Origin of the sequence: Hyphomicrobium sp., assembly GCF_035548195.1 — a bacterium.
In the GTDB taxonomy this organism is placed as follows: Bacteria; Pseudomonadota; Alphaproteobacteria; order Rhizobiales; family Hyphomicrobiaceae; genus Hyphomicrobium_B.
The window spans coordinates 170,707-225,607 of record NZ_DASZTY010000013.1; the positions used below are offsets into that span (position 1 = coordinate 170,707).

The window sequence follows — 54,901 nt, forward strand, 5'->3', positions numbered from 1 at the left end:
CCGGGCGCAATCGCACCGACTTTACGTGCCAGATCACGAGAGTCCTTTACCGTTTGGCCGTCGAGTTCGGCGATCACGTCACCGCTCTTGAGGCCGGCCTTTGCCGCCGGGCTACCGGGTTGCGGCTCGTCGACCAACGCTCCCTTTGCCTCCTTCATGCCTATGCTCGCGGCGATGTCGTCGGTGACGGGCTGAATGGTGACTCCGATCCAGCCGCGTGTCACTTTGCCGTTCGTCTTCAACGCGTCGATGACGGATTTGGCAGTGGTCGACGGAATGTCGAACGCGATACCGACCGACCCACCCGAGGGTGTGTAGATCGCAGTGTTGATACCGACGACTTCACCCTTCAGGTTGAAGCTCGGGCCGCCGGAGTTGCCGGAATTAACGGGCGCGTCGATCTGCAGATAGTCGTCGTAGGGTCCGCTGCCGATATCGCGGCCTTGCGCCGATACGATACCGGCTGTAACGGTGCCGCCAAGACCGAACGGATTGCCCATGGCGATCACCCAGTCGCCGACACGTGGCGTGGATGCCGAGAAGTTAACGTGCGGAAATTCCTTCGATGCGCTGACCTTCAGAAGCGCGAGATCCGTTTTCGGGTCCGTCCCAATGACTTTGGCTTTGTATGTCTCGCCGGTCGTCGTCTTGACTTCGACCTTCTTGGCATCCTTCACAACGTGATTGTTGGTGACGAGATAGCCGTCCGCCGTAATGAAGAAGCCCGAACCCTGCGCGCGTACGATGTGCGGTGCCTGTTGCATGTTCGGAAAATTGAATTGCTGCTTGCTGCCCGGTCCGAAGAAGAACTGGAAGGGATTGTTTTGCGAACCGCTGCTATCGTCGTCATTGCCCTGGTTGCCGTTCCACGAAGTCAGCGGAATTTTTTCTTCCGAGCGCACATAGACCGACACGACGGCCGGTTTCACCCGCTCAACGAGGTCGGCAAAGCTCGGCATGGAGTTGGCTGCCGGGCTTGCAGCCTCGGCCGCCGCAGCAGAACTGCTGTATGAAAGAGAATGCGTCAGCGCGCTTGTCTGCGGCGAAACCGATGCGGCTACCAAAAATGCGATCGCAGCACTCCCGGCAGTCACGGCGCCTGCGACTTTCGCTATGTATCTATAGCCGTTGTGAGATGAGGTCTTGCCGGTCGCCTCGACCTCTTTACCTTGTTCGTTTTGTGGATCCATGATCGCCTGTTCCTTTAGAGTTCGCGAGCGAGGCACCTGCCTCAATTCCCCCCAAAGACATAGCGATCCTGCAGCACGCTACATTTCCTGGATGTTTCCGCGGATTTAAAAATAGGAAACCTTTGATGGTCTTCCCCTGCACGATCGGATCTCGCAAATGACCGAAACTTTGATTGGCGATGTTTCCGACACGGCCTATTGGATGGCACACTATCGAGATGTCGAGACGAAGCGATCAGATGCGCTTTTTCACGATCCGCTCGCCAGCAGGCTGGCGGGAGAGCGGGGCGGGAAAATCGCGAAGGCGATGCCCCAATCATATTTGACCGGGTGGGCCATCGTCATGCGCACCTGCATCATCGACGACTTCATTCGTTTGGCGATCGACGAAGGTGCCGACACTATCCTCAATCTTGGCGCCGGGCTCGATACGCGACCCCACCGTATGACATTGCCGGCTTCGCTCACGTGGATCGAGGCCGATTATCCGCATGTGATCGACTACAAGGAACAACGTCTTGCGGGGGAGATACCGGCATGCCGCTTGACGCGGGTCAGATGCGATCTCTCAGACGGAAGCGCGCGCAGGCGGCTGCTTACCGACGCCGACAGTCAGGCGAAGAAATTACTGATCCTTACCGAAGGCGTTGTGCCCTATTTGACGCTCGATGACGTTGCCGCGCTCGCCGGCGATCTGAGAAAGCTGCGCCATGCGAAGTATTGGCTAGTCGATTATTTTTCGCCGACGCTGCTCAAATATCGGAGACGCCAGATCGGCGACCGGATGCGGAATGCGCCGTTCCGCTTTGCGCCGGCTGACTGGTTTGGTTTCTTCGCGGACCATGGCTGGCAATTGAGGGAAGTCCGATATCTGCTCGACGAAGCAGATCTCCGGAAACGGCAGCCGAAACTTCCAGTCCTTCCGGCCCTCGTCACGACCGTGCGCCGGCTCTTCATGTCGAAAAGACAGCGCGATATATCCAGGAAATTTGCAGGCTTCAGTCTGCTCGAACCCGACGCGGCGGTGCAACAGTAAGGATATATCGCACGCAGACTAAGGCTTGCTCGCCGCGGGCAAATCGGATTGCAGCCGACCGTCGCTGCATTCATCGTCCGCAAGTTCCTTTAGGCCCGCAGCGTCCGTGATCCGTAACCCGTGCTCGGCGGCCGGTTCGATCAGCCGGCGTTTCTCAAGCTCGACGAGTTGCGCGCCTAATACATCGACACTTACGCCCAAGTAATCCGCGACGACGGCACATTCCAGCGTATCGTCGATCAAGCTCGGATCGCGGCCTTCCTGCGCGTTCTGTTGCGACACGGCTTGCAGGAATGCGGCGAGCCGCCCGAGCGGATTGAACCGGCCGCGCGTCACCATGTAATCGCGCCGGTAAGTAAACTCTCGCTGCACTGCGCGGTCAAACCGATCACGCGTGCGCTCATCCTGGGTGGCGAGTTGCGTCATGGCGTCGAGCGGATAACAACGAACCGTCGTATCGATCACCGCACGCGCGCCAACGGCATGACGCTCAAGAAACCCCATGCCCACGAGATCACCCGCCAGGGCAAATTCGATAACTTCGGCCGAACCGTCGGGCCTCGTCTCGGAAATGCAAAGAGCGCCGGTTTCGATTTTATAGAGGTGCGTTTTGAGATCTCCTGCTTCGAACAGGATGTCCTCCCGCGCGAGAGTGCGCACCGGATTGTCGCCAGCGAAATCGGAAGGGCCGCCCGAAGGCGCGGAAGAGCCGACGTCCTCAAGTACGAAACTCACAATACGCACTCCGAAATCCCGGCATTGGAGCCAGGCACGCCGATCGCGAGATGATCTAAAATGTCTTTAAGGGCTCGACCAACTCGTGCTCAGACCGACGGTGAAATAATCCTAATAAATTATAACTGTGCTGAGCATTTTGGCGCAATTTCCTCGCGTTGTCCATCTACCGCAAGGTGTCCCTCTATCGGCAGTACGCATACGCCTCGGTTAGGTTCCTGTGGCGGAGGCCCTCCGTCCGGGCATACAGCCTTGGTCAAGCCCGCACGGGGCCTTGGGACCGACTTCGAATTGCAATGTCGTGTGGCGAATTTCGAACTCATCGTGCAGCATTTTCGCAGCCTCCGAGATGAACGCGTCGCCCGGATGCCCGCCGGGCATCACGAGATGACACGTTAGCGCCGTGTCGGTCGTACTCATCGGCCAGATATGAAGATCGTGAACGCTTTCAACGCCCGGCAATTCACTCAAGCGTCTTTGGACGCGCTCCGTGCTGATGCCTAAAGGCACCCCCTGCAAAGCAAGGCGAATCGTATCGCGTAACAACCCCCAGGTCCCCCAGACGATAATCGCGGCAATGGCCAAGCTAACGAGGGGGTCGAGCCAGTTCCAACCCGTCATCAAGATTGCAAAACCGACAATAACGACTCCGAGCGAAATCGCAGCATCGGCCACCATATGGAGATAAGCGCCGCGGATATTCACGTCGCCGTGCCTGCCGGAGGCAAATAGCCAAGCGGTAAAGCCGTTGATCAGAATTCCGATACCGGCGACGACGATCACAGTCCCGCCCGCAACAGGCGGAGTGCTTCCTAGGCGCTGAATGGCCTCTAAGGCGATGGCGCCCACCGCGACGAGCAACAGCACCGCGTTTGCCAGCGCCGCCAGTATCGTCGAGGAACCGAAGCCATACGTGTATTGCAGCGTGGGGCGACGCTTCAGAAGAACACTTGCGCCCCATGCGAGCAGCAAACCCAAAACGTCGCTGAGGTTATGTCCAGCGTCCGCAATAAGAGCCATCGAATTTACGAAGAAACCCACGATTGCTTCGATGACGATGAAGGCGACGTTCAGACCTGTCCCGAGCGCAAACGCGAATCCGAAATCCTTTGGCGCATGACTATGATTGTGCGAGCCGTGGCTGTGAGCATGGCTGTGGGAATGACCGTGACCATGCTCCGAAGCACCTGCGCCAGATCCCGAGTGATGATTGTTCATCGAGCTATCGTTGCTCATAATCGCGATTAAACTCGTTTGCCCGCCACATATATGGGCGGTTCGTCGACTAGGACTATTTAAGCCGATTGCGGCCCGCAAAAAAGGAGCTGATTTCGATACGTCGCCCGCGCATTGTCGCGAAACTTCGTTAGCGCTTATCGAGACCGCTAATTCGTTCGAGCAGCCGAGGCCGACGAGCCGACGGCGGTTTGACTGCAAGCGCATCTTTTCCGACTTCGGCGGCGGGCAAGGGCGGCGGGCGCGCGCCATCAGATGAAGGCGTCGATTTTGGATCGGCCGGACTTCCGTTGCTCCCCTTAAGGGCTCTCAGATAGGCCGATGGACGCGCGTCATTCGAAGATCGGGGCATAGCGGCGCCATTCTCTCCGACGGCTTCATGATCCGCAGATCGTACCGGATGCGGTGCTAAGATACGTTCCGCCAAGGGCTTTCTGGGCGCGGAGTCGTCCTTCACCCGCGATTCGGCGCCTGATTGTCCTCCCATCTGCCGCAGTTCGTCATGGAAATGCGCCGCTTGCCGGGAAAGCCTTTCCTGGCTCGCAGCGATTTCCGCGCGAAGCGCCGCGATAATACGGCGCTGTTCCTCGACCTCGACCTGTACTGCGCTAAGATCTGCCTTGTGGACAATACCAGGGGCTTCGGGGGCCTTTTCCTCGTACGTCTTTAATGCGGCCTTGAGTTTTGCGAGCTCGGTTGACTTTGCATCGTTCGAGGCTTGCAGCTCCGCCAGCCGATCTTCCAGCGCCATGCGTTCCGCCTCGTCGCCCCCACCGCTGGCCTTCGCGGCCGCAATCTCTGCCTCAGCCTTCGCGAGGGTCAGCGTTAAGCGCTTGATTTCTGCGTCGCGCGGATCGTCTTCGGTGCTTAGGCTTGCCTTGCTCTTGCCGCCCTGCAAGCGAGCGATAAGGTCCGCCTGGTCACGGTTCTGCGTGCGCAGAGCCTCAAGCTCTGTCCTCAGCGCCACGCTGCTGTCGGCACGATCGTCGGAACGCGCGCTGCGGTTACGCCACGCGCGGGTCTCAAGAGCCGTCCGAAGTTTTGCGAGTTCCTTGTCCCGCTGCGCATTGATCTGACCAGCTTCTTCGAGCGCGGCTGCCTGCTTTGCGCTCGTCGCGAGCAGACTTCGGATTTCCCGGTCGCGCGCGGCCAATAATTTCCTCGTTTCCGCAAGCCGCTGCTCGACCTTCGGCAGACGGTCGAGAATGGCTTGCTCCAGAACGCGGCGTGCATTCTCGTGCTCATCGACGGTCATCTTGTGATCGGCGAGCGCTTGCGTCAGCTCTTGGATCTTGGCATCGCGACGGTTGATCTCAACGCTCTGCCGCGCCGCAGAAAGTCCGGCTTCTTCGACCTTCTTCTCAAGCCTGTGGACCTCCATCGCGAAGTCGGCGCGCATTCGGTCCTTGTCGGCGCGGATTTCTTCTTCCGTCAGAGGCAAGGTTCGCTTCAACACTTCCGTCGTGAAACGTTCGATCCGGCGTCGATAGGCCGGCAACAGGACGACGACGAGCAAGGCCGCGATCAGGAAGCCCAACGTCACGAGCATCGCGGCATAAAGGGTGATCAAGCGAGAGATCCTGAGCTGCTCGGCGGCGCGGCCCCCACCGCGCACTGAATTCCGACCGGTCGCGAGAAATCCCGATATTTGGATTCCTGCAATGCAGAACCTACTCTGACCGCTTCAGCTGTCAAAACGGGTTCCACGTCGGATTCCGAGTATACTTCAAATAGCCGACATTGGCACCGAGCCGCAGGCCGACGCCGGCGCGAATCGGCGCTAGTGTGACATGTCCTGCTTTCTGAAGTTGCACGCTCACACCACCGACGAGGTAGGCTGCGCCCTGGACTCCGCCAAAACGCTCGTAAATCTCCGATGGATCGCGCAAGTTGTAGACAAGAGTCATAACTTTCGAACCATCGGCACCGAAGTCGTATCCGACCGACGGGCCCTGCCAATAGACTTTGAAATTACCGGCATCTTTCGTGTAGAGAGTGCCCTCTCCGTAGGCGAGCCCCGCAACGAACGCGCCTCCGGCATCGGAGCCTAGAATATAGCCATTAGGACGGCCGGCTTTCTGGAAGGCCCACTCGACCGCTGACGCCAATCCGCCGCTGACCTTGCCGAAGAAACGATTTCCGGCGCGGATGATCTCGTCTTCAGAATATGTTCCGTGCGGCGGGCCGTCGCGGTAGGGGGGCGGCGGCGCCGGTTCATAACGCTCGTCCCGGCTCGCGCTGTTTTGCGGTGCGTGATAGGGCTCGCCATAGCCGGTCGAGTTACCGTAATCTCTTCCAGGGTTATTATAATCCCGTGGCGGACCGTTATAGGCGCCATAGCTGCCGCCATTCGGAGCCGGTTGATAGCTGTTTCCGTATCCGCTGCTTGGCGGCTGGTATGCATCCCCGTTGCCAGATGACTGAGGCGGCTGATAAGCGTCGGATGGCGATCCCGGGCGATAGGTATCGACACCGCTTTGGCCGGTGTAGGTGTCGGACGGCGGACGATAAGCGTCGTCAACTGCCCCGGCATTTAAGCCTGCCAATAAAATGCAAGCAATAAACGGGAATGCGACAACCGCCGCGATCCTGCGGTTCGGCTTTTTTCGGTACAGAAATTTCGTATTAGAGACGCGCCTCATCTGTGACCCCACGTTTCGTCGAACGCGCGCTTGAACGCCCTCGGAATGTCTGAATAACCGCGCTCGTACCCCCAGCACGGTCCTTAGTGCAGATTCGCGGGATTCTGGTGCCAAAGTATGGCCAATTCGCGTTGCTTATGCTCGCGGCTCCGCCGTCGCATCGTCGGCCTCTCGCCAGAGGGGACGACGTCCCCACGCCACGAAATGCGGATTGCGGAATCCCCGTTGATAATGTCCGTAAGTCAGGGGCTCGCCCGCCAATGTCGTCACGGACCCGCCCGCAGCTTCAAGGATTGCTTGGCCCGCTGCCGTATCCCACTCGTAGGTTTCCCCGAATCGGGCGTAGATATCGCCCTCACCTGCCGCAATCAGACAGAATTTCATCGCCGAGCCGACCGGTCGTGCCGTCGCGACATTCAGCTTGGCGAGCAGCCCGGCACTGGCGCTGCCGGTCGACTGGCTGTTGAATGCCACGAGCGCATTGGGATCGGGAGCGCGCGTAGCGATCCGCTTGAACGCGATCGCCGAAAGCGTTTCAGACGCGGCTAACGGAAGGCGCGCCTCGTAAGCCCCTCCATCCGATCTCGTGACAAACAGGCGTTCCGATGGCGGCAGGTAGATCAATCCGAAGCGTGCACAGCCGTCTTCGACCAATCCGATGTTGATCGAGAATTCCGGCTTGCCGCGAACGAAAAGGCGCGTGCCGTCGAGAGCGTCCAGGAGAAAGAAGCGATACGCGTATTCGCACACCCGCCCCGCGGAAATTTCTTCTTCCGCCACCACCGGCACGTCCGGCGCAATTTCACCGAGCGCTTTCAGCAGAAGACGTTCGGCTTCCCTGTCTGCTACGGTGACCGGCGACTTGTCGGCCTTCTTCTCAACCTCGACCCCTTTATAAAAGTGCGCCATCTCGAGGCGTCCGGCCGCGCGGACCGCAGGCAAGAGTGCGGCGATCAGAACGTCATGATCATTGATATCGATCGGCGACATGGCTCGCGCGTGCACTCCAATGCGAATCGGCGTGCTGGCAAAGCCGATCCCGCTTCCAGCACCAACACCCGCCGCAGCTCCGACCGTGGCGCGTAAGACTCACGTGTTCAATGAAAATCGAGCCCCGAAGACCCCACGGGCCGCGGGACTTGGCAATTGCAATCCGGCGCATGTATCAGAGCAGAGGACATTTTCGCAAGCAGCCCGTCCCGCTCGCGTCGCGCTGTCGCGCCTGAGCCGTCACCGCCCTTACGATCCCGGGCTTTGCAAAAAAGGAACGTAATGAGCCAGCGCGTCCCGCCAACAGACTTAGAACTCGCAGCACTGATCTCGAGCCGTATTTGTCACGATATCATCAATCCCGTTGGCGCTATCTTCAACGGCTTGGAAATTCTCGATGAGGACGACGACGCGCAAGCCAAGAGCTACGCGTTGAACGTTATCCGCAACGTTACGGAGCAGGCCTCGGCTCGACTTGAATTCGCGCGTTTCGCATTCGGCGCTGCAGGGTCGGCAGGCGCGATGATCGATCTTTCGACTGCCGAGAAAATTTCCCACGGCTTCGTCAAGATCACGCAAGGCAAGCATAAGCTCGTTTGGCGCGGCGCACCGGGATTCGTCGCTAAGGACAAGGTCAAGCTTTTGCTCAATCTGATCGCGTCGGCGGTAACGGCGCTCCCTCGCGGGGGCGAGATTGACGTCGCCATTGGCGGTTCGTTTGAACAACCGAGCTATCTCATTCGCTGCAAAGGCACGGCCGCGCGGCCGCCGCAATACCTGACGGATTTCGTCGCCGGCAATCCGCTCCCCCTCGATGCAATGTCGATTCAGGCGTACTACACGTGGCGTATCGCTCCGACGGCTGGCATGAAGCTCGAAATTCTAAAGGACGGCGCCGATATCCTGTTGGTTGCCAAGCCGGCCAGTTGAAGAAGCATTCGCATTCGCCGCCGCCCGTAATCCAAGCCATCGAAAAATCGCCGCAGAGCTTAACGGCGCTTTAAAGATTAGCCCGCATTGTCTCGACGTTCGCGCGACCATGTAAGTGTCCCGAAGAGCACGACGCACGCGAGACCTGAAACATGCTGCATTGCTTCATTGTCGACGATTCCGATGTCATCAGGAAGTTCACGCGGCTAATTTTTGAGAGCCTCGGCTTCCGCGTCAGCGAAGCGGATAGCCCGATCGCGGCGCTTGAACGGCTGAGAACCGAAACTCCTGATTATATTCTCGTCGACTGGCGCATGCCGGGCGCAAATAGCATCGAGTTCATTGCGAAGATACGCGCGTTGCCGCTGACCCGCCGGCCGCACATCATCTACGTCGTGACTGAGAACGAGCCTCACGAAATCAAGCGCGCGATGGCCAACGGCGCTGACGGCTTTCTGCTGAAGCCGTTTAATCGCGAGATTATCGAAATGAAGCTCACCGAGATCCGTGTTACGGCTTAACGCGCAGGCCGCGAAGCCGCTCGGTCAGAAACAACCGCAACCAGGCAAGCGGCTCCGACTGAAGTCCTCTGCTCTTTATTGCGCCGGTTCATCCTGCGGCGGTTCCGGGGTTGGATAGCCTGCGCCGCCGGCGGCAGGCGTGGCGGCTTCAGGAGCTGCTCTCTTTTCGGTGTGGTGATGCTTGGTTGACGTTTTCGCGGGCTCGCGCAGCGATCCAGTCTCGACCGGCTTTGCTGCCGCGGTCTCCGGCGATGAAGCTTCGCCGCCAGAAGGTTGCGACGACGCGCTTTCCGAGGTGTGCGTCGTTTCAGATTGTGGAGCTGCCGCAATCGACTCACTCGGCTTCTTCGGATCCGGGATCCTCAACACTGCAGTTTTACGTTTGACGTGGGCCGGTGCCGAAGTCTTCGCGACTTCTTTCTTTTTTGCTGCCTTGTGCTCTGCTGCAGCGGATGAAGATTTCTTCTCGGATGCGTTATCGGAGGCGGCGGTTTGATCGGATTTCGGCAGCGACGAACCACCCCAGCAAACGGTTGCTTCCGCGGTACAGGTATGCTCGTCGAAGACGATAAAGTTTAGAAACAATTCGCACGAGACGCTTTTCTTGCCCGTGTGGAAATCCTTGATGCCCATTTCGGACATCTTCGTCCCGATCAGCTTATCCAGAAGAGATTTCGCGTCACGCGTAGGTCCGTCCTTGCCGTAGTCGTTGACAGTGAAGCCGTATTTCTTGCATTCGGCGAGCGCCGGTAGAGAGACGGCCGAAACGAACGCAGCGGTCGCTGCAACGGCTGCAACCAAGTTGACCGTAAGGCGCATACTAAATCCCCCGTGATACCACACGCTTTCTGCCAACGTTTATATTGGCCGCAGAGTGGCAGGACGAGGGCGACTTAGAGACAGGCGAAGGTTGTCGACAGCTTTGTGGCGCTTTGCCCACAGGCTTACGCCGCGCAATCTTATAGTGACGGCGTAATGCTCAATGCATGTACGGCGCGTTGCCGCCGTGCTGCCCAATGGCGGAGTCGAAGAAGAAGCCGTGGTCGAACGGACCCGCTTCCGTCTGCCGCTCCAACGTCGGATCGCGGAATTCCGCGCCGCCCCCGTAAACGGTGCGAGAGCCGCCATAGGTATTGATCGTATCGCCATAGTTATACGAGTAGCCACCACGGCGGATCGCGTAGCCCTGCTGATCTTGATTGGCTGCACGCTTTGGCGCGGCCTCAGCGATGACGCTGGCAACGCTCAACAGCAATCCGCTGAACAGCACGGCTGAAACGAGCTTACTCATCATTGGGTGGCCTCTCTCCGCCGGCCCGATTGCGGTGCACGACGCGTTTGCACAATAGCGGAATTGTCGTTGAACTCCTTCAAGAAATGGTTTCGGTCGCCAATTCTCACAAGGCTGTATCTTCCGAACCACGCCCATTTGGCAAACATTCCCTTAAGGCGGCCACATCGCGCGATTTGTCACATGCCGTGTGGTATGATTCCCACTGTTGGGGACTATTCAGACGGCGGCGGGCAATCGCAAACGTTATAAAGCCCGTACGCCACACCTCGTGGAGACGTCAAAATGGATATCGCTACCCTTTTAATTCAGCTGATTAGCGGCGCGATCGGCGGCAATGTTGCCGGCAATATCTTCAAGAATCTGAACCTTGGAACTCTCGGCAATTCAATCGCCGGTATCGTCGGCGGCGGGATTGGAGGCCAGATCCTTGAGCAGGTATTCCATACCGCAGTCGCAGGCGGGTCGCTGGATCCGATGTATATCTTAACTCAGGTCTTAGGCGGTGGCGTCGGCGGCGGCGTGCTGATGGCGATCGTCGGAGCCATTCGCACGGCCATGGCCAAATCGACCTGATAACTGCCGAATTTTTTGAAGCCCGCCGGAAAATTCCGGCGGGCTTTTGCATTTGCATGGCATCGCGTCCGCCCCGTCTCGAAATGAGCCGGAGATTCTGCGGGGCTCGCTTCCCGCAACACAAAGCGGCGCACCGCAGAATGCTGCGCCTGAAAACTTAAGACGACATCACAGCCCGCACCGTGACGACCACGAGCCGCTCGCGAAAAGCTGTCAGTCGGCCTTTTGCAGGTCGACGGCCTTCGGTCCCTTGCCGCGCTTATCCGGCTCTGTCTCGAATGATATCCGCATACCTTCGTTCAGCTCACCGATACCCGAACGTTCGACGGCGGTGACATGAACGAACACATCATTGCCCCCGGTGTCCGGCTTGATGAAGCCGTAGCCCTTCTGAGAATTGTAAAACTTGACGGTACCTGTTTGGCGCATGCATCGTCTCCTGGCGCAGCCCGGTCCTCGATGATGCCGTTGTGAGACGGCCTTCAATCAAGCTCCGTGACGGGTGTCGGAGTGCACGAACCCAAGCGCGTCCTGCCGGACCGCACCAACGCGCCGACTTTCAGAACGCGACGGGAGCCGTTCATGCCGCTGCCCGCCATAGCGTGCGGCAATTTATCCAGCAAATGCGTACACTGCGCAAGGTGAAATGCTGCGCAGCAACGAACATTGCGACTATTGAACACCGTCTCTCAGATCGAAAAAGCTTCCGTCCCCCTCGCGCATCCCCTCTTCGAGAACCGGCAAGACGATCTCCAGCTCGTTTCGCAGAACATAGGGCGGATTAAGGATCAGGACGCCAGCGGCGGTCAGGCCGAGACCGGGAAACGGTGCACACGTCCCCAAGCGAACGTCCAGGAATTTATTATCCGAGACCGCCGCTGTTTCCGCGATGAAGGTTTCGGCCGCCTTCCCATCCTTCAGCGGGTACCAGATCACATAGATCCCCGCCGAAAATCGCTCCATCGCCTCTCTGACGCCAATGGCAAGATCAGCAAACTCGCTTTTTTCCTCAAAAGGCGGATCGATCAGGATCACCCCGCGCCGCTCTTTCGGCGGCAAAAGCGATTTCACGGCGTGGCGCGCGTCGATGTTGAGAATGGTCGTGTTTTTCGAGCGGGCGAACACTTGCTTCAACTGCGCGAACGTCTCCCGGTCGAGCTCATTGGCGACGAGAACATCGTCGGTGCGCATGATCATGCGCGCAATCAGAGAGCTACCCGGGTAAACTCTTAGCACGTTCGGTGCGTTCACCGCGCCGACCGCATCAAGATACGGCGCCAGAAGCTCCGACACTGGCGAGGGAAGATCCCGCCCGAAAATGCTACCGATCCCATCGCGCCATTCGCCAGTCCTTTGGGCTTCCTGTCCGGAAAGATCATAACGGCCGGCGCCCGCGTGTGTATCGATGACTCGAAACGGCTGCGGCTTTCTTTTCATGTACGTTATGACACGGGCGAGGATGACGTGTTTTACGACGTCGGCGAAATTCCCGGCGTGGTAGGCGTGGCGATAATTCATTGTGCGGGCGTAATCCGGGACGGCGTTGGAACGCAAGCTCGGCGGTAGTTCCTATGCCTTCTGTTCCCAGCGCCCGCTTTGCGATTGCTGCCAATAGGTAACGGTACAGCCTGCCGCTTTTGCAGCCTTCCATTGGGACCGCGCCGACGCGAGCGCTTCGGCATCGTGCCCGTCGAACACGTAGACAAACCGTTCGGCCCCGGCAAATTCCTGCGCTTCGGCGCCATCCACCAGAAACCGCACACCAGCGCCGTTGGGCGTTTCCGGTCCAAGCGTCAGGTAAATAGGCTGATCGCCCGAATGGCCGATGCGCGCGGTTCCGTGAGGAAGAAAACTATCATCGGCGTACGTCCAGAGTGCGAGATCGATCGCATCAAGACGGTCCTCGCTTCCCGCCTGCACGACGGCGCGCCATCCGCGTGAAAGCGTTTTTTCAAGCAAATTCGGAAGAACGCGCTCCAGCGTTTGGTTTTCGAGATGATAGAAATAGACGTCCATCGGCGGCCGCTCGTCAGAAGCTCGGATCGTAGATTTCGGTCTTACAGTTCGTTCGGATGTCCGCCGGTCTTGAACTCTGCCTTCCCTCGCCTATCTAACTCCGTCCGGAGCGGCGCTGGTTCTTGTAGCTGACGCCCGTGTGGGCGGTGAGCATGGCGGCCTTCACCTTTTTGCCGCCGTTGCTCCCGCCCGCTGCGTTCTTGTCGTTATCTTCTCTTCTTCAGGTATTTCGCGGGCACTTCGCCAGCATCAACGAGAGCGGTGATGCAGAAGTGCGAAAGGCCCTTTCGGTTGCTCTCGAAGCAGCGCCTGAGTTCCGTGCTGTCCGGCTGATACTGGGAACAGAAATTTTGGTAGTCGCCCGCACAAGCCTTTCTTACTTTCGCGGAGTACGCGCTCGCAGACGTCGCGACGAGCCCGGCGCTCAGAAACAACGTAGAGGCGCACAACAGCGTCCGTCCGAATTTCATTTTCATATTGGCCCTCTTATTCTTCTTTCGATGTGCCGCAGTTGCGGATGATTTGAATTGGAGCTTACGCGTTTCGCGTTCTGCCACACTCGTCGTCGTCCTCCAACCCAGTAGACATTAGCCAGCGCCTGAGCCTCGTTACTTTTTAGCATAAGGATTCTCGCCTTTTCTGAGGCTGAAGCGTATCGGCACACCAGGCAAGTCGAACGTTTCCCGCAGCGAGTTCGTAAGGTACTTGACGTAGGATTTCGGCAACGCTTCGGCGCGCTGGCAGAACGCGACGAACGTCGGCGGCCGGGTCGATGGCTGTGTTACGTAACGGATCTTGATGCGCCGGCCCGCGGCAGCCGGTGGAGAATGCCGGCTCAGAGCCTCTTCAAGCCAGCGATTGAGCTGCGGCGTCGACACGCGCCGGTTCCAAATCGCGTAGGTTTTCGTGATCGCCGACATCAGTTGGTCGAGACCCGTCTCCGAGCGCGCCGAAATTGCGACGACCGGAACATTCGGCACCTGCGCCAGACTTTCGGCAACGGTCTTCTTCAATTCGCGAAGAACTTTCTGCTTTTCCGGAATCAAATCCCACTTGTTGATTGCAACGACGAGGGCACGTCCTTCCTCCGTGATCCTGTGTCCTATCGTCAGGTCCTGGTGCTCGAACGGGCGTTCCGCGTCGATCAGCAATACGACGACCTCGGCAAAGCGGATGGCGCGTACCGCATCGCTTGCCGAAAGCTTCTCCGCCGTCTCCGTGATCTTCGCCTTACGCCGCAGTCCTGCCGTGTCGAACAGCAGTATCGACTGGCCCTTGTAATCGAGCGCGCTCGCGATGCTATCCCGCGTCAGCCCCGGTTCCGGCCCGGTAATCATCCGCTCTTCGCCAAGTAAGGCGTTGACGAGCGTCGACTTGCCGGCATTGGGACGCCCGACGATCGCAACGCGTATCGGTCTTGGCGTATCCGACGAAGGCGGCGTTTCATCTTCCCCGGATTGCGGGTCGCCATCCCGTCGCTTCTTGATCGTGGCCGGGATTTTAAGGCCAAGCGCTGCAACGACATCCGATGCAAGATCACCGATTCCTTCGCCATGCTCGGCGGAAATTGCAATCGGCGCACCAAGCCCCAACGAGAAAGCTTCCAGAATGCCTTCCGTCCCCTGACGGCCCTCGGCCTTATTGGCGACGAGGACGACAGGCTTGCCCGACTGGCGCGCAATACGCGCGAAGGCAGTGTCAGCCGCCGTTATGCCAGCACGTGCATCGATCACGAACAGCACGAGATCGGCAGCGGCAATCGCTTGCTCGGTCTGCTTGCGCATGCGATCGGCGATCGAGCCCTGGCGCGCTTCTTCGAGGCCCGCGGTGTCGATCAGCCGAAGCTCAGCCCCGAAAAGGTCGGCAGTCCCTTCGCGACGGTCGCGCGTCAGACCCGGCAAATCGGAGACGAGCGCCGTTCGCGTACCCGTGAGCCGGTTGAAAAGGGTCGATTTACCGACATTCGGGCGGCCAACGATGGCGACCAAAGGAGGATGTGCTTGCAACGTCAAAGGAATGGCCGTCGAACGATTGAATTGCGGTAAGACCGCCCTGCCGGGAGGGCGATACGCGCGTCTCTAGCTCAATTCCTAGTTGAGAGCGATCAGTTTTGCGGAGTCGGTCAATACGAACATATGCCCCTGCGCCACGATCGGCGGAATGAAGGCCGCTTCACCGAGGTTCATCTGGTTCCCAAGCTTGCCCGTCATGGCGTCGACGCCGACAACCTGGCCTGCATCGGACACTAACCAGAGCGTTCCTTGCGCCAGCACGGGCCCCGCCCAGGATTTGGCCTTGGGCAATTTCATCGTCCATCGAGTCTTGCCGCTCGACCGCGCAAGCGCCAGCACGCGGCCCTCCGTATCGACGACGTAAATCGTATCGCCCGCCACGCACGGCGGCTGCGAGCTCGGGATGGTTAATGACCACAGGCGTTCACCGTTCTTCGCTTGCGCTGCAATCATCCTGCCGGCGTGACCGACGGCGAACACCACTCCGTTGTCGATTGCGGGTCTCGCCGCATCGCTCATCGATGCGATCTGCGACGTCTGCCGCGTCCGGGCGAGGTTTTCGGTCCAGACGGCGCTACCGTCAGATGTCTTATAGGCAATGATATCGCCCGACGGAAACGGCACGACGACCATGTCTCCCTCGACGGCAGGGCTTGTCGATGTCATCAAGCTCGCGGTTTGCGGCAAGCCTCGCGCCGACCAGATTTCCGACCCGTCGATGCCGCTGAAACAATAGAAGCGTCCGTCCATCGTTATGACGTAAAGGCGATCACCCGCGGCGGTCGGTGCTGCGCGCACCGGCACGTCGACATTCTTCATCCAGATCGTCTTGCCGCTTTGCGGATCGAGGGCGGCGACGACACCGTAGCCATTGGCGACATAAAGGCGGCCATTCTCGGCCGCGAGTCCGCCACCGTATCCGCCGAGCCCTACTTCGCCCTCTGGTTTCGTCGAGACCGAGAAGACCTTGCTGCCCGAGAGCGAAAAGGCCGAAAGGTTCGCAGCCGCATCAAGCGTGTAGATGCGGCCCCCGTAGATAATCGGACTTGCCGTTACGCGACCCGTCTTGGACGACCCTTCTCCAACGCTTGCGCTCCACATCTGATGAAGCGCACCGGCTAGAGCCAAATTGCCGGTGACGTTATTGGGCTCGCCGCCAGGTTGGGGCCAATCGTCGTTGGTGTGGACCGGGGGAAGTGCGATCGGCTTATCCGCATCGGCAAGATTGTCCGACAGGCTTTCGGTCGTCTCGATGACCGGAATTCGCCGGCCCGGCAGCGGTGTTTGCTTTTCCTTGAACGGGTTGAGCTCCGAAATTTTCGGCAACGTCGGGCCTTGCCCCGCGCACCCTGCAAGCAGAGAAGCCGCAACAAAGACAGCCAGCAACGGCAATGCGCAAAGGCGCCTGTCGCTTCTCCCCCTCTTCAAGCCGCTTTCTCCTCTCCCGTCATACGCCCCCGTTGCACTACGGCTTTTTGGTCGTATCTGCCGCAGTCCCCTTTGCCTGCCCGGTCGTCGTCTTGGCATCGGCTTCGGCCGGCTTCTCGCCGGTTTTCGCCTCGGGCGCCGAATCCTTCGCGGGCGCGGCGGCCGCCGGCTTGGTCTTGCTTGCCACTTCCGACGACGCGATGTCCGCCATCACCACCTTTACGCGAGCCTGGAGCCCTTGGGGGGCTTTGGGATCGACGAGCAATGGTTCGAGATAGTTACGCGCCTCGTCGTATTTCTTGGCCTTGAATGCCGCGAGGCCGAGGAGTTCGCGCGCGCTTTTATCGAACGGAGCATCATCGCCGAGCAGAGGTTTCAAACGATTCTGGATTTCCGCATAGTCCGCATCCGACAGCCGAAGCGACGCAGCCTGAAGTTGTGCATAGCTTCTCAACAGGTTGTCCGCGCGCGTATCCTTTGCCAGGGAGTCGAATGTCGCGACGGCATCGGCGGTTTTCCCGGCCTTGGCCTGAGCGCCTGCGAGCTGCAGCTTTGCGAGAGCCGCATAACCGGCGGGGCCACTATCCGCGATCTTTTTGAAGGCTGCCTCCGCCTCCGTTTTTTTCTTATCGTCGCTGAGGTTCTCGGCAGCCGCGAATGTTGCCCCAGCCTGCTCTTCCGCTGCGACCCGGCGCGTTTCCCAATATTTGTAACCGGCGACACTCAGAATAATCAGAGCCGCGGCGGCAACAATCAGGCCGTTGTACTTCTGCCAGATCTTCTCCATCTGCTCGCGGCGGATTTCCTCCTGTACCTCGCGCAGCAGACTGTCGTGTTCATCGGCCATCGTATGTCCCTAAGCTCCCGGCGGCTTCAACATTGTGACGCGGGCCAGACCACCGGTCGATCCCACTTGGCGGGCATAGATAGCGAAGCAGCCGCCGGGGGCAAGCCCTGCGGGCAAATTCGGCGACATTGGCCAACAGTTCCCTGCCGTGGAACCTGCTAAGTGCTCGGAGTCTTCGGCTTTTTCGTGGCTCTTTGAGGCGACGGCTGCCTCTCGGCCTCATCCGTCTTAAGCGAATAGGTGTGCTCAGGCCCCGGGAACGTCCGGGCACGAACCTCATCGGCGTAGGCTCCAATAGCCCGATCGATCGCCGCCCCGATAGCTCCGAACTTCTTAACGAATTTGGGCACGCTTGGAGACAGCCCGAGCATATCCTCCATCACGAGGATCTGGCCGTCGCATCCGGGAGACGCACCAATGCCGATAGTTGGAACGGGGATCGCCTTGGTAATCCGCTCGGCCAATGGCGCCGTCAACGCTTCAAGAACGACGGCAAACGCCCCGGCTTCGGCGACAAGGCGGGCGTCTTCTTCTATCGCATGCCACTGATCAACTGTGCGCCCTTGGGTTTTGAATCCACCAAGGACATTGACGGACTGAGGCGTCAGCCCGATGTGCGCCATGACGGGAATGCCGCGATCGACGAGATAGCGCACGGTTTCGGCCATTCGCCGTCCGCCTTCGAGTTTGACGGCGCCGCAGTCGGTTTCCTTCATCACCCGTGCCGCATTACGAAACGCAATTGGGGGGCTTTCTTCATAAGTGCCAAACGGCATATCGACGACGACAAGGGCTTTGTTCGACCCTCTGACGACCGCGCGGCCATGCATGATCATCAAATCGAGCGGTACAGGCACAGTCGACTCGTAGCCGTGCATCACCATGCCCAGGCTGTCGCCGACCAATAGAAAATCGCAATGGTTATCCGCAATCGCGGCAGTGTGCGCGTGGTAGGACGTCAACGCCACGATAGGCTCGCCGCCCTTCCTGGCCGCAATGTCGGGCGCCATCAGCCGGCGGCGCTTAAAATGGATGGACATCGTTCTCCGATCGTTTCTCGCATCCGTTTTCCGAATGCACAGCGATGCCGCTTCAATGTAAGCGACACCATATTGAATGGAGTTTAGTGAACTCCCGGCGATGCCGCCAGCGCACACGCCGGTGAAAGTCTAGCAGATTGCTGAATTTAACCACAGCCTATGCACAACAAACCAATTCCACGTCAAAAACGTGGAGTTGGTGCAACAGATTAGATCTCGTTTGTATCCGCGGGGTTCGACCCGCATTGCGGTGACCGAACGTCGTCTTATAACCGAACATAGGGCACCACCGATGTCATCACGTTGAGATTTGGCACATTGGCGGATGCGGGTTCGTTCAGCGTCGGGTGATCGCGTGCGTCGCTTGGGCAAACATTCAAGGCCAAGGACACTCCGCTACGTAGCGGCTTTTGCGGCTGCTTTCGCGCTCGCAGTTGCTCCTGCCGCGAGCGCCAAGCCAAAATCATCGCGCTCCAGCACTCCGATTACCGCACCGAAACCGGATTCTCCCCTTATTCTCGTCGTTTCGATAAAAAAGCAGCGTGTGCGCGTCTTCGACGCCGACGGGCAGATCGCGATATCGCGCATATCGAGCGGCAGGCCGGGATTTTCGACACCAACGGGTGTGTTCACCATCCTGGAAAAAAACGTTACGCATCGGAGCAACATCTATTCCGGCGCCAGCATGCCGTTCATGGAACGCGTGACATGGTCAGGCATCGCACTTCATGCCGGCGTCGTTCCCGGGTTTCGCGCGTCGCACGGTTGCGTCAGGCTTCCCTACAGCTTCGCGCGGCGGCTGTATGGGCTTACGAAGATCGGCAACCGCGTTGTGATCGCATACGACGATCCGACCCCGGTCGCGTTCACCAGTCCAAAGCTCTTCAAGCCCCTGCCGCTCGACGATGCGACCGCGCTCAAAATGGGGTCGGAAAAGCGTTCCCGCGTTGCCGTCAACGACAAGGTCGACGGACCGACCAGCGATGCGCTTGAAGAACTGCCGCTTTTGATCGGCATTTCCCCTGCGCTTGCACGCGCGGTGGCCGACATGCCGCGCGATCCGCAGCGGCGTCCGACGACGCGCGCCGAAGCCGATCAGATACTGCACGACAAGCTCGCGAGCCTGCAGGCGGCTCTCAAAACGGCCCAGGCAGACGTAACTTCGGCGCAGACGAGAAACGATGAAGCAAACAAAGACTTCGCGACTGCCAAGGACAAACTGCAAAGTGCAGAAAAGGGCATTGAGCCGCTGCGCGCCGCCGTTAAATCGGTCGAGTCAAAACAGCAGCAGGCCATCCGCGCGTTCGAAGAATATATGAAGGCGACGGCGGCTGCGGACACCAAACCGGAAGTCTCGCCCGAGCGTGAAATCGCACTCGAGAATGCTGTCCTCGACGCGACGCGCGCCGCTGATGCTTCGCGCAAGGACGCCGCCATAAGCGAACTGAACTTCGCCGAAGTCCAAGCTCGTTATTCGGCGGCAAAAGCCGCGCGCGATGCGGCGGCGGATGCCGTTCGGGATGCGCAGACAAATGTGTTATCCGCCCAACGTGCCCTCGCAGACGCCAACAAGGAGGCTCGTCTCCGCTCAAAGCCGATTTCGGTGTTCGTCAGCTTGCGCGCACAGCGTATCTATGTTCGCCAGGGCTTCGAGCCGGTACTCGAAGCCCCCATCGCGATCAATGCCATGCCTGGTCCGGTCGGCACGCACGTGTTTACCGCGATGCGCTACGCGGCCAATCCGAATACATTCGACTGGCGTTTAACCAGCGCGCAAACGCCCTCGCCGAGCAGGGCGTTTCTGGACGAATTGCGCAAACGACAGGGCCGTGACGCGTCCTCCGGTTCCGAACCGATAAACGTACGCATGGCCCAAGCGGCTCTGAGCACGTTCACGATTCCCGACGACATTCTCGCAATGATCACGGAGCGTGCACGGCCTGGCGCATCGCTCATCGTTTCCGATCGCGAGCTGCCGCAGAACGAAAACGGCAGCGGCACGGAGTTCGTGGTTCTCACGAAGTGACAATCGGGGCACATTGCTTCGAATTCAGCCGAAAAGCCGACGGTTATAAGCTCAGCCATTCGTTGACATCGTCCGGTACCCAACTATACCGGCCCAGATCAACGGCGACGGGTACGCTTTGTGAAAAAACATACCGCCAGCACGCTCGCGACGTGGGCGATCTTCCTCTGCTCCGGCGTCTTGGCCGTCTTGCTTGTGCGTGGAATGGCGAACCGCGTTGCGCCGTGGACTTTTGTGGTCGACGTTCCGAAAGCGCCTGTCCGCGGCAGTCTGAAGCTGACGAGCGAAGTTATCACGCCCCCCGGCGAAAAGGATTTCGTCCACGGACCGTCAATCATCGAGACGCCAACAGGCTTACTCGCATTCTGGTATCGCGCCGTCTACGAAGGCGCCAACAATGCCGAACTCGTATCGGCACGCTTTGACGGCACAAACTGGTCACCGACAAAGGTCGTCACAAACAGCAGGACCGTCACGCGAGACGCCGGGCTTGCGATTAAGTCTCTCGCTAATCCGGTTCCGTTCCGGCGGTCGCCGACTGAAATCTGGCTGTTCTTCGCTGCGTCTCGGCTCAGTGGTTGGGCGACATGTGAAATCATGTTGATGCGCAGCCATGACAATGGCCAGACGTGGGGGCCCGCGGAGAGGCTCTACGCATCTCCCTTTCTCAACATGTCGCATCTGACGAAGGCATTGCCGATCCGCCTTTCCGGCGATCGCATCGCGCTTCCGGCCTATCACGAGATGGACACCAAATACCCCGTGATGTTCATTCTCAACAAAGACGGTCGCATCATTGACCGGCGCCGCATGGGTAACGGCGGGGAAGTCGGCTATCAGCCCGCGATTGTTCCGACCGGCCCGAAGACGGCGATCGCTTTCGTTCGACGATTAAAAAATGGGCGACCACAGCGCATCCTCATTTCGCGCACGAACGACGCAGGGCTGACGTGGACTATTCCCGCGCCGACCGAGCTTCCTAATCCCGGAGGCCCAATCGCCGCGATCCGCTATGACGACACTCGGATTCTCCTCGCTTTCAACGATGATCCCGATGACGAGCGCAACGTCAAACTTGCTTTCGCCAATCTCGACGGCAGTGTGCTGCGCCGGATCGGGACGCTCGCTCAAAAACAGGAGCAGATTGCCGGAGACGAAGTCGCCTACCCGTTCCTCGTCGAGTCGGAGCCGGGACAGTTCGACGTCGTCTTTTCACGCCCACGCAAATCCATCGAGCACGTTCGCGTATCGAGCGCCTGGGTCGAGCATAATTCTCAAATTTCGGCGGCCCCGAAATGACGGCAAGCGTCAACTATCTCCTCGATCGGTCAAGCGCCGCGCTGCTGATCTTTATTGCGGCAGCGGCATTAAGCTGTGTTCTACGCCTCAGTCCTTCGAAGCGCATTGGCATTGGCATTGGCCTTGCGGCTATTGTCGCGGCCACACTTATTCCGATCTCGACCCGCTCGGGATTCGAATGGATCGTGTCGGCGATCGAACGTCCCTCGGCACCCGGACTATTGTTGCTGGCGGTCTATGCGTTCAGCGCGATAACGGGACGAACATTTGGCCGAAGCGCCGAATACCGGTTTGGTACCGCCATGCTCGTGATCGCGGGGATATTGCTTTATCCCGGAGCCGTCGGTTTCCTGAACTATGATCCGTACGTTCTGGGCTATAGCGGATATCTGCTGCCTGCCGCGCTCGTCATCCTACTTGCGTACGCGCTGTACAGACGGTTTTATTTCATCGTTGCGGCGCTCGACATCGGCATTCTTGGCTTCCTGCTCGGCGCCGGGAGGAGTCTCAACCTCTGGGACTACGTCATCGATCCGGTTGCCTGGGCACTCGCCGCCGGCGCGTGGATCGCGATCTTTGGTGGCTGGCTTATTCGCAAGTTGAGATCAGGCGTCACAGCCCCCGCCGTTGCGTGACGGCCGCTCTAGAGCGGCGAGACGCCTATCAACCATTGATGCCCGCCAAACAGAAGCACAGCGTAGAGTGCAATCCCAAGGCCGATGACGACGACGTCGTTCATCGGCCCCGGAGGCATCAGAGCAGCACCATGTGACGCCGCAGCGCCACGCCGTTTGATCGAGATACGATCGTAGACCGCGAAGGCGAGGAATGATCCGAAAAGCAAAAGCGCACCGAGATCGCCATTCGCGATAAGATGAGCAAACGCCCAGATCTTGATCGCAGCCAGCATCGGGTGCCGAGCCGCCGTCCGGATGCGCGAGGGGATTACAGCGGCAACCAGCAAAATCATTGCAGGCAACATCAGCGCGATCGCGATATGCCGGCTCCAAATAGGCGGCTGCCACAGAACAGGATTCTTTCCGGGGTGAAGTTGCAGCTTATGATAGCCAAGAATGATGATAATGAGCCCCGCGATCGACAGCAGCGAGAAGATCACCCGATAGGGGACGGCTCCGATCCGCTCTTTCAGCCCGTCGCGTAGTTCCGGTGACGTCGGCAGCAGGTGAATGCCGAGAAACAAGATCAGACCGACGATCAGTACCATCATGATAAGAGTCCTCCCCGCATTGCGGCCCTATAACACCAATCGATTGACGGCGGCAGCCCGAGCATGCCGTTTTACGGCAAATAACCCTTGTTGAGATCGTGTGCCTGTCGCGAAAGCACGGCGCCCTGCGCATTCTCGTGGACCGCCGTCCATGCGAGGTGTGTCCCCGCCTCCTCTGAGGAATTGGAACGCAGCTCTATTGCGATCTGCTCGCGCGCTTTGACTTGTACAGGCCTCGTCAGCGGAAAATAAAGTTGCTCCCAGTGTGTTCGCGGCGACGCGGGGGCCGTTGACAACGAAACGCCCGCAACAAGCTCCGCTGTCCACCACACAGCGAAGCCGAAAACGGTGGCTGGCTTTGCGACGCGCCATTCGGCGCGCCCCTTTCGTTTCGCGCGCGTCTCGCGCCTCAGATCGACTGCGTCCCACGCCACGGCGCTTGCTCCATCGTCAAGCAACTCCGAGGGCTGAACAAGCCGGACATAGGCGTTGTTCAGCGTCATCATTTGTGCCGGACCGAGATCAAGCCCGTGTCCGATACGTCCCCAAGCGCGTAGCTCGTCATCGATCCGTGCCGAGACGACGGGCGAAACATATTGGGCAATCTGCGAAGGGACGATCGCGCCGCCGGGCTTTAAAAACCGGCTGCGCGCATCGGCAAGTGTGCCGATGATGTTTTCTTCCAGTGCATAGTTCCCGAGCGTTTCAGAAACAATGACGTCCGCTGAGAGCCGATCGTCGAACTCGGTCGAGTGGCAAGGAATGAGGTGACAGTTCTTGGCTCTGTTCGCTTTCAGAACCTGGGCGGCAACGCCTGCCACCTCGGCCGTTTCGAAAAGAAAGACTTCTTTCGCTCCAAGCTTCGAAGCCATCAGTCCAAGGAGGCCCGTTCCCGCGCCGATATCGGCAACCATCGTTTTGCCCGGCACGATCAGCGATTTTAGAGCGCGAAAAAACGCATCGTTGCGAACCTCGTCCGCAATCAGCGTGCGATGATATTCAATGCGCATGGTCAGAGCTTCAGATGTGGTCCGCGGACCTGATAGAGCATAAGCGCGGTAGCTATTGCGAGGTTGAGAGAGTCGAGCTTTCCGGCCATCGGTATTTTGACGAGCTTGCTGCACGCGGCTGCGGCGCTGCTGGACAGACCCGGGCCTTCGCTGCCCATGACGATCAATTGCGGACCGCGATAGTCCTCGCCACGAAAATCATCACGCGCGGTGAGGTGCGTTCCGATCACGTCGCCCGGCCAGTCCCTCGCGAGTTGAAGAAACGTTGCGTGATTCATCTTTGCTATTGGAACGGCGAAGATCGATCCCATGGTTGCGCGGATCGCTTCGAGTGCGTAGGGATCGCACGTCGTACCGACAAGTATGATACCCCCGCATCCGACCGCATCGGCCGTGCGGATGATCGTGCCGAGATTGCCGGGATCGCGAATTTCTTCGAGCGCGAGCCATGTCTCGTTCGCTGGGACTTCATTCGGTCTCGGAGGCGCTATGAAACGCTGCTTGAAAACGCCGAGGACTGTCTGCGGATTGTCTTTCGACGCAAGCTTCGCGAGAACGGCTTCGGAAACTTCGAGCACCTCGGCGCCGGATTTGAGTGCGTGCGTTACCAGTCCGCGCGCGATGCCACTTGCTGCCGCGCCCGCCTGATACACAAGCGTCTCGGGAACGAAACCGTTGTCACGCGCCGTTACGAGAAGCGATGTCCCTTCCGCAACGAACAAGCCCGTTTCCTTGCGCATCTTGCGCATTTCGAGCGCACGGATCGCCTTGACGCGATCGTTGGTCAGGCTGGTGATCGGCTTCGGCGCATTCATGCCCGTTGGCTCCAGCGCACGAACAACGATGTCGGCACCATGTGCCCGCTCGACGAACGGATCGCCAATTCGCCGCACTCGAATTGGCCGCGTGTGTCATTGAGCGTCTGCTGCAACAGCTGATCAAAAGCGAGCGCGGACGCGCGAATGGCATAGACGGTCAACACCATCGCGGCATGTGACGGCGCCAACAGCTTGGCGGCGTCGCTCAGCAGACTCGGCAAATTCTTGAAAAGATCCCAGACTTCGCCGTCGGGACCACGCCCGAACTTCGGCGGATCGACGAGGATGACATGATAGGTTTTGCCGCGTCTGACGTCGCGCGCCACGAACTTGGCGGCGTCGTCGAGAAGCCAGCGAATCTTCACTCCATCAAGCTTCGACGCCGCCTGATTTTCCTTTCCCCACTGGATTGCCTTTTTAGACGCGTCGACGTGGGTCACCTCGGCGCCGGCCTTGGCGGCCAGCAGCGACGCTGCCCCCGTGTAGCCGAAAAGATTGAGCACGCGCGGCCGTTCACCTTTGATGGCTGCGAGGCGCGACAACATCCAGTCCCAGTGCGGAGCCTGCTCGGGAAACAATCCAAGATGCCAAAGCCCGGCGAGCTTGCAGAGCATGGTGACGCTCTCGGTCGTCGCTTCCTTTCTCTCAGAGAGCGGTATCCGCACCGGCCACGCGTCAGGCACGTGTTTGTCGACGCGCCACTTGCCTTTCTCTTCATCCTCACCCGATGCCGAGAAAACAGCGTGTGCCTTACGCCACTCATTTTTCGGCAGTTGCGGCTGCCACAGCGCCTGCGGCTCCGGCCGATCGACGAGAATTTCGCCAAAACGTTCGAGCTTCCGTCCACCGCCGGCGTCGAGCAAGGCGTAGTCGGGAAAGCCGTCGGAGGTGATGAGTTGCAGCCTGTCGGGGGGCATCAGCGAAAAGAAAGTCCAGAGGATAGGTCACGTCTCACGCGGCTTAGCACGAAAGCAGGGAAATGGGAGGCGTCAGGGCTTACGGGGGCCCCGTTTGCTTCGGCTTCCAACGCGTGACCCTCAGGCCACACCGACGAAAAATGCGAAATCTTGCCACCGTACCTGCTCAAACGCAGGGTATTCAAAGAGATAAGTGTGCGTGACAGGCATGCGGGAGCGAGCGAGTCTATGCGAATTCATCATTATATCGCGGGCGCGGCGTTTGCAGCAGCGATTGCCGTTTCCGGCGGAGCTTTGGCGTTCGAAACGACGTCATTGGGCGGCACGAATCCCGACGGGTCGGCTCAATTCCAGGACCCCGACGAGAAGCCTCTGAGCGGCCCTCTCGGAGGGCTGCAATTCGGCGTGACCTCCAGCGGCGGCAACAATAGCTCAGACGACGATACGGGGCGCCCGCCTTGGGAAATAAAGCCGCCACCGGCGCGCAGCAGCTTTACGGGAGCGCCGTTGAGCGGTCCCTCCTGGTTCCGCGCAGGTCAATAATCGATCCCTAGGTAAACAGCCGAATGTCCGCCGCATTTACGTCGTGCGGCGATTGCGCGACTTTGGCATCAGCGCAAATGTGCCTATCTGTGAGCTGAATTCTTGGTGCAATCATCCGTTGCGCATCGAAAGGATCTCCATGCCTCTCCTCAGAATCGACCTCTACAAGGGCCGCACCGCTGCGGAAAAGAAGACGCTGCTCGATGCGTTGCATCGTGCCATGCTCGCGGCGTTCAAGGTTCCGGAGCGCGACCGCTATCAGATCGTGCACGAGCACGACCCCGCGACGATGATCATGGAGGACACAGGCCTAAACATCCCGCGTACCGAGAAATTCGTATGTATCCAGGTCACGACGCGCCCGCGGACGCGAGAGCAGAAAGAGCAATTCTATCGGCTGACCGTAGAAGAACTTCAAAAGAGCTGCGGCATTGCGCCAACCGATGTGATGATGAACATGGTGACGTGCACGGACGAAGATTGGTCATTCGGACTTGGCCGCGCGCAGTTCCTGACCGGCGAGCTATAACGCGCCGGTCAACCGCGGCGCTCTAATCGATATCGTCGACGACAACTTGCTCGCCGCCGCCCTTCAGCCGCTGCGATAAGGCCGCTTCTATGAAGGGATCGATATCCCCATCGAGAACCTCGTCTGGGTTCGTCGACTGCGCGCCCGTGCGCAAATCCTTCACGAGCTGATAGGGCTGCAGCACGTATGACCGGATCTGGTGACCCCATCCGATGTCGGTCTTGGCTGCCTGCTCTGCGGTCGCTTTCGCCTCCCGCTTCTTGAGCTCCAAGTCGTAAAGCCGCGCCTTCAGACGCTTGAGCGCGATGTCCTTGTTTTGGTGCTGCGACCGCTGTTCCTGCGCAAAAATGACGATACCCGACGGCTTGTGCACGAGGCGCACTGCGGATTCGGTCCGGTTCACGTGCTGGCCGCCGGCGCCAGACGACCGCGCAAACGAAATGTCAATGTCGGACGGATTGATATCGATTTCGATCGTATCGTCGATGACGGGATAGACCGTTACCGATGCGAAACTCGTATGGCGGCGCGCATTCGAGTCGAATGGCGAGATCCGCACCAGACGGTGGACGCCTGCTTCCGTCTTCAGCCAGCCGTAAGCATTCTCGCCGTCGATCTCGAATGTCGCGGATTTGATGCCCGCCTCTTCGCCGGCGCTTTCGTCAACGAGCTTGACCTTGTAGCCGCGACGCTCTCCCCAGCGCGCATACATGCGCGCGAGCATCGACGCCCAATCCTGGCTTTCGGTGCCGCCGGCGCCGGCGTGGACTTCGATATAAGTGCTCATGGCGTCGGCTTCACCCGACAGCATCGCTTCGACCGAACGCAGATGCGCCTCCCTGTCGATGCGCTGCAGGGCTGCTTCGCCTTCGGCAATGCTTGCCTCGTCCTTCTCGGCTTCGCCGAGCTCGATGAGGGTCAAAGCGTCTTCATAGTCACGTTGCAGGCGTTTGAATTCGGATACCGCGCGATCAAGCGATTGGCGCTGGCGCATCACCTTCTGGGCGTTTTTTGCATCACTCCAGAGGCTTGGATCTTCGGCCTTCGCGTTCAGCGAAGCGAGACGATCTTCCGCCGTGTCCCAGTCAAAGAGACCTCCTCAGGAGGGCGATCGCCTCCTGGATGTCGTCGGATATTTTTTGCGCTTCTGCGCGCATGAAGCCTCCGGAACCCGTGTGGTTCAATGTGATGGAGCGATACAAATCAGAGGTCGAAGGTAATAGTCAGCCGTGGCCAGCCTGTAAATGTGTGCCGGGGCGGCGCGGCAATGCGCGCGGCTTACCAGAAGCCATTCGGTGCAAGTCCGCCGTCGGTGCGCTCCGGTGGCGGAGGCGGCGGTCGAGGTATCGCGGCTTGCGCCGGCGGAGCGCCTGCCGCCGTCGCGTCGGCTGTCGTGTTCGCAAACCCAATCATCGAGTAGCCGTCGTCCGGCTCCTCGTCAGGCTTGAACGCTTCCATAATGGTATTGGTATCGTCAGCGGAGGCGCGCAATCCTGTCTTGAGATCGACGCGAACGAACTTGATACCGGGCGGTACGCGGAATGGCTCTGGCGGGGAGTCACCGAGCGCGTTTTTAACGAACTCGCCGAAGATCGGTGCCGCCAGCATGCCGCCGGTGCTGCCATGCCCCATGGGCTTTGGCGTATCGTAGCCCATGTACACGCCGACAACCAGGTTCGGCGTATAACCGATGAACCACGCATCTTTTTCCTTGTTCGTCGTGCCGGTTTTGCCTGCGATGGGACGGTTGAGAGATCTTAAAACCTTGCCCGTACCGCGTTGCACGACGCCTTCAAGGATAGAGGTGATTTGATAGGCCGTACGCGGATCGATAATCTGTCGACGATCGTCGATCAGTTGCGGTTCGGCCTGATGCGCCCAATGGTCGGCGGTGCAGCCCATGCACTGGCGTTCGTCGTGACGCCAGATCGTGCGGCCATAGCGATCTTGAATGCGATCGATGAGAGTCGCCTTCACTTCCTTGCCGCCGTTCGCGAGCATACAGTAGCCGGTGGCCATGCGAAGCAGTGTCGTTTCGCCCGCGCCCAACGACATCGACAGGACCGGCAGCATATCATCGTAGATACCGAACCGCTTCGCGTATTCGATGATGAGGGGCATGCCGAGATCTTGAGCCAGCCGCACCGTCATCTGGTTGCGCGAATGCTCGATGCCGAAACGCAACGTCTCGGGGCCTGTTACGTCCTTTTCGTCGTAGTTTTCCGGCTTCCAAATATCCTGGCCCGGCCCCTGATCGATCTCTATCGGCGCATCCAGAATGATCGATGTCGGTTTGTAGCCGTTGTCGATTGCGGCTGCGTAGACGAATGGCTTGAACGACGAGCCCGGCTGCCGCTTCGCCTGGATAACGCGATCGAATTGGCTGAGGTCGTAAGAGAACCCGCCGACGATCGCCAGCACACGTCCGGTGTTGGGGTCCATAGCGATCAGGCCGCCACCGATCTTCGGGATCTGCATCAGCGACCAGGCACCTTGGATATTATTCGGATCCTTCGGCGCGACGTAGACAACGTCACCCGGTTTTACGATATCGGCCGTCGATTTGACGTTGATCCTTTTGCCGTGCTGGTAGGCCGCCCACTTCATCTCGTCGAGGGAGACTTCAACGGCCTCGCGGTCCTTGGCGAGCGTCGAATCCTGCTGACGCGCCGGCTTAAACCCGATGATGGCCTTCGTCTTCTGCGCTTCCAGGACCACGCCCAAGCGCCACGGTTTAATATCGGCGGGGCTATGTATCTTGCCGAGCGCGACACCCCAATCGCCGCTGATATCGATTTTTGCAACCGGACCGCGCCAGCCCCGTTTGCGATCAAACTTGACGAGACCGTCTATCAGAGCCGTCGTTGCAAGCTGCTGCAGATGCGGGTCGAGCGTGGTCCGAACGGACAATCCGCCACCATATAGTTTTTCTTCGCCATATTTGGCGAGCAGCGTTCGGCGGACCTCTTCAGCGAAGAATTCGGCTGTCGATATGCGTGCACCGGTTGGACGTATATTGACGACGAGCGGTTTCTTCTTGGCCGCTTCGGCTTCTTCCTCGGTGATATAGCCGTTTTCGGCCATCTGGCCGATGATCCAATTCCGCCGTTCGACTGCGCGCGCTTTTTGACGGAACGGATTGTAATTGTTGGGACCCTTCGGAAGCGCCGCAAGATATGCCGCTTCCTCGATCGTAAGGTCGTTCAGTTCTTTATTGAAATACGTAAGCGCCGCCGCACCGACGCCGTAGGAATTCATGCCGAGATATATCTCGTTGAGATACAGTTCGAGGATCTTGTCCTTCGAATATGCACTCTCGATACGAACGGCGAGGATTGCCTCCTTGATTTTGCGCTGGATCGAACGCTCGTTGGTCAACAGGAAGTTTTTCGCCACCTGCTGCGTGATCGTCGAAGCGCCTTGTGTGCGCTTGTTGGAGCCATGGAGCTTGGCTTCGGCGGCAGCGAAGACCGCGCGGAGAATGCCCTGGAAATCGACCCCGCCGTGTTCGTAGAAGCGCCGGTCTTCCGCCGACAGGAAAGCCCCGATAACCCGCTTCGGAACAGCATTGATCGGCACAAAAATGCGGCGCTCGCGCGCGAACTCGGCAATCAAGGAGCCGTCATGCGCGTGAATGCGCGTCATGACGGGCGGTTCGTATTTCGACAAGCTTTCATAATCCGGCAGGTCCCGCGACGCCTGCCACACAAGAAATCCGGCAACGGCCGATCCCGCAATAAAGAGCAGCACGCCCGTCGCAAAGCTGAAGCCAAGAAAGCTCAGCAGCAGGCTCTTGCGCCGCTTTTTCCGTCTTCTGGGCGCCGCAGGCGGCGGCAGCGTTGGCGCGCGCATCAAATGGCAGATTCCGTCAGTCTATCGCTGGCTTACGCTTTGCGGATGGTGAGCCAGCCTACGTTTATTTCCGCGGCGCAGCAAAAACAACCCGGATGGGCGAACAATAGCGTTGAATGTGGCAGCACGTCGTCGATAACCCACCTCAAAGTCATGGTTGCGCGACTGTTCGCTTGTTGAAGTAGGTTTGCACAGCCGAGGCAATTGCCGCCGCCACCTTCGATTGCCAGGCAACAGTCATCATTTCCTGCTCTTCCTTGACGTTGCTCATATATCCAAGTTCGATCAACACGGACGGCGCGTGTGTCTGCTTCAACACCTTGAAAGCAGCCGATTTCCTGGGGATTCGGGCGAGTGTGATCGCTGGACGTAGCTTGTTGATCAGCACGTGCGAGAAATCGGAGGAAAAATTCGAGGTTTCCCGCTTCAGCAGGTCGATGAGAATATTCTTCACCTCTTCGCTTCCGTTTTCGTCGACGGAATTGACGCCGGCGATGAGATCGGAAGCGTTTTCCTTCTCGGCCATGATGCGCGCCTGTTCGTCGGATGCTTTGCTCGAAAGCGTATAGATCGTCGCACCGCGGATCGAATCACCCAGCATTTTCCCTTCGATGGAATCGGCGTGCAGCGAAATGAACAGGTCGGCGTTGTTGTCGGCTGAATACTTGAGACGCTTATCGAGCGAGACAAATACGTCGTCGGTGCGGGTCATCTTGACCACGTAGCGGTGTGTCTTCTTAAGAGCTTCCTTGAGTTGCAGAGCAACCGCGAGGACGATCGATTTTTCGGCGACATTATTGGCGCCGATGGCGCCCGGATCGATGCCCCCGTGTCCGGGATCGATGACGACGACCGGCTTGGCGTGGTCCTTGTGCTTGCGGTCAGCTTTCTCCGGCGGTGCAGTGCTTGGCGGAATGTCGGCAGGCGAGGCGGATGCGAGCGTCGCCCCGGTGCCTGCGCCGAAGGCACCCGCATCCATCGGGGTCAGCACGATGGCCAACTTCAAGGCGCGGCTCCCCGGCACTCGTGTCATGCCGGCCGATGCTATGCGGACCGGGCCGCTCGTATCGAGAACGACGCGCGCTTTATGTTCTGCAAAAAGCCCGTAGCGAAACGCTGATATGATCCCCTTTCCCGTTTTCCCGGCCGCTGGGTCCAATCGAAACGTGAGGTCGGGGAGGTCGAGGATCACACGGTATGGATGCGCCAGCGTGTAGACCTCCGCCGTAAGCCCTTTGCTGAGCGTCAGTTCGAAGGTCGTGGACTTGCCGGTATCGAGGATACGGACCGCTGTAGCTTCCGCGCCGGGCGACGAGCGGGCCAGACATGGCTCGGTTAGGATAAGAGCCAGACCGATGAGGAGCAGCGGCTGCCCCAGCCGGTTCCACAAACGTTCTGCAAGCCCCCGCATGCCCCCCGACGCCTCGCCGCCCCAAACGCTCGACCCAATGGAAAGGCGTTAAGGCTTTGTTTTCAGAGATGATATAAGTCTTAGCCCATTATCGGGGCCATATCCCAGACCTTGTTTTATATTACTTGCCAGCCTGAGAGTGACCTCGTAGACTTTCACTATATTCGGTGGCGCTGAAGACACACCTTTTTTAGGTGGACTCGGTAAGCGCTTGCGTATCCTGGTCGGCCTGCTGCAGAGCAAAAGCTCCGCTTTCACAGGTAATCAGAGCGCACGGATCGCATCTGCCCGGAGCGTGCACACGGGAGTATCAGCATCGCTCGGGAAAATGCGCTTTGGCGGCTGGTCTCCGGCGACCGCGTGTCAAAGATTAAGACTTTGTGCCGGCCGACCCGGCCCATTCTTGGGTACTGCACAGGCCGCCGGGCGGCCATTCGATCCAACGCGACGCGTATGCGTTGCAGAACCCTTTTCCCGGTGACCGCTTGGCTTCGTCGAGCGTGCAGCCGGGCACTACACGACAGGCCATGACGACAACTCGCACCATCCCCAGGACCGTCGCCCGGACTAATGGCCGGACGGCATGCTTGGCCGTTCCGGTGAGCCGCACACGCGCCGCCGGAGCCAGAATGCTGCAGAAAGCGCCCCGGCCCATTTCCACTTCCACACACTTTCCCAACTCAACGCGCCGCCAAAGAAATCTCGCAATTGCCGCCGCTTTTCGCGGCCGAGGATGCGAGCCGCTTCGGCGCGCCAAGGAATACAATCGATGTCAAATACAAAAATGCTTATCGACGCCACGCACCCGGAGGAAACTCGGGTCGTGGTCCAACGCAACGGCCGGGTAGAGGAGTTCGATTTCGAGAGCGCCGCGCGCAAACTCCTTCGGGGCAACATTTATCTCGCGAAGGTGACCCGTGTAGAACCGTCGTTACAGGCGGCTTTTGTGGACTACGGCGGCAATCGGCACGGCTTTCTCGCCTTCAACGAAATCCACCCGGATTACTACCAGATCCCTGTCGCCGACAGGCAGGCGCTGCTTGACGAGGAGGCGGCAGCGGAAGCCGAACTTGAGGCGGCCGCCGATCGGCGCGCCGAAGCCTTGGCACGGCGCAATTCCGAGCGCAGCGCCCGCACGGACGACACGCGCCCCGAGTCCGCCAGTGACGATTTCGGCGACGTTGGGCAAGCCGACGAAACGGTTGAATCCTCGCACATCGTCGACGTCGAAGAAGACGAGCACATTGAGGAGATCGGCGGCGACGAAGACGGCGAGGAACCCGTCAAGGTCATGGCCTCCGCCGTGCGCCGCACGTCGAGCGAGATCCGGACGGAAACCGCTCCAGAGTCCGAAGCCGACGCGCCGGTGGCAAATAACGATGCGGATTCGGCGGACGTAGCGACGGCCGCGGCAAATGACGACGCTAGCGGAGATGAAGACCAGCCGTCCGAAGAGCAATGGCAGCAAGGCGACGATGTCACCGCCGAAACGCCTGACGAGACTGCTGACGGCGACGGCCCGGACCACCATCTCGAAGATCATCGCGATCACGATCAAAATCATCACCGCGAGGCGCAGGATGACGATCCCGAGGAAACAAGCTCCGTTCGAGAGCTTCGCGAGGGCCCGCGTCCGCGTCAGCGCCGCCGTCCACGCAGCTATAAAATCCAGGAAGTCATCAAACGGCGCCAGATCATTCTCGTCCAGGTCGTAAAGGAGGAGCGAGGCAACAAAGGCGCTGCGCTGACGACGTATCTGTCGCTTGCCGGCCGTTATACCGTTTTGATGCCGAACACGGCGCGTGGCGGCGGCATCTCACGCAAGATCACGAACCCGCAGGATCGTCGCAGACTCAAGGCCATCGCACAGGAGCTTGAGGTTCCTGAAGGAATGGGGCTCATCATCCGAACGGCAGGCGCGGCGCGGACGAAACAAGAGATCAAACGCGATTTCGAATACTTGCTCAGATTATGGGAAAGCGTCCGCGAACTGACGCTGCAATCGACGGCGCCAAGCCTGGTCTATGAGGAAGGCGACCTGGTCAAGCGTTCAATCCGCGATCTCTATAACAAGGACGTCGAAGAAATCGTCGTCGCGGGCGAAGCGGGGCATCAGGAAGCCGCCGACTTCATGAAAATGCTGATGCCGAGCCACGCGAAGAACGTCGTGGCTTATCGCGACCCGACACCACTCTTTACGCGCTATGGTGTCGAGCGTCAGCTCAACGCGATGTTCCAGCCGCAGGTGACGCTGCGATCGGGCGGTTACATCGTCATCAATCAGACGGAAGCCCTCGTTGCGATCGACGTGAACTCAGGAAAGTCGACGCGAGAATTTTCCATCGAAGAGACCGCGCTTGCGACAAACCTCGAAGCGGCAGACGAAATCGCTCGTCAATTGAAGTTGCGCGACCTTGCCGGTCTGATCGTCATCGACTTCATCGACATGGAGGAGAAGCGCAACAATCGCGCCGTTGAGCGTCGCCTTAAGGACGCGTTGAGGTTTGACCGCGCGCGCATCCAGCTTGGCCGAATTTCGCATTTCGGCCTGATGGAAATGTCGCGTCAGCGGCTCAGGACGGGGGTGTTGGAGGGATCGACATCCCAATGCCCGCACTGTCAAGGTACCGGCATTATCCGCTCGACGGAGAGCATCGCACTCGCTGTGCTGCGCGGCATCGAAGATGTCATCACGGCTGGCGCAAACGGGCCTTTGATTGCGACGACCACGCCCGCAGTTGCGCTTTACGTTCTCAATAGCAAGCGGCCTTACATCGCCGACATGGAAGCGCGCCACGGTTACACGATCACCGTGCTTGGCAGCGATCGCATGCAAGGCGCGAACTTCACGGTCGAACGTGGAGCACCGTCGGCCCTCCCCGTTCGCCGTGCCGAACGAGCAGCAGTCAACATGGACTGGGGCTTCGACGGCGACGCTGAGACAGGTATTGATGCGTCCGAAGCCGAAACGGCTATCGAAATCGTCGACGAAGGCGAAACCTTTGCCCCGCAAGACCGCAATGGTCAGCGCGGAGACGGAGACGAAGGCTCGGGCCGCCGCGGCGGACGCCGGCGCAGGCGTCGCGGACGGGGCGCGCGCGGCGACGATCGCGAACACGCCGCATCCGAACAGCGTGACGAAGACGCAAGCACCGGCGGCGACGTTGGCCTGCAGGACGACGAAGATGCGGGCGGCGCTATCATTGCGGGCACCGGTGATCAGCCTTCTGTCGACGACGAAGATCGAGACGGGCATGCCGCAGCTAACGGCTCGGATGAAAAACCGAATAAGAGACGACGTCGCGGCCGGCGCGGCGGGCGACGCGGACGCGAGCGCGGACGCGATGATGCTGCAGAAGCATCAACCGGCGCGGAAGATGCCGCCGCTTCCGATGCCGTGCAGCCGGACTTTGATGAAGATGAGCGGAACGACATGTCCGAGGCTGCAACAGATGAGATCCAAGCCGCCGGGGACCTGAATACCGAGGACGACAAGACACCTCCGGCGACGCCGGTCAGGCGTTCGCGCCGTGTTTGGGACGTTCCGTCAGCGGCAAACGGCGACGACAATGTACGGGCATCGGAGCAGCCGGCTCGGTTGGAGACGGCAAGCCCAGCGGCGGAAGAGCCAGTTGTAGAAGAACCAGCTGCACGTTCGGCGCCGGTTCGTCGCCGTCATGAAGTCGGATCGAGCGAGCCTCGCATCGAGCGCGTCGTTGTCGGTCCCGGCGAGCAGAGCGCGGCAACCGAAACGGCTCCCGCGCCCCAACGCAAGGGTTGGTGGCAGCGAAAATTTGGCGGTGAATAACCGGTTCAGTTTCGATTTCGAAAGGAAGCCGGAGCCGCAAAGCTCCGGCTTTTTCTATGGGCGCGAATGCTTCCGAACATGCGGAATGTATTTTGCCATTCTCGCGCCCCATTATGATGACCGTTGTTAAAAGCCCAAAACGCCAGCGTTTGACCCGGCCGGGCTCACCGCATACTTTTAGTGCGCATGGTGTCTCGAGACACATATCGAGATTAGGGCACGCCATATGCCGTGTACGAGCAAAGCCATTCCGATAGACGCGATCATGCGCCATGCGCTTCTGATACTTTTCGCGGCCGTGATCGGTGCTTCAAGCGCGCCGAATATCGCGCGCGCGCAAGGACTCCCAATCATCCGGGACGCCGAAATCGAGGCTCTCCTTCAGGACTACGCCAAACCGATTTTCGCCGCCGCAGGATTCGGAAGCGGACGCGTCACCGTGCGCGTCGTCAATAACGACACGTTCAACGCCTTCGTGCTCGATGGCGCGCACGTCTTCATCCACACAGGCACGCTGATGCAAGCCCAGACGCCGAACGAAGTGATCGGGGTCATCGCCCACGAAAGCGGCCACATCGCCGGTGGACACATGGCGGCGCTTAGAGCTCGCATCGCGAAGGACCAGACTCGGGCGCTTCTTACCCAGGTCCTCGGTCTCGGTGCCATGGTCGCCGGGGGCGTTTCAGGAGGTTCAAACGGACGTCAAACGGCGGAAGGCGGCCAAGCCATCATGCAGGGTGGCACCAACATCATCATGAAGGGTCTTCTCGCGGAGCGGCGCTCGCAGGAATCCGCCGCCGACCAAGCCGGATTGAAATATCTGACGGCGACGAAACAGTCCGGGCGCGGAATGCTCGACACGTTCGAACGTTTCAAGCAGCAGGAATACCTGTCCGAAGACATGCAGGATCCGTTCATCCGTTCGCATCCGCTCTCGGTCGAGCGCCTAGCGCGGCTTAGCGCGCTCGTCGCAGCGAGTCCCTACGTCAACAAGAAGGATCCTCCGTCGCTTCAGCTTCGCCACGATCTGATGCGCGCGAAGCTCTCGGGCTATCTCGAAAGTCCCGAGACCGTTTTCAATCGCTATCCAGCGAGCGACACCTCATTGCCCGGGCGGTACGCGCGCGCCATTGCGACCTACTTCAAGGGCGGTCCAGGCGCGCTCGACAGCTCGATCAAGCAGATCGAGGGAATGATTCATGAGAATCCGAACTATCCGTATTTTTATGAACTCAAAGCCGATCTGTTGATGCGCGCAGGGAAAAAGGCCCGGGCTATTCCGGATTTGCGCCAAGCCTTGAAACTTGCGACGGGAAGCCCATTGATAGAAGTTGAACTCGCGGACGCACTTCAAGCGGATGGCGACGCCGGAGATACCAAGGAATCCATTGATCTACTTCGAAAATCTCTCATCGTTGATCAAAATGGGAAAGCCTACCGGCTTCTCGCCAACGCCTACTACAAACAGGGAAAAGCTCCTGAAGCCGACGCGATGATCGCGCAGGCGTATTTTTACGAAGGTAACGTCAAACAAGCTCAAATCTTCGCCAAGCGTGCTCAATCCCGGTTGCGTGCGGGTTCACCCGAGTGGTTGAAAAATGACGACATTATCAATTACAAGCCGCAGACATGAGTTCGCCCCGGCCCCTTAGTGAGATGAAATCCATGAATCTGAAAACCATCTGGAACAAACGTCTGGCCATGACGCGCAGATCGTCTGCGCTCGTCCTCCTTGCAGGCGGACTGGCGCTGCTTCTGCCGTTCGCCTCCGGCGTGATTGGCGGTTGGGGCCGCACGGCGCAGGCTGAAACAATCGCTCCGACCGCAGGCGGATCGGTTTTCAGCGACGAGCAGAAAAAAGCGCTTGGCGATATCATCAAGGATTACCTGATCAAGAATCCCGAGGTCATGATCGACGTGCAGAATGCACTCGATGAGAAGGCCCAAAAAGATCAAGAGGCCAAGCTGAAAACCTTCATGACGGACAACGGCAAAAAGATCTTCCGTGATCCGAATGCCTCTGTCGCGGGCGATCCCGATGGCGATATCACGGTAGTCGAATTCTTCGATTACAATTGCGGCTACTGCAAGCGCGGACTGCCCGAAGTTCAAACGCTGCTTAAGAAAGACAAGAAGATCCGCTTCGTCTTCAAAGAACTGCCCATTCTCTCGAAGGGCTCGGAGGAAGCCGCTCGCGTTGCGCTCGCGGTCAAGCGGCAGGGGCAAGACAAATACTGGAAATTCCATCAGCTCCTGCTGGGCGCGAGAGGACATGCGGATGAAGCGTCCGCGCTCAAGGTCGCGCAATCACTCGGGCTCGACATGAACAAGATCAAGACCGACATGGCGAGCGACGACGTGAAGAACGAGCTTAAGAACGATTTACTGCTCGCCAAAAGGCTCGGCATCAACGGCACGCCGCACTTCCTGGTCGGTACCAAGGCAATACCCGGGGCCCCAGACGACTTGCATGACCAGCTTGAGACGCTGGTCAGCGAGTTCCGGAAGGAAGGTTGCGGGATGTGCTGATCTGGCGCTAACGCATCGCCGCTTCAGGCTATTTGGGGCTCCGGGGATCGAATTAGGTGAGGCTCCGGGGCTCACTTTGCGTACGCAGGGAAAGCTGATAGACCCTGGGCTCCGCACAATCGCGTCTGGCCCTGGGTCCGGCGCCCGAGCACTCTCCAAATCATGACCCCACTCGTTTACGTCCTGAACGGCCCCAACCTCAATTTGCTCGGCGTCCGCGAGCCCGCCATTTACGGTAGCGAGACGTTAGCGGATCTGCGTGCGCGCACCGAGAAAGTCGCCGGCGCCCATGGACTGAAAATCGATTTTCGTCAGTCGAACGTCGAAGGCGAGATTGTCAATTGGGTTCAGGAGGCGCGCACGAAAGCCAAAGGCATCATTATCAATGCCGGCGGCTATACGCATACCTCCGTGGCCATTCTCGATGCCTTGCAGGCCTCGGAACTGCCGGTGATCGAGGTGCACCTCTCCAATATCTTTCGCCGCGACGAGTTTCGTCAGCATTCTTACATCTCCCTTGCGGCAACGGGCGTCATCTGCGGCCTGGGCGGCAAGGGGTACGAACTCGCGGTCGAGGCCATGGCGAATATCCTCGGCAACGCCGCCAAGAAGGCGTGACGCATATGTGCACACTTGGTCTATAAGTTGGACGCAAACGGATAAACCTCGAGGACAGAGGACTAATGACCGCAAAAGATCAGGGGCCAAAGACCGGAAGCAGCGAGGGTCAAATGATCCGCGAGCTTGCCGACCTTCTTAACGAGACCGGCCTCACCGAGATCGAAATCGAAAAGAGCGGTCTCAAGATCCGGGTAAAGAAGAAGGTCTCAATCGTCGCTACACCACCTCAGGCGTACGCGATGCCCGCCGCCGCATCTGCATCGCCCGCGCCAGCATCATCCGACGCCAAGCAATCGCCTCTCGCGGGCGATCTGTCGAAGCATCCTGGCGCCGTGAAGTCGCCGATGGTCGGGACGGCCTACCGCTCTCCGGAGCCCGGCGCGCCCACTTTCTGTGAGGTCGGAAGCAAGGTGAACCAAGGCGACACGCTGCTGATTATCGAAGCCATGAAAACGATGAACCAGATTCCGGCTCCGCGCGCTGGAACAGTGAAAGCCATTCTCATCGAGAATGCGCAACCGGTCGAGTTTGGCGAGCCGCTGATCATCATTGAATAAAGCGCGGCCGGCCGACGCCATGCCGGCGAGGACGCTGGAGTACAGATGTTCGACAAAATCTTGATCGCAAACCGGGGGGAAATCGCCTTACGCGTTCAGCGCGCTTGCCGAGAACTCGGCATCGCGACCGTCGCGGTTCATTCGACCGCCGACGCCGACGCCATGCACGTTCGCCTCGCCGATGAAAGCGTCTGCATCGGACCGCCGCCTGCGCGTGAGAGCTATCTCAATATCCCGGCGCTCGTGACGGCCTGTGAAATCACCGGCGCCGATGCGGTCCATCCCGGCTACGGCTTTCTTTCAGAGAACGCGCGCTTCGCCGAAATTCTCGAAGAGCATAAGATCACGTTCATCGGTCCGACGTCCGAACACATCCGAATCATGGGCGACAAGATCGAGGCGAAGGAAACGGCAAAACGGCTTGGCATTCCCGTCGTGCCCGGTTCAGCGGGCGCCGTCACCAGCGAGACCGAGGCGATGAAGATCGCCAAGGACATGGGCTTCCCGGTTCTCATCAAAGCCGCAGCCGGCGGCGGCGGACGTGGCATGAAGGTCGCGGCATCGGCGGCAGAACTCGGGACGGCGCTTGCAACGGCGCGCGCAGAAGCAAAGGCGGCGTTCAACGACGACGCGGTCTATATCGAGAAATATCTTCGGAAGCCGCGCCACATCGAAATTCAAGTTTTTGGCGACGGCAAGGGCAACGCCGTCCATCTCGGTGAGCGCGACTGCTCCCTGCAGCGGCGTCACCAGAAGGTGCTTGAGGAGAGCCCTTCTCCCGCCCTCAACGCAGCGCAACGGCAGAGTATCGGCAAAACGGTTGCCGATGCGATGCGCAAGCTGAAATATCGCGGCGCCGGAACGGTCGAATTTCTGTTCGAAGATGGCGAATTCTATTTCATTGAGATGAACACGCGACTGCAGGTCGAGCATCCGGTGACGGAGATGGTTACCGGGGCGGATCTCGTTTTGGAGCAGATCCGGGTCGCAGCAGGACTTCCCTTGAGTTTCACGCAAGAAGATGTCGAGCTTAAGGGCCACGCCATCGAGTGCCGCATCTGCGCTGAGAACCCGAAAGATTTTCGCCCGTCCCCCGGACAGATCACCTACTGGCACCCGCCGGGGGGCCTCGGCGTGCGCGTCGACAGCGGCGTCTATCAGGGCTATCGCATCCCGCCCTATTACGACAGTTTGATCGGCAAGCTCATCGTTTACGGCAAGTCGCGTAATGACTGCCTGATGCGCTTACGCCGCGCCTTGTCAGAGTTCGTCATTGACGGCATTGAAACCACAATCCCGCTGTTTCAAGATCTTGTTAAAGACCCCGACATCGCCGATGGAGTCTATGATATTCATTGGCTCGAAAAACATCTCGGGATGAAGTAACCTTTGCCACTGCGCGACATGTTTCGCGCGCGTCTGAAAGTTCGCTTGGCGAGTACCGGTATGGCGTCGCGCGACGATCCGATGTTCGAGATTACGCCGCAGGTCCTCCTGAAGGCCTATAGTTGCGGCATTTTTCCCATGGCCGAAAGCGCCGACGATCCGGCGCTCTACTGGATCGAGCCGCAGCAGCGGGGCGTGCTGCCCCTCGAAGATTTTCACGTTCCTCGCCGTCTTCTTCGCACTGTCCGTACGACACCTTGGAAAGTCAAAATCGACAACGATTACGATCGCGTCATCGACGGCTGTGCCGCCCCGCGCGCGGGGCGCATGTCGACATGGATCAATGCCCGCATCCGCTCACTTTATCGCGAGTTGTTCGATCTTGGGGCATGTCATACGGTCGAAGTCTGGGATGGAGATCACATCGTTGGCGGCCTTTATGGCGTAGCGCTGAAAAGTGCCTTTTTCGGTGAAAGCATGTTCTCGACCGAACGCGACGCATCCAAGATTGCCCTCGTACACCTCACCGCGCGGCTCATCCGCGGCGGCTTTACGCTTCTCGATACGCAATTCGTGACAGAGCATTTGCGCCAGTTTGGCACGGTCGAGTTGGACCGCTCCGCCTTCCAGGCAAAGCTTGAGAAGGCGCTCGACAAAAATGCGGACTTCTTTGACTTACCACGCGAAGCGACAGGCGACGAAGTTGCCGCGATCATCGCTCCGGCTCACTGAGTGGACGCTACGTAAAATCCGCCCCAGGCCCATCACGTCTTGCCGGATGCGATGGCGATGAACTCGCGCTCGGCGCGGGTAAAGTACCGTTCTTTGTGGCGCAGCGCGAAGAATCGCCGCTTCGGAAGCTGAACATCGATCGCGACGAGCGTCTTGGCTTTAAGCGAAGATGCGACCACAAGCTTCGAAATGATCGTCACCCCGCTTCCCGCTTCGACCGCACCACGGATGGCCTCATTCGAGGGAAGCTCAAGTGCGATGTTGAGTTTCCGCCTATCGACGCCGAGTTTCGCGACAGCCGTTTCAAGAATGGCGCGCGTTCCAGACCCCTCCTCGCGCACGACCCAACGGGCATCCGCCAATCGAGAAATCCCTCGCGCTGGTCCTTTCGCGAGAGGGTGTCCTGCCGCAACGACGAGCACCATCTCATCGTCCGCGACGGGCGTTACCGATAGTGCTGGGTCGTCGATATCGCCTTCGATGAAACCGAGATCCGCTGTCCCCGCCGCAACGTCGGAAGCTACGGATTGGGTGTTTCCAATTTTCAACGCAACGGAAATGCCGGAAAAGCGCGCTTGATAGGCATGAATGATCGACGGCAGCCAATAATTCCCGGCCGTCTGGCTGGCACCGATCGCCAGAGATCCCCGCTCTAGGCCGGCAAGATCGGCAAGGACCTTTTCTGCTCCGGCCGCGCGAGCCAGCACCGACTTCGCCTCGGCGAGAAAAAGTCGTCCCGCCTGGGTTAACATGATGCGGCGCCCGACGCGGTCGAACAGCTTGATCGCATAGCGCGTTTCAAGCGCGGAGACGGCAGCGCTCGTCCCGGATTGCGTGAGATTGAGGTCCTTCGCAGCCTGCGTGACGTGCTCGCGCTCTGCGACGGCCACGAAAATGCGAAGCTGCTCTAGCGTCATGTCTTTTCTCTTGATCGCACTCAGGCTATCGCCTCGACGAGACCGAGGCTGAACATCGCGACAAACAGAAAGGCAGCGAAGCCTAAAATCAAGGGTTGAATGCCTTTTGCCTTGAGCTTGGCGACGTCCGTTTCAAGCCCCATCGCGGCGAGCGCCATCGACAGCAGGAAGGTCGTGATCTGCACGATCACCCCTTTCGCGTGCGGAGGTATGGTGACAGCACTGTTGATTCCGACGAGCGCAATAAATCCGAGCACAAACCACGGCATCGGAGCCTTGGCCGCGGAACGGCTTCTATCGCCCAATCCTGCGCGCCGAGTCGCCAGGAGACCGAGAACGATGACGACCGGCGCCAGCATCGCGACTCGCGTGAGCTTGGCGATGGCCGCGGCGTCCCCAGCTTGCTGCCCATCCTGGTACGCCGCCGCCATCACCTGTGCGATTTCATGGATCGAAGCGCCGGCCCACAATCCGTAAGCGTGCGCGCCGAGGTGCAACACTCCGGGCAATAGCGGATAGATGAACATCGCAATCGATCCGAAAACCGTCACGCATGCGACCGCATAAGCGACGTCTTCATCGTGTGCCTCAGTCACGGTGTTCGTTGCGATCACGGCCGACGCTCCGCAAATGGAGGTGCCCGCTGCGATCAGTTCCGCGAGTTTTCGATCGACGCCGATCAATCGTCCGAGCCAGATCGTGAACAGGAAAGTCGCGACAAGCGTTGCCGCAATGACCGCCACACCGCCGGTCCCGACTTCGATGACCTGTTCTACCGTGAGCTGCAGGCCGAGCAGAATGATCGCGAACCGCAACACGCGCCGGAGGCTAAATGTAACGCCAGCCTTTGCGATGCCGGGCGTGCCGACCGTGTTATGAAGCGCGATGCCGAGCACAATCGCTAAAATCATCGGACTGAAGATCGCTACTCCTGGAAGCAGACGCAGCCCGAAGGATAGAGCTGCGATCGTCCCAGTAAGCAAAAGCCCTGGCCAGATCGTATTTGCGGAGCGCTTGCTAACCGCAGCACATGCGGCATCATTAAAAATTTCAATCTGTGCTGACGATTGGGTCATAGTCGCTATCCTTCCTTAGGTCGCGACCTGACATGGACGATTTCTTCCAATCGATCCAATTTATTATTTATTTCAATTCGTTCGATATATTCGAACAATCATCCGACGGCGCAGGCGTCAGATACCCGGCGAGAAATATACACGCCTACTCCCACTCGATCGTTCCGGGCGGCTTGGACGTCACGTCGTAGACGACGCGATTGACGCCGCGAACCTCGTTGATGATCCGCGTTGCGACGCGACCGAGAAATGCCATGTCGAAGTGGAAGAAATCGGCCGTCATGCCGTCTACGGACGTGACGGCACGCAATCCCAAAACATGGTCGTACGTACGTCCGTCGCCCATGACGCCGACCGTGCGCACCGGGAGCAGCACCGCGAACGCCTGCCAGATCGCGTCGTAAAGTCCGGCCTTGCGGATCTCGTCGAGATAGATCGCATCCGCCTGTCGCAGGATATCGAGCTTTTCTTTCGTAATGTCGCCGGGAATGCGAATGGCCAGCCCCGGTCCGGGGAACGGATGCCGTCCGACAAACGCTTCTGGCAATCCGAGCTCGCGCCCCAGAGCACGAACTTCGTCTTTGAAAAGTTCGCGCAACGGCTCGACGAGCTTCATATGCATTCGCTCAGGCAGCCCGCCGACATTGTGATGCGACTTGATAGTGACCGATGGGCCGCCGGTAAACGACACGCTCTCGATGACGTCGGGATAGAGCGTTCCCTGCGCGAGAAAATCGGCGCCGCCGATCTTTTTCGCCTCGGCTTCGAAGACATCAATGAAGTGCTTGCCGATCGTTTTACGCTTCGTTTCCGGATCGGAGATGCCAGCGAGGGCTTTCAGGAACTGTTCCGAAGCGTCCACGTGCGCGAGCGGAATATTGTAGTGGTCGCGAAAGAGCCGCACGACCTCGTCCGCCTCGCCGAGCCGCATCAGGCCGTGATCGACAAATACGCACGCGAGCTGATCCCCCACGGCCTCGTGAATGAGAACAGCGGCAACCGCACTGTCGACACCGCCCGAGAGGCCGCAGATCACCCGGCTCTTGCCGACTTGCGCCCGGATCTTCTCGATCATGACGCGGCGGTAGGCCGCCATGGTCCAGTCAGACTTCAGTCCGGCGATCTTGTGAACGAAATTCGAGATCAGCTTGGCGCCGTCAGGCGTATGCACGACCTCAGGATGAAATTGCACGGCGTAGAAACGACGTGCTTCGTCCGCGACGGCAGCGAAAGGCGCATTCTCGCTCGTCGCTATAACTTGAAAACCGTCCGGCAGCCGTGTCACGCGATCGCCGTGACTCATCCAGACCTGATGACGCGTGCCCGGATCCCAGAAACCGTCAAACAGCGGGCTTGGCTTATCGATGGAGAGAAACGCCCGGCCGAACTCGCGGTGATGCCCGGCTTCCACCTTGCCCCCGAGTTGCTCGGCCATCGTCTGCTGACCGTAGCAGATGCCGAGCACGGGAATACCGGATGAAAAAACATCGGTCGGAGCCCGCGGCGAATCCTCCTCCGTCACCGACGCGGGGCCGCCGGATAGAATGACGGCTTTCGGCTTCAGCTTGGCGAAAGCTTCGGCGGCATTCTGATAGGGATGAATTTCCGAGTAGACGCCGCACTCGCGGACGCGCCGCGCAATAAGCTGCGTGACTTGGCTGCCAAAATCGATGATGAGGACTGTATCGGTCAATTCGGAAGGCTCGCTGTTTCGGAGCTTTCCCCTACGCGATCATTGCAAACACCGCAACGTCCGGCTCAGTGCATGTGTACCATGACAGCGGGCCAACCTGCCGCACCGCAAGTTACTCGCGATCAAACCGACAGCCCAGACGGTGACGGCGGGGCGCACGCCGCAGGCTTTCCAAGCCAACCAGCCGGCAACGGCTATCATGATGTAAAGACCCGTCCAGGCAATTGGAAAATTCCAGTTCGGCGGTGTCCATATCGGCTTATTTGAGCTGGCGTACCAATCGCCGGGCATGAAATAGGCGCCCGAGGAAGCCGCGACGGCGACCAAGACAGCGAAGAGCAGAAACGTTCTGGGGTTTTTCAGTTGCTGACTCTCTGTCTCATCGTCGATTAAAAAGGTCCCACGAACCAACCGATCGAAGGCAACGCAATTCATGTTGATGGTCAAGACGCGGATCGGGCCGAGTAAGATCGCCGGGACCGGACTCTTTGCCGCTGAGGATATCGAAAAAGGGACTGTCACGTGGCGATTCATGTCCGCCTACGATCAGCTGCTGACTCAGGGTGATATTGAAATGCTGCCGGAGCCTGCTCGATCCAACATTCTCGATCATACCTACCTTGATGGGGCGAGCGGGATGTACGTGCTTTGCGCCGACAACGCGCGCTTCATGAACCATGCCAACGACCCCAACACCGCGGGCGTCCACGAACCGGGCGCCATCGACGGCTACGATATCGCGACGCGTAAGATCGCCGCCGGAGAAGAGCTGACTTGCGATTATCGCACCTTCGATGCGGATGTCGGCATCAAGCTCGGCGGCGCGCGCTGACGGAACTCATTGCCCCGGATTTAGGGCGACGCCTGCTGCTTGCTTTCGGCTTATCCTGCGTCTCTTCACGGCAAGCGCCCTGAGAACCTGGGCTCCCATAATCCGCCGTTGAAGATAAGGCGAAAAATACCCCGCGTAGCGCTGCCATAGCTCGGAACGCCGCCAATCGTCGCCCGAGACTTGGCCGCGACAGTGCGGCGAGCCGCACGAGCACGTAAATTCGTCGTAGGGCGAACCGTCGCTCATTGCGTAGTCGTACGTAATCTCCTCGGCCGGACGAATGTCCCGCATGGCGACCAGCGCGATCTGTCCCGAAAGTCCGGCGTTTGGATCGCAGCTATGGTTGACGTAATCCGGCGGCTCGCAATCGGATAGCGAGACCAAATATTGATTTTCCTCGACCTGCAACGAATAGCGCCTAACCGTCGGCGGCATGCCGTTCAGCTCTTCGCCTGTGACAAGCGTGCCGCTCCAAACGACGATCAGTTCCCCTTTCGCAATCGCCTCCCGCGCAACGACCATATGGCCGCCGCGGTTCGGTATTGGATGGACGTCGCATTTCGGAGAGAGGAAGGAGTGTGCCCTACCGCTCATTCATTGACCTCAATTGGCCGCAACGAGCGGGGTGCGCCACAAACGCATTAAGCGAAGCATGGCATTTGTCCCTCGGTTTGCCGACAGCCTGGCGGCAAACGTCGCATCACATAATTTCGCCGTGTGCGATGTCAACGGCGAAAAATAGGCAATTGCGTGTTGCGCCGCCGCTCACATTTTATTTCCGCAAATACGAAATGGCAGAAAAGAATTGGGCAAACGGCGCTATCGGGGGTGGAACGCATCAGAGATGCAGTAAAACCTCAATCCACAGAATCGCGGCTACGAAGCCCGGGCCAGGACAGCGATGAAGAACCCGTCCGTTCCATGATGGCCGGGCGTGAGGAGGAGCGAGTCTGAACGGCCGTCGGCCGAGGCTGGCGGATCGCCCCGTAATCCGGACGCGGCCCATGCGGCGCCGGTCGGTACGGCTCGAAATTCCTCGTTGGACTTTTGAAAGGCTGCGACCTGCTCGACGTTCTCCTCCGGCAGGATCGAGCACGTGACGTAGACGAGTTGCCCGCCGGGCTTCACCAGCGATGCCGCCCGGGCGAGAACCGACCGCTGCTCGGCCTGGCGGGCCGAAAGCGCCTCTGGCTTCAAACGCCACTTCGCGTCGGGCCGACGTCGCCACGTACCGGTGCCGGTACACGGTGCGTCCGCCAAAACGACGTCGAACCGTGGACCCAGCACTTCGAGAGCGGCTTCGTCGCCTGCCCGCAGAACCTGTACGTTGCGGACTCCGGCCCGTTTAATCCGCTCGAAAATCGGTTTCAGCTGAAAACGGTCCGCATCGTATGCGTAAAGCTGGCCGGTGTTCTGCATCAAGGCTGCCAGAGCGAGCGTCTTGCCGCCCGCCCCTGCGCAAAGGTCCAGAATCTGCTTCCGGGGGCCTGCCCCTGACAGTAGAGCCGCGATTTGCGAACCTTCGTCCTGAATTTCGAACCAGCCTGCCTGAAATGCCGCTTCTGCCTGAAGGTTGGGCGTCCGCTGGGCGCCAGCCGGTGCCGGTACGCGGATCCCAATTGGAGAAACCAGACATGCCTCGGCGCCAAACGGCGCCAGTGCTTTCAAAACTTTTTCCTGTGTCGACTTCAGCGTGTTGACGCGGAGATCGGCCGGAGCCCGCCGGGCCATCGCCTCACCTTCCGCGACGGCATTTGCGCCAAACTGCGCCGAGAAAGACGGCCAAAGCCATTCGGGGATGTCCGCGCGGATAGCGTCGGGCGCCGCGCTCATATCTCGCGCGAGGCCGGCGCGCTCGACGTCCGTCAACGGCGACGGCGCGTGGTCTGCGCCGTTACACGCTTCGACCACGGCGTTCGGGGAAATTCCAAGTGCAGAGGACGCCGCACCGATCGCCATAGCGCGCGGGGAGTCGTCGCTCATCGCCCACGCCAGCGACGCACGACGGCGAAGCGCATCGTAAACGAGACCGCCGATGGCGTTACGATCGCCTGATCCCGCGAAGCGATGGGCCTTACCCCAGTCTGTCAATGCGATGGCGACGGGCTGGTAACGATTGAGGATCGCCTCCAGAACCTCGATCGCCGCGGCGATCCGGGCTCCAGGTCTCATGTGATGTCCATCAAACACCAGCCAGAATTTTGATCGCGAAAATGATCCACATCGCCAGCAACACTACGAGACTTCCTCCGTACATGCGGCCGCGCAGCATGACGATATTGCTCGTCGTATGCACGTAGGCATGGACAATACGAAAGGCGACGAAGACCCAGGCGAGCACAAGCAATAGAAGATCCCCCACCCTGGTTATCAGAATGAAGGCGATCAGAACGTAGAAGAGGACTGGCAGCTCCAATTGGTTTTTGAAGGCGTTTCCATACTGAGTCGTCTTTTGCGGCCATCCGGGCTGGCCAAGCGCGATATCATCAGTTTTGACCTCACCGCTGCGAAGGTTTGAGACACGTCCGACAGCTGTCCTCAAAAGTAGAAGGAACGTCAGAAAGACAAGGACGAATACCGGCAACAGGAAGTCAGCGACAGTCATTGATGCCTCCGCATTGAGAGCGCCCTCGCGCGTAACCTATATCCCGGACCCAGGATAGTTAGGACTTTCTCGCGTAATCAGTACGCCATGAGCGTGACTTTCGCGGATGCCCGCCGGAGAGATGCGTACGAACTTCGCCCGCTTCTGGAATTCCGGGATGGTTTTGGCGCCGAGATATCCCATCCCGGCCCGCAAACCACCCACGAGCTGGTGCACGACAGAATCCATCGGCCCCTTATAAGGAACCTGTCCCTCGATACCTTCGGGCACGAGCTTCAAAGTATCTCGAACCTCCGCCTGGAAGTAGCGATCGGCCGATCCCCGCGCCATTGCACCGACCGAGCCCATGCCGCGATACGACTTGTAGGTCCGCCCCTGATAGAGATAGGTCTCACCCGGCGCTTCGTCCGTCCCCGCAAGGAGAGAACCGATCATCACGCACGATGCGCCCGCCGCAATCGCCTTAGCGATGTCGCCCGAAAAGCGGATACCGCCGTCCGCAATGACGGGGACGCCGACGCGCGCGGCTTCCTTTGCGCACTCCATCACGGCCGTCAGCTGCGGAACGCCGACCCCGGCAACGATCCGCGTCGTGCAGATGGAGCCCGGGCCGATGCCGACCTTGACCGCATCGGCTCCCGCATCGATCAGCGCTTTCGTAGCATCTGCCGTCGCGACGTTTCCGGCGATGACCTGCGCGCTGTTTGACTGCCGTTTGATACGCGCGACGGCTTCGATCACCTTGGCCGAATGTCCGTGTGCTGTGTCGACCACGATCACATCGCAGCCAGCATCGATCAGGCGTTCGGTGCGTTCGAACCCATCTTCGCCGACGGTTGTCGCAGCCGCAACACGCAAGCGGCCCTGCGCATCCTTCGAGGCGTTCGGATGTTTCGCGGCTTTCTCAATGTCCTTGACCGTGATGAGCCCGATGCAATTGTTATGCTCGTCAACGACGATGAGTTTTTCGATGCGGTTCTGATGCAGCAGCCGCTTAGCTTCATCCTGAGAGACGCTGCGCTTCACCGTTACGAGATTCTTTTTCGTCATCAGCTCGGAAACGGGCTGATCGACGTGTGTTGCGAACCGGACGTCGCGGTTGGTCAGAATTCCGACGAGCCGCCCTTTCCCGGCGCTGCCGTCTGCGGCTTCACTCGTGCTTTCCACGACCGGGAGGCCGGTGATGCCTTTATCGGCCATCAGCTTGAGCGCATCACCCAAGGTCTTGCGCGGCGATATCGTGACGGGATTTAAAACGATACCGCTTTCATAGCGTTTGACCTGCGCGACGTGCCGCGCCTGTTCCTCGATGGTCAGATTGCGATGCAGAACGCCAATGCCGCCCTCCTGCGCCATCGCGATCGCGAGCCGCGCTTCCGTCACGGTATCCATCGCCGAGGACAACAGCGGGATGCTGAGCCGCACCGATTTCGTCAGTTGGGTCGAGACGTCGGCCTGTCCCGGCATCACGTCGGAGGGACCGGGAACCAGCAGCACGTCGTCAAAGGTAAGCGCGACCCCCGAATCGAGCGAAAGGCTCGAAGTCATGCGGATTTCTCCAGATTTTTGGGGGGCGACACGTTCGGGCCCCCTAGGGCGGAACATTGTCGCGGGGTCTATAGCACCAAGGCCCAGCGCATGGAAGCGCTTCGATCCGCGTCAAATGGTTATGCTGTCACAAAATCTGTCGCACCTGCACCGATGCGGGCCGTCACACGCCTGTCGTCGAAGCCTGAGACGTTCAGCGTACGGGGTGCGAACCCCCATAGGATTTGCCTCAGGTTCGGTATGGTTGATGCTAAGGTGACGGTTGGATTTGGCGTAGCTGCCGCCGGACTTCTCATTCTCTGCGCGTCCCTGGCGAAGATCGAACCCCATTTCTCGGCTGAGCCCTGGCAGAAGGACCACCTCCACCCTGTCGCGGCTCTTGCATGGGCCGAGGCGCATTGCGATTCACGGTTGATCCTGACCACAGGTACACCGGTACTGCAACGCGACGACCTACTTGCGATGTCCGGAGCGTTTGACACGATTGAACAGACGCAAGGTCACGCGAGGGCCTGCACGATGGCTACGACGCGCGCGGCGGCCGTGACCGAACGGAATAGCCGCAATCAAGGACACATCGCGGCTGCCCGCGTCGCTCAAGCCCCCTGACCGCCGCGAAATCCGGTCGCCAGAACATAGAGCTCCGAGCTTTCTGCCCGGCTCGCCGGTGGCTTCACATGCCGCACGACCTTGAAGTCGCGCTTCAGTGCGTCGAGCAGATCTCGCTCTGTGCCACCTTGAAAAACCTTGCACAGGAAAACGCCTCCCGGCTCCAGCACGTCGGCAGCGAATGCGGCTGCGGCTTCTGCGAGCCCCATGATCCGCAGGTGATCGGTCTTTGCGTGTCCCACTGTCGGGGCCGCCATGTCCGACAAAACGACGTCGGCACGGCCTCCGCGCAAATGGGATTTGAGGACGTCCTCGGCCGACGGATCGGTAAAATCCAATTCGATGATCTCGACGCCGGGTATGGGTTCAAAGCTAAGGTAATCGATGGCAACGACCTGGCCCTTACCGCCATCTGCCTTGACCCGGTCGGCAGCAACCTGAGACCAACCGCCTGGCGCTGCGCCAAGATCAATGACGCGCTGTCCAGGTTTCAAGAAGTTGTAGCGCGCATCGATCTCGCGCAGCTTGAAGGCCGCGCGCGATCGTAAACCTTCTCGTTTGGAGGCCGCCACATATGGATCATTCAACTGCCTTTCGAGCCATCGCGCAGATGAAACCGATCGCTTGCCCGCGGTCTTTACTTTCGTATGGAGTTGGCGCTGGCCGCCACTCAGACTTTGCCGGCCACCCTTCCCGCCGGCGCCTTTGCTGCTCTTCACGGCGCATATCCATTGCTGGGACGCCGCGATCGTCCGCGCCTCCGGCGACCTGTCCGCCAGACGCCGTCTTCCATCATCAGCCGCATCAGAATGCCTTCGCGAAGCCCGCGGTCGGCGACGCGCAACCGCTCGGCTGGCCAGAGTTTCAAAATCGCATCCAGGATGGCGCATCCTGCGAGTACAAGATCGGCGCGTTCACGACCAATGCATGGCTCAAGGACGCGACCTTCATAGCTTAGTCCGAGCAGGCGGGCTGTAACCTCGTCGATCTCGGCGACGTTCAACCAAATGCCATCGACGCGCTTTCGGTCATAGCGCTCAAGACCGAGTAACACGCCTGCGATCGTCGTCACTGTGCCAGATGTTCCGAGAAGATGGACGCGCCGTCCAGCAAGGCGCTCGCAAAACCGGTGTTTCGCCTCGAAGGGAGCGAGAAGCTTTGCCACGGCGTCAGACATCGCCGCAAAACTTTCCGGCGTGACCGTGCGTCCATCGAACCGTTCAGCGAGTGTCACGACGCCAACGGGAAGCGATTCCCAAGCGACGATCGCATCATTGACGTCCGTACGCCCGGTCAGCACATCTCGGCGCGAGCCGAGACGCGTCATGTCGAGCCAGATGATTTCCGACGATCCGCCGCCAATGTCGAATACGAGCACGAATTCCGCTTCGGGATCGACAAGCGTTGCGCAGCCCGCAACGGCGAGCCGAGCCTCGATCTCGGGCGTCAAGATTTCGAGGTCAAGGCCAAAGCTGTCTCTGACTTTTGCCACAAACGACTGCCCGTTCTCGGCGACGCGGCAAGCCTGCGTCGCGACCATACGAGCCCTGGCCACGCGATGACGCTGCAGCTTTCCGGCACAGACCTTGAGCGCCTCCAGGGTCCGATCCATAGCCTGCTCGGAGAGCCTGCCGGATTGGCCAATACCTTCGCCGAGACGAATGATGCGCGAGAAGGCATCGACGACCCGAAAGCCGCGTCGCGACGGGCGCGCGAGCAAGAGGCGGCAATTGTTCGTCCCTAAATCCAACGCCCCATAGATTGGATCGCTGATGGAATCGAGGCCTCGCGGCGCACTGCGTCCAGACGGACGCACACCAAATGAGGGCACGTTCGCAGCAGACGCCAAATTTGCGGCAAGCGAAGCCTTACTGTCGAAGTCACCATGTCCTTCGAAATAATGCTTATGCCCGTTGGCTGGCGCTTCGCCCCGCTCAGCCAGGGACGCGAGGCCTTCCTCGTCGGATTTCGGCCGCCGCTCGCCTTCAATCGGCGCGCCGGGGCCTGCGTTGACAGGCTTCACGTTTGTTCTCCAGGACCTGGTATGACGACGGCGTGCCGCAACGAGCCGCATTCTTCAGGCCGATGATCTGGACCTCGGTTGAGCCAAGTGTAGCAGGTCGTGGATCGAGGTAAAGCCAGCCGATAAACGTTTAGGATTCAATGGCTGCGGCCATGCACAACCGGCGAAACGACTCGCAGAAAGTGCTCTCTGTCGTCAATCCGCGCTGCGGTTCGTTTTAGGTTGCCCAAGGTCCGCAGGGTTTCTTCGGCTGTTTGATATATGTGTGAGCGGACCGGTCGCCGGAGAGTCTATGATCTTGGGCATGGGACATGGCAGGGAAATGCCATGGCTGCCTTGCGGAGTAAGAAAGCTGCTGCTATGACCCGCCCTCCGGCGAAGCCCTTGCCTCGCCTGATCCCGGCATTGGGGGATCGTCTAATGGTAGGACTGCAGACTCTGACTCTGCCTGTCTAGGTTCGAATCCTAGTCCCCCAGCCACCAACTAACTTATTGAGACGACTACATTTTATATAATTCCAGCGAGCGGTATTTCGTTGTAAATTCCGCGCCTTATCAACAGGCACCTTTTATAAACTGCCACCGGACGCGTCACTGCAGGACGTTCCTGGAGTCTAAGACCGTTTTATCTCTGTCGTCATTTTTCAGCCGGTCAGACTCGCATCGTTCCGCGCGGTGGCGGGCACGCTATCGCGTCTCGAACCCGAGAACTGTGCGCTGGAGCTGCCAGTCATGTGGCAGGTCTTTGCAAAGAGAGACAAGATGCGTGGGTGCGAGCTCGGGTGGATATCGTCCGGATAGGAGTGCCCGGACGATATCAGGAGCGAGATACGTCAGGCGCATGTGGACCGATAGATAGTCCCGTTTGATACCAAGGCGCTGCGCCATCGCGTCCAGGGTGGCATCACGGCCCGTCATAAGCGCAACACGTGTTGCATGCGCGTCGCGCATTAAAGCCGCCATCTGTCCGTTGGGTTTCTCGGTAGTCCCGCCCCCGACCACCAATCGGATGCCCTTGCCGGCGCGCCGAAGCTTGGCTTCGATGCACAGCTCGAATGCATCGGATCCGCTCATCGGTGACAGACTGAATGCATTGCCCAACAAGACAGATGCGATCTCGTTTCGCTTCAGCGCCATGACGATCTTCTCATCCTGGATCTCGACCTGAACGACGGATCGCATCAGCTCTCGGACTGTGTTCGGAGGGAGATCTGTCCAGGTTTCAGCAAATCGGATCGACTCTGAGAGAGCCGAGCGAAGCGTTGAGGCATCAAGATCGAAGCCTGACAATGCCTCTCCAACATCGGTTTCGGACGCAAAGAACGCACGAAGCCGGTCAAGGACCAAAGCCTCAACGTCGCCTGCGGGAATGCGCCAGCCTTTGGCATGATCCGAGCGGATGCCCGTGATCAGCGATGTCGAGACATAGTACCGATAACGGCGACCCTGCTTGACCGCATGCGTCGGCGTCATCCGCTGGCCGCGAGCATCCACGATCAGTCCAGCCAGCAGGCTCGGCTCTTCCGTAGTTATGCCGAGCGTCCTTGCCTGCCGGTTCTCGACCAGCTTCTCCTGGACAATCTGCCAGAGTTCGGCGTCGATGATCGCCTGATGCTGACCGGGGTAGATGCGGTCTTGGTGTGCGATCTCACCGCGATAGAGGTGGTTTTGCAGCAGGGTATAGAGTGCCCCTCGCGAGAAGCGGTTCCCACCCGCCAGGACACCACCGGCACCCGCGCGGCGCTTGCTAACAATGCTAAGGCGGTCAAGCTCGTACCCGAGCAGCCGGACCGACCCGAGGTCCGCGTAACGCCGGAAGATCATGCGGACCGTCTCGGCCTC

The 54,901-nt window shown here is 59.4% G+C and carries 51 protein-coding genes and 1 tRNA gene (1 of these 52 cut by a window edge); 19 read left to right on the forward strand and 33 right to left on the reverse strand.

From position 1 onward, the window contains the following. On the reverse strand, positions 1-1,190 hold the 5' portion of the coding sequence (locus tag VHB22_RS03845) for a Do family serine endopeptidase (protein ID WP_325455633.1). Its footprint begins 394 nt before the window's first position; the window shows 1,190 of its 1,584 coding nt (coding positions 1-1,190); it begins with the start codon at positions 1,188-1,190; the stop codon falls past the left edge of the window. Between the two features lie 157 nt (positions 1,191-1,347). Here VHB22_RS03845 and VHB22_RS03850 point away from each other — a divergent pair, with 157 nt between their 5' ends. After that, a complete protein-coding gene (locus tag VHB22_RS03850) occupies positions 1,348-2,226 on the forward strand; it encodes an SAM-dependent methyltransferase (RefSeq protein ID WP_325455634.1) in 879 nt (292 codons plus the stop codon). An 18-nt stretch (positions 2,227-2,244) separates the two neighbouring features. Here VHB22_RS03850 and VHB22_RS03855 read toward each other — a convergent pair whose 3' ends face one another. The 5 genes from VHB22_RS03855 to VHB22_RS03875 form a co-directional block, all read right to left on the reverse strand. Then, positions 2,245-2,961: a Crp/Fnr family transcriptional regulator gene (locus VHB22_RS03855; protein ID WP_325455635.1), complete on the reverse strand. Its 717-nt coding sequence runs from the start codon at positions 2,959-2,961 to the stop codon at positions 2,245-2,247. 210 nt (positions 2,962-3,171) lie between these two features. Then, on the reverse strand, positions 3,172-4,179 hold the full coding sequence (locus VHB22_RS03860; protein ID WP_325455636.1) for a cation diffusion facilitator family transporter: 1,008 nt from the start codon (positions 4,177-4,179) through the stop codon (positions 3,172-3,174). A gap of 148 nt (positions 4,180-4,327) precedes the next feature. Further along, positions 4,328-5,767 (reverse strand): hypothetical protein, encoded by a 1,440-nt coding sequence (locus VHB22_RS03865; RefSeq protein WP_325455637.1) that lies wholly within the window; start codon positions 5,765-5,767, stop codon positions 4,328-4,330. A gap of 121 nt (positions 5,768-5,888) precedes the next feature. Continuing rightward, a complete protein-coding gene (locus VHB22_RS03870; RefSeq protein WP_325455638.1) occupies positions 5,889-6,839 on the reverse strand; it encodes an EipA family protein in 951 nt (316 codons plus the stop codon). Positions 6,840-6,974: 135 nt separating this feature from the next. Beyond that, positions 6,975-7,829 carry a 3'(2'),5'-bisphosphate nucleotidase CysQ family protein gene (locus tag VHB22_RS03875; protein WP_325455639.1) on the reverse strand — a complete coding sequence of 285 codons (855 nt, stop codon included), beginning with the start codon at positions 7,827-7,829 and terminating at the stop codon, positions 6,975-6,977. Positions 7,830-8,111: 282 nt separating this feature from the next. Here VHB22_RS03875 and VHB22_RS03880 point away from each other — a divergent pair, with 282 nt between their 5' ends. Together VHB22_RS03880 and VHB22_RS03885 are read left to right on the forward strand one after the other, a co-directional pair. Next, a complete protein-coding gene (locus VHB22_RS03880) occupies positions 8,112-8,759 on the forward strand; it encodes a histidine phosphotransferase family protein (protein ID WP_325455640.1) in 648 nt (215 codons plus the stop codon). A 152-nt stretch (positions 8,760-8,911) separates the two neighbouring features. Next, the gene (locus VHB22_RS03885) at positions 8,912-9,280 is read left to right on the forward strand and encodes a response regulator (RefSeq protein WP_325455641.1); all 369 of its coding nucleotides are present in this window, start codon (positions 8,912-8,914) and stop codon (positions 9,278-9,280) included. A 75-nt stretch (positions 9,281-9,355) separates the two neighbouring features. On the opposite strand, the gene VHB22_RS03890 is transcribed toward VHB22_RS03885, so the two are convergent. After that, the gene (locus tag VHB22_RS03890) at positions 9,356-10,099 is read right to left on the reverse strand and encodes a hypothetical protein (protein ID WP_325455642.1); all 744 of its coding nucleotides are present in this window, start codon (positions 10,097-10,099) and stop codon (positions 9,356-9,358) included. A gap of 160 nt (positions 10,100-10,259) precedes the next feature. Beyond that, positions 10,260-10,574 carry a hypothetical protein gene (locus VHB22_RS03895; RefSeq protein ID WP_325455643.1) on the reverse strand — a complete coding sequence of 105 codons (315 nt, stop codon included), beginning with the start codon at positions 10,572-10,574 and terminating at the stop codon, positions 10,260-10,262. A gap of 282 nt (positions 10,575-10,856) precedes the next feature. Here VHB22_RS03895 and VHB22_RS03900 point away from each other — a divergent pair, with 282 nt between their 5' ends. Further along, positions 10,857-11,147, forward strand: a complete 291-nt coding sequence (locus VHB22_RS03900) for a hypothetical protein (protein WP_325455644.1) — start codon at positions 10,857-10,859, stop codon at positions 11,145-11,147. Between the two features lie 213 nt (positions 11,148-11,360). Here the strand turns inward: VHB22_RS03900 and VHB22_RS03905 are convergent, their stop codons facing one another. From VHB22_RS03905 to panB, 7 genes are all read right to left on the reverse strand, one after another. Beyond that, on the reverse strand, positions 11,361-11,576 hold the full coding sequence (locus VHB22_RS03905; RefSeq protein ID WP_325455645.1) for a cold-shock protein: 216 nt from the start codon (positions 11,574-11,576) through the stop codon (positions 11,361-11,363). Between the two features lie 243 nt (positions 11,577-11,819). Continuing rightward, positions 11,820-12,665 carry a 23S rRNA (adenine(2030)-N(6))-methyltransferase RlmJ gene (locus VHB22_RS03910; protein WP_325455646.1) on the reverse strand — a complete coding sequence of 282 codons (846 nt, stop codon included), beginning with the start codon at positions 12,663-12,665 and terminating at the stop codon, positions 11,820-11,822. A 51-nt stretch (positions 12,666-12,716) separates the two neighbouring features. Further along, the gene (locus VHB22_RS03915; RefSeq protein WP_325455647.1) at positions 12,717-13,163 is read right to left on the reverse strand and encodes a DNA polymerase III subunit chi; all 447 of its coding nucleotides are present in this window, start codon (positions 13,161-13,163) and stop codon (positions 12,717-12,719) included. A 608-nt stretch (positions 13,164-13,771) separates the two neighbouring features. Further along, entirely contained in the window at positions 13,772-15,175 is a 1,404-nt protein-coding gene (gene der, locus VHB22_RS03920; RefSeq protein ID WP_325455648.1) for a ribosome biogenesis GTPase Der, read from the reverse strand. A 78-nt stretch (positions 15,176-15,253) separates the two neighbouring features. Beyond that, positions 15,254-16,501, reverse strand: a complete 1,248-nt coding sequence (locus tag VHB22_RS03925) for a PQQ-binding-like beta-propeller repeat protein (protein WP_325455649.1) — start codon at positions 16,499-16,501, stop codon at positions 15,254-15,256. A gap of 139 nt (positions 16,502-16,640) precedes the next feature. Then, entirely contained in the window at positions 16,641-17,450 is an 810-nt protein-coding gene (locus VHB22_RS03930; protein ID WP_325455650.1) for a tetratricopeptide repeat protein, read from the reverse strand. Positions 17,451-17,608: 158 nt separating this feature from the next. Continuing rightward, complete coding sequence (panB, locus tag VHB22_RS03935; protein WP_325455651.1) at positions 17,609-18,490, reverse strand: 3-methyl-2-oxobutanoate hydroxymethyltransferase; 882 nt, start codon at positions 18,488-18,490, stop codon at positions 17,609-17,611. Positions 18,491-18,845: 355 nt separating this feature from the next. Here panB and VHB22_RS03940 point away from each other — a divergent pair, with 355 nt between their 5' ends. The 3 genes from VHB22_RS03940 (at position 18,846) to VHB22_RS03950 (ending at position 22,450) form a co-directional block, all read left to right on the forward strand. Further along, complete coding sequence (locus tag VHB22_RS03940) at positions 18,846-20,516, forward strand: L,D-transpeptidase family protein (RefSeq protein WP_325455652.1); 1,671 nt, start codon at positions 18,846-18,848, stop codon at positions 20,514-20,516. A gap of 120 nt (positions 20,517-20,636) precedes the next feature. Continuing rightward, positions 20,637-21,815: a sialidase family protein gene (locus VHB22_RS03945; RefSeq protein WP_325455653.1), complete on the forward strand. Its 1,179-nt coding sequence runs from the start codon at positions 20,637-20,639 to the stop codon at positions 21,813-21,815. Continuing rightward, a complete protein-coding gene (locus VHB22_RS03950; RefSeq protein ID WP_325455654.1) occupies positions 21,812-22,450 on the forward strand; it encodes a hypothetical protein in 639 nt (212 codons plus the stop codon). The genes VHB22_RS03945 and VHB22_RS03950 overlap by 4 nt, the downstream gene beginning before the upstream one ends. An 8-nt stretch (positions 22,451-22,458) precedes the next feature. Here VHB22_RS03950 and VHB22_RS03955 read toward each other — a convergent pair whose 3' ends face one another. The 4 genes from VHB22_RS03955 to VHB22_RS03970 form a co-directional block, all read right to left on the reverse strand. Further along, complete coding sequence (locus tag VHB22_RS03955; RefSeq protein ID WP_325455655.1) at positions 22,459-23,043, reverse strand: NnrU family protein; 585 nt, start codon at positions 23,041-23,043, stop codon at positions 22,459-22,461. Between the two features lie 71 nt (positions 23,044-23,114). Beyond that, on the reverse strand, positions 23,115-24,053 hold the full coding sequence (locus VHB22_RS03960) for a 50S ribosomal protein L11 methyltransferase (RefSeq protein ID WP_325455656.1): 939 nt from the start codon (positions 24,051-24,053) through the stop codon (positions 23,115-23,117). A gap of 2 nt (positions 24,054-24,055) precedes the next feature. After that, the gene (locus tag VHB22_RS03965; protein WP_325455657.1) at positions 24,056-24,868 is read right to left on the reverse strand and encodes an RNA methyltransferase; all 813 of its coding nucleotides are present in this window, start codon (positions 24,866-24,868) and stop codon (positions 24,056-24,058) included. After that, a complete protein-coding gene (locus VHB22_RS03970; RefSeq protein ID WP_325455658.1) occupies positions 24,865-25,788 on the reverse strand; it encodes a class I SAM-dependent methyltransferase in 924 nt (307 codons plus the stop codon). The genes VHB22_RS03965 and VHB22_RS03970 overlap by 4 nt, the downstream gene beginning before the upstream one ends. Before the next feature lie 228 nt (positions 25,789-26,016). Between VHB22_RS03970 and VHB22_RS03975 the strand changes: the two genes are divergently transcribed. Continuing rightward, on the forward strand, positions 26,017-26,331 hold the full coding sequence (locus VHB22_RS03975; RefSeq protein ID WP_325455659.1) for a hypothetical protein: 315 nt from the start codon (positions 26,017-26,019) through the stop codon (positions 26,329-26,331). Between the two features lie 139 nt (positions 26,332-26,470). Next, positions 26,471-26,860, forward strand: coding sequence for a tautomerase family protein (locus VHB22_RS03980; RefSeq protein WP_325455660.1), 390 nt, complete (start codon positions 26,471-26,473; stop codon positions 26,858-26,860). Between the two features lie 22 nt (positions 26,861-26,882). Here VHB22_RS03980 and prfB read toward each other — a convergent pair. From prfB to VHB22_RS03995, 3 genes are all read right to left on the reverse strand, one after another. Beyond that, a protein-coding gene (gene prfB, locus VHB22_RS03985; protein WP_325455661.1) for a peptide chain release factor 2 occupies positions 26,883-28,017 on the reverse strand; the annotation gives its coding sequence in 2 pieces (ribosomal slippage) (positions 26,883-27,947 and positions 27,949-28,017; 1,134 coding nt in all). A gap of 121 nt (positions 28,018-28,138) precedes the next feature. Next, positions 28,139-30,712 (reverse strand): penicillin-binding protein 1A, encoded by a 2,574-nt coding sequence (locus tag VHB22_RS03990; protein ID WP_325455662.1) that lies wholly within the window; start codon positions 30,710-30,712, stop codon positions 28,139-28,141. Positions 30,713-30,863: 151 nt separating this feature from the next. Next, positions 30,864-32,123, reverse strand: a complete 1,260-nt coding sequence (locus VHB22_RS03995; protein ID WP_325455663.1) for an N-acetylmuramoyl-L-alanine amidase — start codon at positions 32,121-32,123, stop codon at positions 30,864-30,866. A 769-nt stretch (positions 32,124-32,892) separates the two neighbouring features. Between VHB22_RS03995 and VHB22_RS04000 the strand changes: the two genes are divergently transcribed. From VHB22_RS04000 to aat, 7 genes are all read left to right on the forward strand, one after another. Then, a complete protein-coding gene (locus VHB22_RS04000) occupies positions 32,893-35,931 on the forward strand; it encodes an Rne/Rng family ribonuclease (protein ID WP_325455664.1) in 3,039 nt (1,012 codons plus the stop codon). A gap of 226 nt (positions 35,932-36,157) precedes the next feature. Next, the gene (locus VHB22_RS04005; protein ID WP_325455665.1) at positions 36,158-37,564 is read left to right on the forward strand and encodes a M48 family metalloprotease; all 1,407 of its coding nucleotides are present in this window, start codon (positions 36,158-36,160) and stop codon (positions 37,562-37,564) included. A gap of 32 nt (positions 37,565-37,596) precedes the next feature. After that, the gene (locus tag VHB22_RS04010) at positions 37,597-38,460 is read left to right on the forward strand and encodes a DsbA family protein (RefSeq protein ID WP_325455666.1); all 864 of its coding nucleotides are present in this window, start codon (positions 37,597-37,599) and stop codon (positions 38,458-38,460) included. A gap of 162 nt (positions 38,461-38,622) precedes the next feature. Then, the gene (gene aroQ, locus VHB22_RS04015; protein WP_325455667.1) at positions 38,623-39,078 is read left to right on the forward strand and encodes a type II 3-dehydroquinate dehydratase; all 456 of its coding nucleotides are present in this window, start codon (positions 38,623-38,625) and stop codon (positions 39,076-39,078) included. Positions 39,079-39,143: 65 nt separating this feature from the next. After that, positions 39,144-39,638, forward strand: a complete 495-nt coding sequence (accB, locus tag VHB22_RS04020) for an acetyl-CoA carboxylase biotin carboxyl carrier protein (protein WP_325455668.1) — start codon at positions 39,144-39,146, stop codon at positions 39,636-39,638. A gap of 45 nt (positions 39,639-39,683) precedes the next feature. Then, positions 39,684-41,024 (forward strand): acetyl-CoA carboxylase biotin carboxylase subunit, encoded by a 1,341-nt coding sequence (gene accC, locus VHB22_RS04025; protein WP_325455669.1) that lies wholly within the window; start codon positions 39,684-39,686, stop codon positions 41,022-41,024. A 60-nt stretch (positions 41,025-41,084) separates the two neighbouring features. Beyond that, a complete protein-coding gene (gene aat / locus VHB22_RS04030) occupies positions 41,085-41,756 on the forward strand; it encodes a leucyl/phenylalanyl-tRNA--protein transferase (RefSeq protein ID WP_325455670.1) in 672 nt (223 codons plus the stop codon). A gap of 32 nt (positions 41,757-41,788) precedes the next feature. Here the strand turns inward: aat and VHB22_RS04035 are convergent, their stop codons facing one another. The 4 genes from VHB22_RS04035 to VHB22_RS04050 form a co-directional block, all read right to left on the reverse strand. Further along, positions 41,789-42,673, reverse strand: a complete 885-nt coding sequence (locus VHB22_RS04035) for a LysR substrate-binding domain-containing protein (RefSeq protein WP_325455671.1) — start codon at positions 42,671-42,673, stop codon at positions 41,789-41,791. Between the two features lie 20 nt (positions 42,674-42,693). Further along, complete coding sequence (locus VHB22_RS04040; protein ID WP_325455672.1) at positions 42,694-43,749, reverse strand: YeiH family protein; 1,056 nt, start codon at positions 43,747-43,749, stop codon at positions 42,694-42,696. Between the two features lie 145 nt (positions 43,750-43,894). Beyond that, positions 43,895-45,442, reverse strand: coding sequence for a glutamine-hydrolyzing GMP synthase (gene guaA, locus VHB22_RS04045; RefSeq protein WP_325455673.1), 1,548 nt, complete (start codon positions 45,440-45,442; stop codon positions 43,895-43,897). Between the two features lie 39 nt (positions 45,443-45,481). Next, positions 45,482-45,976 (reverse strand): TspO/MBR family protein, encoded by a 495-nt coding sequence (locus VHB22_RS04050; protein ID WP_325455674.1) that lies wholly within the window; start codon positions 45,974-45,976, stop codon positions 45,482-45,484. Between VHB22_RS04050 and VHB22_RS04055 the strand changes: the two genes are divergently transcribed. Further along, on the forward strand, positions 45,876-46,274 hold the full coding sequence (locus VHB22_RS04055) for an SET domain-containing protein (RefSeq protein WP_325455675.1): 399 nt from the start codon (positions 45,876-45,878) through the stop codon (positions 46,272-46,274). The two genes, VHB22_RS04050 and VHB22_RS04055, sit on opposite strands and share 101 nt — an antisense overlap. A 6-nt stretch (positions 46,275-46,280) precedes the next feature. Here the strand turns inward: VHB22_RS04055 and VHB22_RS04060 are convergent, their stop codons facing one another. From VHB22_RS04060 to guaB, 4 genes are all read right to left on the reverse strand, one after another. Continuing rightward, a complete protein-coding gene (locus VHB22_RS04060; RefSeq protein ID WP_325455676.1) occupies positions 46,281-46,868 on the reverse strand; it encodes an SET domain-containing protein in 588 nt (195 codons plus the stop codon). A gap of 282 nt (positions 46,869-47,150) precedes the next feature. After that, positions 47,151-48,446, reverse strand: a complete 1,296-nt coding sequence (locus VHB22_RS04065) for an RsmB/NOP family class I SAM-dependent RNA methyltransferase (RefSeq protein WP_325455677.1) — start codon at positions 48,444-48,446, stop codon at positions 47,151-47,153. A 10-nt stretch (positions 48,447-48,456) separates the two neighbouring features. Further along, complete coding sequence (locus VHB22_RS04070) at positions 48,457-48,879, reverse strand: MAPEG family protein (protein ID WP_325455678.1); 423 nt, start codon at positions 48,877-48,879, stop codon at positions 48,457-48,459. A 36-nt stretch (positions 48,880-48,915) separates the two neighbouring features. Next, complete coding sequence (guaB, locus tag VHB22_RS04075) at positions 48,916-50,427, reverse strand: IMP dehydrogenase (RefSeq protein WP_325455679.1); 1,512 nt, start codon at positions 50,425-50,427, stop codon at positions 48,916-48,918. A 90-nt stretch (positions 50,428-50,517) separates the two neighbouring features. Here guaB and VHB22_RS04080 point away from each other — a divergent pair, with 90 nt between their 5' ends. Then, complete coding sequence (locus VHB22_RS04080) at positions 50,518-51,036, forward strand: hypothetical protein (RefSeq protein ID WP_325455680.1); 519 nt, start codon at positions 50,518-50,520, stop codon at positions 51,034-51,036. On the opposite strand, the gene VHB22_RS04085 is transcribed toward VHB22_RS04080, so the two are convergent. Continuing rightward, the gene (locus VHB22_RS04085; RefSeq protein WP_414652698.1) at positions 51,024-51,755 is read right to left on the reverse strand and encodes an RlmE family RNA methyltransferase; all 732 of its coding nucleotides are present in this window, start codon (positions 51,753-51,755) and stop codon (positions 51,024-51,026) included. The two genes, VHB22_RS04080 and VHB22_RS04085, sit on opposite strands and share 13 nt — an antisense overlap. Then, a complete protein-coding gene (locus tag VHB22_RS04090) occupies positions 51,752-53,059 on the reverse strand; it encodes a Ppx/GppA phosphatase family protein (RefSeq protein WP_325455681.1) in 1,308 nt (435 codons plus the stop codon). The genes VHB22_RS04085 and VHB22_RS04090 overlap by 4 nt, the downstream gene beginning before the upstream one ends. 406 nt (positions 53,060-53,465) lie before the next feature. Here VHB22_RS04090 and VHB22_RS04095 point away from each other — a divergent pair. After that, positions 53,466-53,539: transfer RNA gene (locus tag VHB22_RS04095), tRNA-Gln, on the forward strand. A 207-nt stretch (positions 53,540-53,746) separates the two neighbouring features. On the opposite strand, the gene VHB22_RS04100 is transcribed toward VHB22_RS04095, so the two are convergent. Next, positions 53,747-54,901 (reverse strand): recombinase family protein (locus tag VHB22_RS04100; protein WP_325455682.1); only part of this gene is annotated, 1,155 nt, incomplete at its 5' end.

Coding starts and splice junctions, on each gene's coding strand:
- VHB22_RS03995 (WP_325455663.1), bottom strand. CDS start 32,123: ATGCGGGGGCTTGCAGAACGTTTGTGGAACCGGCTGGGGCAGCCGCTG.
- VHB22_RS04050 (WP_325455674.1), bottom strand. CDS start 45,976: ATGAATCGCCACGTGACAGTCCCTTTTTCGATATCCTCAGCGGCAAAG.
- VHB22_RS04055 (WP_325455675.1), top strand. CDS start 45,876: ATGTTGATGGTCAAGACGCGGATCGGGCCGAGTAAGATCGCCGGGACC.
- VHB22_RS03950 (WP_325455654.1), top strand. CDS start 21,812: ATGACGGCAAGCGTCAACTATCTCCTCGATCGGTCAAGCGCCGCGCTG.
- VHB22_RS03860 (WP_325455636.1), bottom strand. CDS start 4,179: ATGAACAATCATCACTCGGGATCTGGCGCAGGTGCTTCGGAGCATGGT.
- VHB22_RS04040 (WP_325455672.1), bottom strand. CDS start 43,749: ATGACCCAATCGTCAGCACAGATTGAAATTTTTAATGATGCCGCATGT.
- accB (WP_325455668.1), top strand. CDS start 39,144: ATGACCGCAAAAGATCAGGGGCCAAAGACCGGAAGCAGCGAGGGTCAA.
- VHB22_RS03870 (WP_325455638.1), bottom strand. CDS start 6,839: ATGAGGCGCGTCTCTAATACGAAATTTCTGTACCGAAAAAAGCCGAAC.
- VHB22_RS03980 (WP_325455660.1), top strand. CDS start 26,471: ATGCCTCTCCTCAGAATCGACCTCTACAAGGGCCGCACCGCTGCGGAA.
- VHB22_RS03890 (WP_325455642.1), bottom strand. CDS start 10,099: ATGCGCCTTACGGTCAACTTGGTTGCAGCCGTTGCAGCGACCGCTGCG.
- VHB22_RS03905 (WP_325455645.1), bottom strand. CDS start 11,576: ATGCGCCAAACAGGTACCGTCAAGTTTTACAATTCTCAGAAGGGCTAC.
- VHB22_RS04080 (WP_325455680.1), top strand. CDS start 50,518: ATGGAAGCGCTTCGATCCGCGTCAAATGGTTATGCTGTCACAAAATCT.
- VHB22_RS03910 (WP_325455646.1), bottom strand. CDS start 12,665: ATGAATTATCGCCACGCCTACCACGCCGGGAATTTCGCCGACGTCGTA.
- VHB22_RS03880 (WP_325455640.1), top strand. CDS start 8,112: ATGAGCCAGCGCGTCCCGCCAACAGACTTAGAACTCGCAGCACTGATC.
- aroQ (WP_325455667.1), top strand. CDS start 38,623: ATGACCCCACTCGTTTACGTCCTGAACGGCCCCAACCTCAATTTGCTC.
- VHB22_RS04060 (WP_325455676.1), bottom strand. CDS start 46,868: ATGAGCGGTAGGGCACACTCCTTCCTCTCTCCGAAATGCGACGTCCAT.
- VHB22_RS03930 (WP_325455650.1), bottom strand. CDS start 17,450: ATGGCCGATGAACACGACAGTCTGCTGCGCGAGGTACAGGAGGAAATC.
- VHB22_RS03990 (WP_325455662.1), bottom strand. CDS start 30,712: ATGCGCGCGCCAACGCTGCCGCCGCCTGCGGCGCCCAGAAGACGGAAA.
- VHB22_RS04065 (WP_325455677.1), bottom strand. CDS start 48,446: ATGAGACCTGGAGCCCGGATCGCCGCGGCGATCGAGGTTCTGGAGGCG.
- VHB22_RS04005 (WP_325455665.1), top strand. CDS start 36,158: ATGCCGTGTACGAGCAAAGCCATTCCGATAGACGCGATCATGCGCCAT.
- VHB22_RS03875 (WP_325455639.1), bottom strand. CDS start 7,829: ATGTCGCCGATCGATATCAATGATCATGACGTTCTGATCGCCGCACTC.
- VHB22_RS03970 (WP_325455658.1), bottom strand. CDS start 25,788: ATGCCCCCCGACAGGCTGCAACTCATCACCTCCGACGGCTTTCCCGAC.
- VHB22_RS03850 (WP_325455634.1), top strand. CDS start 1,348: ATGACCGAAACTTTGATTGGCGATGTTTCCGACACGGCCTATTGGATG.
- VHB22_RS03885 (WP_325455641.1), top strand. CDS start 8,912: ATGCTGCATTGCTTCATTGTCGACGATTCCGATGTCATCAGGAAGTTC.
- VHB22_RS03965 (WP_325455657.1), bottom strand. CDS start 24,868: ATGAATGCGCCGAAGCCGATCACCAGCCTGACCAACGATCGCGTCAAG.
- panB (WP_325455651.1), bottom strand. CDS start 18,490: ATGTCCATCCATTTTAAGCGCCGCCGGCTGATGGCGCCCGACATTGCG.
- VHB22_RS03975 (WP_325455659.1), top strand. CDS start 26,017: ATGCGAATTCATCATTATATCGCGGGCGCGGCGTTTGCAGCAGCGATT.
- guaB (WP_325455679.1), bottom strand. CDS start 50,427: ATGACTTCGAGCCTTTCGCTCGATTCGGGGGTCGCGCTTACCTTTGAC.
- VHB22_RS03960 (WP_325455656.1), bottom strand. CDS start 24,053: ATGCGCATTGAATATCATCGCACGCTGATTGCGGACGAGGTTCGCAAC.
- VHB22_RS03955 (WP_325455655.1), bottom strand. CDS start 23,043: ATGATGGTACTGATCGTCGGTCTGATCTTGTTTCTCGGCATTCACCTG.
- accC (WP_325455669.1), top strand. CDS start 39,684: ATGTTCGACAAAATCTTGATCGCAAACCGGGGGGAAATCGCCTTACGC.
- aat (WP_325455670.1), top strand. CDS start 41,085: ATGGCGTCGCGCGACGATCCGATGTTCGAGATTACGCCGCAGGTCCTC.
- VHB22_RS03915 (WP_325455647.1), bottom strand. CDS start 13,163: ATGGACGTCTATTTCTATCATCTCGAAAACCAAACGCTGGAGCGCGTT.
- VHB22_RS04010 (WP_325455666.1), top strand. CDS start 37,597: ATGAATCTGAAAACCATCTGGAACAAACGTCTGGCCATGACGCGCAGA.
- VHB22_RS03900 (WP_325455644.1), top strand. CDS start 10,857: ATGGATATCGCTACCCTTTTAATTCAGCTGATTAGCGGCGCGATCGGC.
- VHB22_RS04035 (WP_325455671.1), bottom strand. CDS start 42,673: ATGACGCTAGAGCAGCTTCGCATTTTCGTGGCCGTCGCAGAGCGCGAG.
- VHB22_RS03895 (WP_325455643.1), bottom strand. CDS start 10,574: ATGATGAGTAAGCTCGTTTCAGCCGTGCTGTTCAGCGGATTGCTGTTG.
- VHB22_RS04000 (WP_325455664.1), top strand. CDS start 32,893: ATGTCAAATACAAAAATGCTTATCGACGCCACGCACCCGGAGGAAACT.
- VHB22_RS04070 (WP_325455678.1), bottom strand. CDS start 48,879: ATGACTGTCGCTGACTTCCTGTTGCCGGTATTCGTCCTTGTCTTTCTG.